At 50.9% G+C, this 57671-nt stretch carries 60 protein-coding genes (2 of these 60 running past the window's edge); 46 read left to right on the plus strand and 14 right to left on the minus strand.

The genetic code is table 11. The features are described 5' to 3' along the window. From PsAD13_RS05540 to PsAD13_RS05645, 22 genes are all read left to right on the plus strand, one after another. On the plus strand, positions 1-124 hold the final stretch of the coding sequence (locus PsAD13_RS05540; RefSeq protein ID WP_082830530.1) for a BMP family ABC transporter substrate-binding protein. The gene continues 875 nt to the left of window position 1, outside the view; the window shows 124 of its 999 coding nt (coding positions 876-999); its start codon lies off the left edge, out of view; its stop codon occupies positions 122-124. A 306-nt stretch (positions 125-430) separates the two neighbouring features. Further along, complete coding sequence (locus tag PsAD13_RS05545; RefSeq protein WP_063286845.1) at positions 431-1969, plus strand: ABC transporter ATP-binding protein; 1539 nt, start codon at positions 431-433, stop codon at positions 1967-1969. Positions 1970-2030: 61 nt separating this feature from the next. Beyond that, a complete protein-coding gene (locus tag PsAD13_RS05550) occupies positions 2031-3134 on the plus strand; it encodes an ABC transporter permease (protein WP_063306320.1) in 1104 nt (367 codons plus the stop codon). Between the two features lie 10 nt (positions 3135-3144). Next, positions 3145-4113: an ABC transporter permease gene (locus tag PsAD13_RS05555; RefSeq protein WP_057464188.1), complete on the plus strand. Its 969-nt coding sequence runs from the start codon at positions 3145-3147 to the stop codon at positions 4111-4113. An 11-nt stretch (positions 4114-4124) separates the two neighbouring features. Further along, a complete protein-coding gene (cdd, locus tag PsAD13_RS05560) occupies positions 4125-4529 on the plus strand; it encodes a cytidine deaminase (RefSeq protein ID WP_063291339.1) in 405 nt (134 codons plus the stop codon). A 2-nt stretch (positions 4530-4531) separates the two neighbouring features. Beyond that, the gene (locus PsAD13_RS05565; protein WP_063286755.1) at positions 4532-5338 is read left to right on the plus strand and encodes a purine-nucleoside phosphorylase; all 807 of its coding nucleotides are present in this window, start codon (positions 4532-4534) and stop codon (positions 5336-5338) included. A gap of 14 nt (positions 5339-5352) precedes the next feature. Then, positions 5353-6132 (plus strand): deoxyribose-phosphate aldolase, encoded by a 780-nt coding sequence (gene deoC / locus PsAD13_RS05570; protein ID WP_063317658.1) that lies wholly within the window; start codon positions 5353-5355, stop codon positions 6130-6132. Between the two features lies 1 nt (position 6133). Then, positions 6134-7450, plus strand: a complete 1317-nt coding sequence (gene deoA, locus PsAD13_RS05575; RefSeq protein WP_063317512.1) for a thymidine phosphorylase — start codon at positions 6134-6136, stop codon at positions 7448-7450. Positions 7451-7549: 99 nt separating this feature from the next. Further along, positions 7550-8770, plus strand: a complete 1221-nt coding sequence (locus PsAD13_RS05580) for a phosphopentomutase (protein WP_063317513.1) — start codon at positions 7550-7552, stop codon at positions 8768-8770. A gap of 250 nt (positions 8771-9020) precedes the next feature. Then, a complete protein-coding gene (locus PsAD13_RS05585; RefSeq protein ID WP_063291341.1) occupies positions 9021-9896 on the plus strand; it encodes a phytanoyl-CoA dioxygenase family protein in 876 nt (291 codons plus the stop codon). Between the two features lie 3 nt (positions 9897-9899). After that, on the plus strand, positions 9900-10901 hold the full coding sequence (locus tag PsAD13_RS05590; protein WP_063317514.1) for an adenosine deaminase: 1002 nt from the start codon (positions 9900-9902) through the stop codon (positions 10899-10901). Between the two features lie 243 nt (positions 10902-11144). Then, the gene (locus tag PsAD13_RS05595; protein WP_057464181.1) at positions 11145-12380 is read left to right on the plus strand and encodes a DUF1688 family protein; all 1236 of its coding nucleotides are present in this window, start codon (positions 11145-11147) and stop codon (positions 12378-12380) included. A 127-nt stretch (positions 12381-12507) separates the two neighbouring features. Continuing rightward, the gene (upp, locus tag PsAD13_RS05600; protein WP_063317515.1) at positions 12508-13137 is read left to right on the plus strand and encodes a uracil phosphoribosyltransferase; all 630 of its coding nucleotides are present in this window, start codon (positions 12508-12510) and stop codon (positions 13135-13137) included. Positions 13138-13308: 171 nt separating this feature from the next. Then, on the plus strand, positions 13309-13971 hold the full coding sequence (locus PsAD13_RS05605; protein WP_063286760.1) for a phosphoribosylanthranilate isomerase: 663 nt from the start codon (positions 13309-13311) through the stop codon (positions 13969-13971). Between the two features lie 164 nt (positions 13972-14135). Beyond that, the gene (locus PsAD13_RS05610) at positions 14136-14645 is read left to right on the plus strand and encodes a TIGR02281 family clan AA aspartic protease (RefSeq protein ID WP_208986449.1); all 510 of its coding nucleotides are present in this window, start codon (positions 14136-14138) and stop codon (positions 14643-14645) included. A 142-nt stretch (positions 14646-14787) separates the two neighbouring features. Continuing rightward, positions 14788-15780 (plus strand): aldose epimerase family protein, encoded by a 993-nt coding sequence (locus tag PsAD13_RS05615; RefSeq protein WP_084404655.1) that lies wholly within the window; start codon positions 14788-14790, stop codon positions 15778-15780. Positions 15781-15827: 47 nt separating this feature from the next. Next, complete coding sequence (locus PsAD13_RS05620) at positions 15828-16877, plus strand: histone deacetylase family protein (RefSeq protein ID WP_063317518.1); 1050 nt, start codon at positions 15828-15830, stop codon at positions 16875-16877. 250 nt (positions 16878-17127) lie between these two features. Then, the gene (locus PsAD13_RS05625; RefSeq protein ID WP_057464176.1) at positions 17128-17571 is read left to right on the plus strand and encodes a DUF805 domain-containing protein; all 444 of its coding nucleotides are present in this window, start codon (positions 17128-17130) and stop codon (positions 17569-17571) included. 102 nt (positions 17572-17673) lie between these two features. After that, positions 17674-18843: a succinyl-diaminopimelate desuccinylase gene (dapE, locus tag PsAD13_RS05630; RefSeq protein WP_063317519.1), complete on the plus strand. Its 1170-nt coding sequence runs from the start codon at positions 17674-17676 to the stop codon at positions 18841-18843. A gap of 21 nt (positions 18844-18864) precedes the next feature. Beyond that, positions 18865-19506, plus strand: coding sequence for a hypothetical protein (locus tag PsAD13_RS05635; RefSeq protein ID WP_063317520.1), 642 nt, complete (start codon positions 18865-18867; stop codon positions 19504-19506). 27 nt (positions 19507-19533) lie between these two features. Beyond that, the gene (locus tag PsAD13_RS05640; protein ID WP_063317521.1) at positions 19534-20142 is read left to right on the plus strand and encodes a hypothetical protein; all 609 of its coding nucleotides are present in this window, start codon (positions 19534-19536) and stop codon (positions 20140-20142) included. A 95-nt stretch (positions 20143-20237) separates the two neighbouring features. Next, positions 20238-21056: a DUF2189 domain-containing protein gene (locus PsAD13_RS05645; protein ID WP_063317522.1), complete on the plus strand. Its 819-nt coding sequence runs from the start codon at positions 20238-20240 to the stop codon at positions 21054-21056. A 65-nt stretch (positions 21057-21121) separates the two neighbouring features. Here PsAD13_RS05645 and truA read toward each other — a convergent pair whose 3' ends face one another. From truA to def, 4 genes are all read right to left on the minus strand, one after another. Then, the gene (gene truA / locus PsAD13_RS05650) at positions 21122-21952 is read right to left on the minus strand and encodes a tRNA pseudouridine(38-40) synthase TruA (RefSeq protein WP_063306327.1); all 831 of its coding nucleotides are present in this window, start codon (positions 21950-21952) and stop codon (positions 21122-21124) included. Positions 21953-22104: 152 nt separating this feature from the next. Continuing rightward, a complete protein-coding gene (locus PsAD13_RS05655; protein WP_057464171.1) occupies positions 22105-22644 on the minus strand; it encodes an N-acetyltransferase in 540 nt (179 codons plus the stop codon). A 55-nt stretch (positions 22645-22699) separates the two neighbouring features. Further along, the gene (gene fmt, locus PsAD13_RS05660; RefSeq protein ID WP_063317523.1) at positions 22700-23644 is read right to left on the minus strand and encodes a methionyl-tRNA formyltransferase; all 945 of its coding nucleotides are present in this window, start codon (positions 23642-23644) and stop codon (positions 22700-22702) included. Positions 23645-23777: 133 nt separating this feature from the next. Then, a complete protein-coding gene (def, locus tag PsAD13_RS05665) occupies positions 23778-24305 on the minus strand; it encodes a peptide deformylase (RefSeq protein WP_057464169.1) in 528 nt (175 codons plus the stop codon). A 232-nt stretch (positions 24306-24537) separates the two neighbouring features. Between def and rmuC the strand changes: the two genes are divergently transcribed. Continuing rightward, positions 24538-25761, plus strand: coding sequence for a DNA recombination protein RmuC (gene rmuC / locus PsAD13_RS05670; protein WP_208986450.1), 1224 nt, complete (start codon positions 24538-24540; stop codon positions 25759-25761). 4 nt (positions 25762-25765) lie between these two features. On the opposite strand, the gene PsAD13_RS05675 is transcribed toward rmuC, so the two are convergent. Then, positions 25766-26683 carry a LysR substrate-binding domain-containing protein gene (locus PsAD13_RS05675; RefSeq protein ID WP_063317525.1) on the minus strand — a complete coding sequence of 306 codons (918 nt, stop codon included), beginning with the start codon at positions 26681-26683 and terminating at the stop codon, positions 25766-25768. Positions 26684-26855: 172 nt separating this feature from the next. On the opposite strand from PsAD13_RS05675, the gene PsAD13_RS05680 reads away from it, so the two are divergent. The 13 genes from PsAD13_RS05680 (at position 26856) to PsAD13_RS05740 (ending at position 39576) form a co-directional block, all read left to right on the plus strand. Continuing rightward, positions 26856-27281, plus strand: coding sequence for a VOC family protein (locus PsAD13_RS05680; protein ID WP_057464166.1), 426 nt, complete (start codon positions 26856-26858; stop codon positions 27279-27281). A gap of 10 nt (positions 27282-27291) precedes the next feature. Continuing rightward, entirely contained in the window at positions 27292-28290 is a 999-nt protein-coding gene (locus PsAD13_RS05685; RefSeq protein ID WP_063317526.1) for a carbon-nitrogen hydrolase family protein, read from the plus strand. A 255-nt stretch (positions 28291-28545) separates the two neighbouring features. After that, positions 28546-29544, plus strand: a complete 999-nt coding sequence (locus PsAD13_RS05690) for a carbon-nitrogen hydrolase family protein (protein ID WP_063317527.1) — start codon at positions 28546-28548, stop codon at positions 29542-29544. Positions 29545-29633: 89 nt separating this feature from the next. Next, the gene (locus tag PsAD13_RS05695; RefSeq protein ID WP_208986451.1) at positions 29634-30578 is read left to right on the plus strand and encodes a glyoxylate/hydroxypyruvate reductase A; all 945 of its coding nucleotides are present in this window, start codon (positions 29634-29636) and stop codon (positions 30576-30578) included. 132 nt (positions 30579-30710) lie between these two features. Next, entirely contained in the window at positions 30711-30926 is a 216-nt protein-coding gene (locus tag PsAD13_RS05700) for a hypothetical protein (RefSeq protein ID WP_063317529.1), read from the plus strand. Positions 30927-31034: 108 nt separating this feature from the next. Next, a complete protein-coding gene (locus tag PsAD13_RS05705) occupies positions 31035-31547 on the plus strand; it encodes a prepilin peptidase (protein ID WP_057464161.1) in 513 nt (170 codons plus the stop codon). Between the two features lie 230 nt (positions 31548-31777). After that, entirely contained in the window at positions 31778-32557 is a 780-nt protein-coding gene (gene cpaB / locus PsAD13_RS05710) for a Flp pilus assembly protein CpaB (protein ID WP_063317530.1), read from the plus strand. Between the two features lie 79 nt (positions 32558-32636). Then, complete coding sequence (locus PsAD13_RS05715) at positions 32637-34019, plus strand: type II and III secretion system protein family protein (RefSeq protein WP_063317531.1); 1383 nt, start codon at positions 32637-32639, stop codon at positions 34017-34019. An 11-nt stretch (positions 34020-34030) separates the two neighbouring features. Further along, on the plus strand, positions 34031-34765 hold the full coding sequence (locus tag PsAD13_RS05720) for a CpaD family pilus assembly protein (protein WP_084404651.1): 735 nt from the start codon (positions 34031-34033) through the stop codon (positions 34763-34765). 11 nt (positions 34766-34776) lie between these two features. Next, entirely contained in the window at positions 34777-36057 is a 1281-nt protein-coding gene (locus PsAD13_RS05725; RefSeq protein WP_063305568.1) for an AAA family ATPase, read from the plus strand. A gap of 41 nt (positions 36058-36098) precedes the next feature. Beyond that, positions 36099-37580: a CpaF family protein gene (locus PsAD13_RS05730; protein ID WP_063317532.1), complete on the plus strand. Its 1482-nt coding sequence runs from the start codon at positions 36099-36101 to the stop codon at positions 37578-37580. Beyond that, positions 37573-38592 carry a type II secretion system F family protein gene (locus PsAD13_RS05735; protein WP_084404652.1) on the plus strand — a complete coding sequence of 340 codons (1020 nt, stop codon included), beginning with the start codon at positions 37573-37575 and terminating at the stop codon, positions 38590-38592. Before PsAD13_RS05730 ends, PsAD13_RS05735 begins: the two co-directional genes overlap by 8 nt. Before the next feature lie 9 nt (positions 38593-38601). Then, complete coding sequence (locus PsAD13_RS05740; RefSeq protein WP_057464156.1) at positions 38602-39576, plus strand: type II secretion system F family protein; 975 nt, start codon at positions 38602-38604, stop codon at positions 39574-39576. A gap of 4 nt (positions 39577-39580) precedes the next feature. On the opposite strand, the gene PsAD13_RS05745 is transcribed toward PsAD13_RS05740, so the two are convergent. Next, positions 39581-40363 (minus strand): tetratricopeptide repeat protein, encoded by a 783-nt coding sequence (locus PsAD13_RS05745; RefSeq protein ID WP_057464155.1) that lies wholly within the window; start codon positions 40361-40363, stop codon positions 39581-39583. A 212-nt stretch (positions 40364-40575) separates the two neighbouring features. Between PsAD13_RS05745 and PsAD13_RS05750 the strand changes: the two genes are divergently transcribed. From PsAD13_RS05750 to PsAD13_RS05795, 10 genes are all read left to right on the plus strand, one after another. Continuing rightward, a complete protein-coding gene (locus PsAD13_RS05750; RefSeq protein WP_063305624.1) occupies positions 40576-41958 on the plus strand; it encodes a leucyl aminopeptidase family protein in 1383 nt (460 codons plus the stop codon). Between the two features lie 111 nt (positions 41959-42069). Further along, positions 42070-42420, plus strand: a complete 351-nt coding sequence (locus PsAD13_RS05755) for a MarR family transcriptional regulator (protein WP_063286786.1) — start codon at positions 42070-42072, stop codon at positions 42418-42420. Between the two features lie 61 nt (positions 42421-42481). Then, positions 42482-43351: an NlpC/P60 family protein gene (locus tag PsAD13_RS05760; RefSeq protein ID WP_063305569.1), complete on the plus strand. Its 870-nt coding sequence runs from the start codon at positions 42482-42484 to the stop codon at positions 43349-43351. A 140-nt stretch (positions 43352-43491) separates the two neighbouring features. Next, positions 43492-44001, plus strand: coding sequence for a pilus assembly protein N-terminal domain-containing protein (locus PsAD13_RS05765; protein WP_208981047.1), 510 nt, complete (start codon positions 43492-43494; stop codon positions 43999-44001). Between the two features lie 13 nt (positions 44002-44014). Then, a complete protein-coding gene (locus tag PsAD13_RS05770; RefSeq protein ID WP_057464152.1) occupies positions 44015-44593 on the plus strand; it encodes a TadE/TadG family type IV pilus assembly protein in 579 nt (192 codons plus the stop codon). Between the two features lie 21 nt (positions 44594-44614). Next, positions 44615-45235, plus strand: a complete 621-nt coding sequence (locus PsAD13_RS05775) for a TadE/TadG family type IV pilus assembly protein (protein WP_063317533.1) — start codon at positions 44615-44617, stop codon at positions 45233-45235. 273 nt (positions 45236-45508) lie between these two features. Continuing rightward, a complete protein-coding gene (locus tag PsAD13_RS05780) occupies positions 45509-46930 on the plus strand; it encodes a bifunctional enoyl-CoA hydratase/phosphate acetyltransferase (protein WP_063317661.1) in 1422 nt (473 codons plus the stop codon). 25 nt (positions 46931-46955) lie between these two features. Next, positions 46956-48137 (plus strand): acetate kinase, encoded by a 1182-nt coding sequence (locus PsAD13_RS05785; RefSeq protein WP_063317534.1) that lies wholly within the window; start codon positions 46956-46958, stop codon positions 48135-48137. 205 nt (positions 48138-48342) lie between these two features. Continuing rightward, complete coding sequence (locus PsAD13_RS05790; RefSeq protein ID WP_063300505.1) at positions 48343-48813, plus strand: dienelactone hydrolase family protein; 471 nt, start codon at positions 48343-48345, stop codon at positions 48811-48813. 106 nt (positions 48814-48919) lie between these two features. Continuing rightward, complete coding sequence (locus PsAD13_RS05795) at positions 48920-49537, plus strand: HAD family phosphatase (protein ID WP_063317535.1); 618 nt, start codon at positions 48920-48922, stop codon at positions 49535-49537. 648 nt (positions 49538-50185) lie between these two features. On the opposite strand, the gene PsAD13_RS05800 is transcribed toward PsAD13_RS05795, so the two are convergent. The 8 genes from PsAD13_RS05800 to yidC form a co-directional block, all read right to left on the minus strand. After that, a complete protein-coding gene (locus PsAD13_RS05800; RefSeq protein WP_057462872.1) occupies positions 50186-50644 on the minus strand; it encodes a DUF4265 domain-containing protein in 459 nt (152 codons plus the stop codon). 200 nt (positions 50645-50844) lie between these two features. Continuing rightward, entirely contained in the window at positions 50845-51696 is an 852-nt protein-coding gene (gene dapD / locus PsAD13_RS05805; RefSeq protein ID WP_057462871.1) for a 2,3,4,5-tetrahydropyridine-2,6-dicarboxylate N-succinyltransferase, read from the minus strand. 110 nt (positions 51697-51806) lie between these two features. Beyond that, positions 51807-52700 carry a LysR substrate-binding domain-containing protein gene (locus tag PsAD13_RS05810; protein WP_063286795.1) on the minus strand — a complete coding sequence of 298 codons (894 nt, stop codon included), beginning with the start codon at positions 52698-52700 and terminating at the stop codon, positions 51807-51809. 191 nt (positions 52701-52891) lie between these two features. Then, entirely contained in the window at positions 52892-53590 is a 699-nt protein-coding gene (locus tag PsAD13_RS05815; protein ID WP_063286796.1) for a pyrimidine 5'-nucleotidase, read from the minus strand. Positions 53591-53704: 114 nt separating this feature from the next. Continuing rightward, positions 53705-54592, minus strand: a complete 888-nt coding sequence (gene argB, locus PsAD13_RS05820) for an acetylglutamate kinase (protein ID WP_057462869.1) — start codon at positions 54590-54592, stop codon at positions 53705-53707. Between the two features lie 146 nt (positions 54593-54738). Further along, positions 54739-55665, minus strand: coding sequence for an EAL domain-containing protein (locus tag PsAD13_RS05825; RefSeq protein WP_063317536.1), 927 nt, complete (start codon positions 55663-55665; stop codon positions 54739-54741). Positions 55666-55948: 283 nt separating this feature from the next. Next, positions 55949-56599 carry a ribosome biogenesis GTP-binding protein YihA/YsxC gene (yihA, locus tag PsAD13_RS05830; RefSeq protein WP_063317537.1) on the minus strand — a complete coding sequence of 217 codons (651 nt, stop codon included), beginning with the start codon at positions 56597-56599 and terminating at the stop codon, positions 55949-55951. A gap of 162 nt (positions 56600-56761) precedes the next feature. Then, positions 56762-57671, minus strand: the 3' portion of a protein-coding gene (yidC, locus tag PsAD13_RS05835; protein ID WP_063317538.1) for a membrane protein insertase YidC. 902 nt of this gene lie beyond the right edge of the window; 910 of the gene's 1812 nt are visible here — the last part of the coding sequence; the start codon falls outside the window, past its right edge — the gene reads right to left on this strand; its stop codon occupies positions 56762-56764.

A 57671-nucleotide genomic window follows, 5' to 3' on the forward strand; every position in this document is an offset into this window, starting at 1 on the left:
CGAGTATAACAAGCCTCTCATCACAGCAGAAATGCAGTCTGCAGTTGAACAGGCAAAGATGGATATTATTTCTGGCAAAGTAGAAGTTCACGATTACATGGTGGATTCTACCTGTCCGTTCTAATCTAATGGAAAGTGCCCGCACTATCTGGTGTGGGCATTTTCGCTTACGGTGGTTCTTCGGAACGACCACTCCTTCCAGACTTTCGGTCTTGAAGGGATTTATGAGGGACTTGCGCCCCTGTAGCCCGAGTAGAGTTTTCAGCCTTTGGGAGCGAAGGTTGAAGGGGAAACGAGGATAACTGCATTGGGATCTGTTCTCTGCTTCTCCTGGGGGTGGGGCAACGCTTTTGAAACGGTGTACTTCGAAAGCAAGAACGAGATTGATGCGCAAGTTATTGATTTGATAGACCAGAAAGGCCGGGCAACAGTGGCTGAAAGCAATGTACCTGCCATCGAGTTAATTGGCGTTAGTAAAAGTTTTGGGCCTGTTCAAGCAAACAAGGACATTGACCTTGTTGTAGGAAAAGGGTCCATTCACGGCATCATTGGGGAGAACGGAGCGGGCAAATCCACCTTGATGTCGATCCTCTACGGTTTTTACCATGCCGATAGCGGAACAATTAAGATCGATGACAAGACAACCACTATTCCTGATTCGAAGAGCGCGATTGCGCAGGGCATCGGTATGGTGCACCAGCATTTTATGCTCGTCGATCCATTCACAGTTCTAGAAAACGTTATTCTTGGCGCTGAGGGCGGCGCACTGTTGAAAGATGGTGTAGCAAACGCACGTCGCGAACTTAAGCGTTTGGCAGACGAATACGACATGACAATTGACCCGGACGCAGTCGTGGGTGAGTTGCCAGTTGGTTTGCAGCAGCGAGTAGAGATCCTGAAGGCTCTGTACCGCGGCGCAGACATTCTCATTCTTGATGAGCCGACTGGTGTTTTGACACCGTCTGAGGCAGATCACCTCTTCCGCATTCTTCGCGTACTGCGCGATCAGGGTAAAACAGTTCTGCTGATCACCCACAAACTGCGTGAGATCATGGATGTAACCGATACGGTGTCCGTGATGCGTCGTGGTGAAATGGTGGCCTCTCGCAAAACTGCTCAAACCTCCATGGAAGAACTGGCTGAACTTATGGTTGGCCGCAGTGTTCTTCTGGAAGTGGACAAGCCTGAAGTCGAAGTTGGCAAGCCTCTCCTCAAAGTGGAAGGCCTCAACGTTCGGGATGATCGCGGCGTGATGCGCGTGAAGGATGTTTCCTTCGAAGTGCGTGCAGGTGAAGTTCTTGGTATCGCAGGCGTTTCCGGCAACGGTCAGTCTGAACTCCTCGCAGCTCTTTCCGGCATCACCCGCGCCGAAAGCGGCAAGATGGAGCTGTCAGGCGAGACGCTGGATCTCTCAGCGGCACATAATGCAGCTGAAATGCGCACCAAGGGAATGAGCCACGTACCTGAAGATCGCCACCGGATGGGGCTGGTCAACAAGTTCGCAGAGTATGAGAACTCCATTCTCGGTTACCATCGCGAACCGAAGTACTCAAAAGGTATGTTCCTCAATAAAGATGCAATCCGTAAGGAAGCTAAGGAACGCATCGAGAAGTACGACATTCGCCCTCCAACCACCGAAATGACAGCTGCAAAGTTCTCTGGCGGTAACCAGCAGAAAATCGTTCTGGCACGTGAAATTGAGTGCAACCCGGACGTTCTTCTGATCGGTCAGCCGACACGCGGTGTTGATATCGGTGCGATTGAGTACATCCACAACCGGATCATGGACATGCGCGCACAGGGCAAAGCTGTCCTTCTTGTATCCGTGGAGCTTGAAGAAATTCGTTCACTCTCCGACCGCATCATTGTCATGTTTGATGGCAACGTGGTTGGTGAACGCGGGCCAGAAGCAACAGAGCAGGATCTTGGTCTTCTCATGGCTGGTGTCAATCAAGAGGCAGCAGAATGATCATGAACTCCCTGTTTAACAACAAAATTTGCTTTGACCTGACATTTGGGGGAACACAGAAATGAGTAAGGGGCAACTTCCTCGTTGGGTTGACTACGGTGTTTTACCGGCCCTCAACCTGCTCGCTGCATTTATCATCTCTGGCTTGGTCGTTGTAGTAATTGGCGAAGATCCATTCGAAGCCGTTAAATGGCTCGTCTGGGGCGCGCTGGGTTACGGTGAAGGCTTTGGCTATACCCTCTACTACGCAACCAACTTTATCTTTACGGGCCTGGCTGTGGCAGTCGCTTTCCACGCTGGTCTGTTTAACATTGGTGGTGAAGGTCAGGCCTATGTCGGCGGCCTGGGTATCGCTCTGGTCTGCCTTGCCATGGACCGCTTTGTTCCATGGTGGGTGACGTTCCCATTCGCGATTATCGGTGGTGCTGTATTCGGTGCAGCCTGGGCATTCATTCCGGGTTACCTGCAGGCAAAGCGCGGCTCTCACATCGTTATTACGACGATCATGTTCAACTTCATCGCATCCGCGTTGATGGTGTACCTGCTGTCTAACATCCTGATCCCTCAGGGCACGATGTCCCCATCCTCTCGTAACTTCGAGGCTGGCGGTCAGCTTCCACTGCTCAGAAACGTCTTCACAAGCTTCGACTTCGGTCAGTCTCCTGTGAACCTGGCGTTTTTCCTCGCTCTCGCTGTTTGCGTGGTGGTTTGGCTTCTGATCTGGCACACCAAGCTTGGCTATGAAATCCGCAGCTTCGGTGCAAACCCGGATGCAGCAGCCTACGCTGGTATCTCCCCGGTTCGCATTACCGTTGTAACCATGCTGATTTCCGGTGCTCTTGCTGGTTTGATGGGCATCAACGTTGTGATGGGTGAGCAGACACGCTTGCTTCTCGACTTCGCAGGTGGTGCAGGCTTCGTTGGTATCGCGGTCGCGCTGATGGGACGAGGGCATCCGATCGGGATTATTCTCGCCTCCATGCTCTTTGGCCTGCTCTATCAGGGCGGCGCAGAGCTGGCGTTCGAAATCCCAACAATCTCACGCGACATGATCGTGGTCATTCAGGCCCTGGTTATTCTCTTCGCTGGTGCTCTTGAGCATATGTTCCGCCCAGCAGTTGTAGCGTTCTTCGATCGCTTCTCATCAAGCACAGCAGAAGCATAGGGAGACGGACATGTTAGACACAATCATTCTTGTTCTCGACAGCACATTCCGCCTGTCAACTCCTCTTCTGTTTGCGTGCCTTGCTGGCCTGTTTTCAGAGCGCTCCGGTATCGTTGATATCGGTCTGGAAGGTAAGATCCTCGGCGCAGCTTTTGCTGCCGCTGCCGCAGCCTACGTCTTCCAAAGCCCGTGGATCGGCCTTCTGGCGGGTATCATGGTTTCCGTTATGCTGGCATTGGTGCACGGTTACGCATCTATCAGCCAGCGCGGCAACCAGGTGGTTTCCGGTGTGGCGATCAACTTCCTTGCAGCTGGTCTGACCGTATTGCTGGGTCAGGCATGGTTCTCTCAAGGTGGACGAACACCGGCTTTGTCTCCGGCAACCCGCTTTGAAAGCCTCACGCTGCCATTCGCCGACACTCTGGCAAACGTGCCTGTGCTGGGTCCGATCTATGCCAATCTGATCTCTGGTCACAACATTCTGGTTTATGCATCTTTCGCTGCCGTACCGTTGACCTGGTGGATCATTTTCCGAACCCGCTTTGGTCTGCGTCTTCGCGCAGTAGGCGAGAACCCTTCCGCAGCTGACACAGCAGGTCTATCAGTAACACTGCTACGTTACCGTGCGACAATCATTTGTGGTATTCTCTGCGGGTTCTCTGGTGCTTACCTGTCTGTTGCTCAGGGCGCCGGATTTATTAAAGATATGAGTGCGGGCAAGGGCTTTATTGCTCTGGCAGCTCTTATCTTTGCAAAGTGGAAGCCAGTGAACGCCATGTTCACCTGCCTTCTCTTTGGTTTCCTAGATGCATTGGCAATCCGTCTTCAGGGCCAGGAAATTCCTGGAATTGGTGAAGTGCCTGTTCAGGTCTTCCAGGCTCTGCCTTACGTGCTGACTGTGGTTCTTCTTGCCGGCTTTATCGGTCGCGCAATCCCACCGAAAGCATCTGGTATCCCATATGTTAAAGAGCGTACATAAGGACAATAATAATGAGCGCATTTGACAAGCTTTTTGAAGAAGCAAAGGCGGCACGAGAAACCGCCTATGCGCCATACTCCAACTTCAAGGTGGGCGCTGCATTGCTCACCTCTGATGGCAAAGTCGTCTCCGGGTGTAACGTCGAAAACGGCGCCTACCCGGAAGGCACCTGTGCTGAAGGCGGAGCAATCGCGGCAATGATCCGCGGTGGCTCCACCAAGATCAACGAAGTTGTAGTGCTGGCAGACGCCGCGCTGTGCACACCATGCGGTGGGTGTCGTCAAAAACTTTCTGAATTTGCAAGCAACAAGCAGATCAAGATCCATGTAGCCAACCTCGAAGGTCTGCGTAAAACCTTCACCATGGAAGAACTGCTGCCTGCTGGCTTTGAATTGAATGAACAGATTGAGGATTGATTATGAGCGGATTTGGTAAGGAATCAGCGGAAATTGTACGCGCTGCTCGCCCAGGTGATTATAAAGTTGGGATGATCCTCGGTTCTGGTCTGGGTTCTCTGGCTGACGAAGTGGAAGACGCGGTTCGCGTGTCTTACAACCGTCTCACCGGTTTCCCTGTTTCTTCTGTTACCGCGCACGCAAGTGAGCTGGTTGCAGGCACTCTGGAAGGTGTCCCGGTTGTTATTTTGTCCGGTCGTGCACACTACTATGAGAGCGGCAACCCATCCGTGATGCGCACTCCGCTTGAGACCCTCAAAGCACTTGGCTGTGACACAATCGTTGCAACCAACGCTGCAGGCTCCCTGCGTGAAAATATCAAGCCGGGTTCTCCAATGCTGATCAATGACCACATCAACTGGTCTGGTCTGAACCCGCTCATCGGCGAAGAAGACGAGAGCCGTTTCCTCGATCTTTCCGCCGCATACGACCCAGAGCTTCGTGAGCAGCTCAAAAAAGCAGCTGCTGAAACTGGTGAAGACCTCGAAGAGGGCGTCTACATGTGGTTCTCCGGCCCGTCTTTCGAGACTCCGGCAGAAATTCGTATGTCTCAGGTGCTCGGTGCTGATGCCGTTGGCATGTCCACCGTACCGGAAGTGATTATGTCTCGCTTCCTCGGCATGCGCGTCGCAGCAATCTCCACCATCACCAATATGGGAGCTGGCCTACAAGCCCACGGCCTCTCTCATGATGAAACCAAGGAAATGGCCCCGCTCGGAGCGGCCAAGATCAAAAAGATTTTGCGTGCCTTCCTCAAAAACATGGCTTGAAGGAAACTGGCAAAATGACCGAAGCATCAACAAAAGAAATAGCAAAGCGTGCTCTAGGACTTATCGATCTAACCAACCTGAATGATGACTGCACTGCAGAAGATGTAGCAGCACTTATTGAGCGCTCAACTACACCTTACGGTCACACTGCAGCCATCTGCATCTGGCCTCGCTTTGTAAAGCAGGCTGCTGAGCTTCTGAAGAACTCTCCAGTTCGCATCGCGACTGTTGTGAACTTCCCCGCTGGTGGTGAAGACACTGCAGCAGTGATCGAAGAAACCAAAAAGGCTGTTGCTGACGGCGCGGACGAAGTTGATCTCGTCATGCCATATCGCGCATTCGCAGAAGGCCGTCGTGGTTTCGCTGAAGATCAGATCAAACAGGTTCGTGGCGCAATTCCTGCTCCAGCACAGCTCAAGGTTATCCTTGAAACCGGTGAGCTGAAGGATCCTCGTCTGATCCACCTGGCTTCTGAAATTGCAATTGCACAGGGCGCAGACTTCATCAAAACCTCAACAGGTAAAGTAGAAGTCAACGCAACTCTCGAAGCTGCGGAAATCATGCTCAACGTACTGCGTGAAACTTCCAAGGAAGATCACCGTGTTGTTGGCTTCAAGCCAGCTGGTGGTGTGCGCACTGTAGAAGAAGCAGCTGACTACCTGAAACTGGCTGACGACTTGATGGGCAGCAACTGGGTATCCTCAGCAACGTTCCGTTTCGGCGCAAGTGGCCTGCTTGATGCAGTGCTCGCTGGCATCGAAGGCCGTGATAACGACACTAAAGAGACCTACTGATATGCTTCCTCAAGAAATCGTTCGTAAGAAACGTGAAGGCGAAGTCCTGACAGCTGAAGAAATTCAGTTCTTTGTAAAGGGCATCACTGATAACAGCGTAACCGAAGGACAGGTTGCTGCTCTGGCAATGGCCGTGTTCTTCCAGGGTCTCAGTGTTGACGAGCGTGTTGCACTGACACTCGGCATGCGTGACAGCGGTGACGTTCTTGACTGGTCCGACATCGGCGCACCAGTCGTTGACAAGCACTCCACGGGTGGTGTTGGCGACAACGTTTCTCTGATGCTTGCGCCTGCACTTGCTGCAAACGGTGCTGCTGTTCCAATGATCTCCGGCCGCGGCCTCGGCCACACCGGCGGTACTCTGGACAAGCTGGAAACCATCCCGGGCTACTCCGCAAAACCATCCAACGAACTGTTCCGCAAGGTTGTTCGTGAAGTTGGTTGTGCGATCATCGGCCAGACTGGCGACCTCGCACCTGCTGACAAGCGCTTCTATGGTATCCGTGACGTGACCGCGACTGTTGAGAGCATTGATCTCATCACCGCGTCCATCCTCTCCAAGAAGCTGGCGGCTGGCCTTGAAACTCTGGTTCTCGACGTTAAGTGGGGCACCGGCGCATTCATGGCGAACTACGAAGACGCGAAAGCTCTGGCTGAAAGTCTCGTTCTTGTTGCAAACGGTGCAGGTCTTAAAACCACCGCATTGCTCACAGATATGAACGAGTCTCTGGCATCTGCAGCTGGTAACGCGATCGAAGTTCAGAACGCTGTAGACTTCCTGAAAGGCACCCACGTTGACAATCGTCTGTGGGATGTGACCGTTGCAATTGGTGCAGAAGGTCTTGCCAACTCAGGTCTTGCTGACAGCGTTGATGACGGTAAGAAGAAGATGGAAGAAGCCTTTACCTCTGGTAAGGCAGCTGAACTCTTCGGCAAGATGGTCGGTGAACTCGGCGGTCCAAACGACTTCATGGAGAAGCCGGAAGCATACCTTGCAAAGGCTCCGATCCAGCGCGCAGTTCATGCGCCAGAAGCATCTTTGGTGACTGGTGTTGATGCACGTGCAGTTGGTCTCGCGGTTGTTGAACTTGGTGGTGGTCGTCGTGCCGCAGCGGACGAAATCGATCCTGCTGTAGGTCTCACAGACATCGCTGGTGTTGGCACGTCCGTAGACAGCGAAACTCCAATCGCCGTCATCCACGCACACACCGAAGATCAGGTAGAGCGTGCAGAGAAAGTTCTGCGTGATGCTTACACCTTCGGTTCTGCAGCGGACGTTAAAGAGTTCGACACAATCCGTGACCGTATTGCGCCTTAATCTGCGCAGCAATAATTAACTGGCAGGACAGCCTCTCACCTCTTTTGAGCAGACAATTATCTGATTGAGAGCTGTCCTCCAAAAACTAAGGAAACGCGAATGCCACGCGCAATTATGTGTGTACTCGACAGCTTCGGTATCGGCGCAGCCGACGATGCTGACAAGTTTGGCGATGTCGGCTCCGACACCCTTGGTCACATTGCCGATGCATGTGCAGAAGGTAAAGGCGATAAAGAAGGTCTGCGCAGCGGTCCTCTCTCCTTGCCAAACATGGATCGTCTTGGACTGGGTGCTGCCGCTCGTGCATCCACTGGTAAAGACATTAAAGGTCTGGATTTCTCCGGCACGCCAGAATCCCATTGGGGTTTTGCTGCTGAAGTTTCCAACGGCAAAGACACACCATCCGGTCACTGGGAAATTGCTGGCGTACCAGTCACATTCGACTGGGGCTACTTCCCGGATGAAAACCCGTCATTCCCTGCTGAGTTGATCGAAAAGATCATCGAAGTTGGTGAACTGCCAGGTGTTCTGTGTCTGACGCACGGTTCTGGCACTGTTGTCATCGAGGAATTCGGTGAAGAGCACGTCAAAACCGGCAAGCCAATCATCTACACCTCTGCAGACAGTGTTCTTCAGATCGCTGCGCACGAAGAGAGCTTTGGCCTTGAGCGCCTGCTGGATCTCTGCGTGAAATGCCGCACGCTGGTAGACGAATACAACATCGGTCGTGTGATTGCCCGCCCGTTTGAGGGTTCTGCTGAAGCTGGCTTCGAGCGGACTTCAAACCGTCGCGACTACTCTGTTCTGCCACCGGCTCCAACAGTTCTGGATCGTTTGGAAGATGCTGGCCGTCAGGTGATTGCTGTCGGTAAGATCTCCGACATCTACGCAGCACAAGGCATCACCAAACTGCTGAAGGGTGCTGGCAACGATCAGCTCTTTGACCGCACGTTGGAAGCAATGGATTTGGCGAAAGACGGAGACCTCGTGTTCTCCAACTTCGTTGACTTTGACATGCTCTACGGTCACCGTCGTGACGTGCCAGGTTATGCCGCAGCTCTGGAACACTTCGACAAGCGTCTGCCAGAGATGATCGAAAAGATGAACGACGGCGACCTGCTCATTCTGACTGCCGACCACGGTTGTGACCCAACCTGGAAAGGCACAGACCACACACGTGAGCATGTTCCTGTACTGGCTCTGGTGAAAGGCGAGAAGGGTTCCAACATCGGAAAACGCCCGACTTTCGCTGATATGGGCGAGTCCGTTGCCAAACATCTTGGAATTTCAGCTGGCGAAAACGGAAATAGTTTTCTGTAGATCCAGTAGGGAATTTTGAAAATAAGCCGGGCAAGCATCGTTTGCCCGGTTTAGTGTACCGCGATATATTTCTGAATTGCCTATGATTTGCAATTGTTAGAGTGCGTTCCGTTTGTTTGGACACAATCAAGCGGCAAGAATTCACTCCAATAAAAATGTTGGGGCATGATGCGTGACTTTAAAGGAACGCGACATGCTCTGAGGATGCTGGGAGAGGCATCCGTCGTGTTACATGAGAGGGGAATGCAGCATGCAGGCTCGCACGTTTACTGCACAGCAAGATGGAAGCTTAACGCCTGAGATGAAGCAGGCGTTTGAAGAGGACGGCTTCCTCGTTCTTGAAGGATTTGCATCGCCGGAAGAGTGCGATCAGTTGAAAGCACGCATGGCTCACCTGATTGACGAGTTTGACCCGTCAACAGTCGCGTCCGTGTTTGAGACCAATGCGCAGACGCATGCGAAGGACGCTTATTTCCGTGAAAGTGGTGATAAAATCCGTTTCTTCTTCGAGGCAGAAGCATTTGACGAAAATGGTGCTCTGACCAAAGACAAACATCAGGCACTGAACAAAGTCGGCCATGCCCTGCATGACTATGATCCTGTGTTTGAACAGTTTTCACGCTCCCCGAAAATGGAACGCGTGGCCAAAGATATCGGACTGACAGAGCCACTGCTCGCTCAGTCCATGTACATCTTCAAACCGCCTCACATCGGCGGAGAAGTAAACAACCATCAGGACTCCACATTCCTCCACACAGCGCCGTTGACCTGCACAGGCTTCTGGTTCGCTTTGGAAGATGCGGATGAAACCAACGGTGGTTTGTATGGCGTTCCAGGTGGTCATCAAGGACCGCTTCGCAAACGCTTCCATTACAACGGCGAAGGCCTTGTGATGGAGACCCTAGACGAAACCCCACTCGAAAAATCTGCAGATGATGCGGCGCCACTTGTTGCCCCCAAAGGGACCCTTGTTATCCTTCACGGACTTGTGCCGCACAAATCTGCTCCGAACCGCTCTGATAAGTCCCGCCATGCCTATGCAGTACATATGGTAGACGGAACGGCAAAATGGTCGGATGACAACTGGATTGTTCGGGCTAAAGACAAGCCAATGCACGGATTTTAAGAAATGAGACCAAAGCAGAACGTGGTGCCACGTGCCGAACTGCACTGCCACATTGAAGGTGCAGCACCTCCAACGCTCGTAAGAAAGCTGGCAGAGCGCTATGATGTAGATCTGGGTGATCTGTTCGACACCAACGGAGCCTACAGCTGGCATGACTTTACCACCTTTATTCAGCAGTACGATGTTGCAGCCTCTCTGTTTCGCCGTCCGGGCGACTACGCAGAACTGGCTGAAACCTACTACAAGATGCTGGCAGCTGAAGGTGTGATCTATGCGGAGGTGTTCATCTCTCCCGATCATGCAATCAAAGCAGGCCTGAGCTACAACTCCTATCTGGAAGGCCTCATAGCCGGTCTGGAACGCGCGAAAGCAGACACAGGCATCGAAGGCCGTCTGGTGCCACTCGGTGTGCGTCATGAAGGCGCTGAGTCCGTTGAAGGCGCAGTCAAGGCTGTCATCGACAACCCACACCCAATGGTAACAGGCTTTGGTCTGGCTGGTGACGAGCGCATTGGCCCGGCAAAGGACTTCGAAAAAGCCTTCGCTATGGCCCGTGAAGCTGGTCTCGGTCTCACAGCCCATGCTGGTGAGTTCGGTGGTGCTGAAAGCGTGCGTGATGCACTGGATTATCTGAAGATCACCCGTATTGGTCACGGTGTGCGTGCAGTCGAAGACGACGCGCTGGTTCAGCGTCTTGTGGATGAGGAAATCACCCTTGAGGTGTGCCCACATTCCAACATTGCACTCGGTGTCTACTCAAACCTACGCTTCCACCCGGTAAACATGCTGCGTCAGGCAGGTGTGCGTATCACTCTCAACTCCGATGATCCGCCATTCTTCCACACAACGCTTGGCCACGAGTATGTTGAAACATCTCGTGTGTTTGGCTGGACGCGTGACATCCAGAAATCCATCACAAAGAATGCGCTGGAAGCGGCGTTTGTTGATGAGGAAACCCGTGCTGTTCTTCTAAAGCGTTTGGACACTTTAACTGAAGAAGCATGAGTTTTTGCTTGAGTTGAGTGTGCATAAGCAGGAAAACTGGCATAGCCGGGTTTCTTATGCTCAAAACCTCAGAGCATAGATTGCAAAAAGCCCGTACCTTCATAAAAAGGTGCGGGCTTTATAGCGTAGATCACTGGGGCATTTTAGGCTTCGGGGCAGACGTTGCATAAGGCCGATTCCGGCAAACCAGAAATACGAGTGCTTTACAGGCCTCAACAGGCAAAACGATAGGAACCGACGAAGATGGAGATGCAAGCATCGCAGGCTTTGTCCTTGCTCAACGCAAAAGCAGTCCGTGAACGCTCACATATGCTTTTGGAGCTGGGATTGCAGGGCGAACTTGAGCATTTTGCTGTTGATCTGTCTCACCTTGCAGAAGCTGCCCGCAGAACACTCGCTGCGACCGACAACACCTATCCAGATCGGCAAATTCCGTTTCATGCCCGCTGGCGCCAGTTTGAGACCGGTGGCATAGACCGTTGGGGAATGCTGGCTGGTGCACGACGCTTTTCTGATGTGCAGGGCATGGGTCGTGCAGCCTGCGATCTGGCAATTGTTTCTGCGCTGCTGGATGCTGCCGCTGGTGAACACTGGACGTATCGCGAAGCAATCACCAACGAAACCTTCAAACATTCTGAAGGACTGGCGATTGGTTCACTGGCCATGTTCTCGGCTGGTTTCTTTTCTCACGAGCCGCTGGACCCGCTCAGGGCAGATGCCATCACCTTGTTCCGTCTGGACAAGGATGAACTCGCAGAAGGCTTACAAATCACAGAGAAGAACCAGCTCATCGGGCTGGATGGGCGACTGTCTTTGCTGAACCGTCTGGGAGAGGCTGTTTCTCTTCGTGATGATCTGTTTGGTAAAGAAGATGAGCCACGTCCGGGCGGTCTCTTTGATATCCTCTATGAGGAAGGGCAAAAGGGCCCTCTGGATGCAGAACGTATTCTGGAGCTGGTTCTGGACGGATTAGGGCCGATCTGGCCCAATCGTGAGCAGATTGACGGTGTGATCCTCGGGGACACATGGCGTCATTCCAAAGTCACAACTCAGGACAAAACCACCAATCTTGTCCCTCTTCACAAACTTTCTCAATGGATTGCTTATTCTTTAGTTGAACCTCTGTCGTGGGCTGGTATTGAGATGACAAACATTGATGGTTTGACTGGCCTTGCTGAGCATCGCAATGGCGGATTGTTTTTGGACACGGGCGTGCTGCGCCTGAAAGATCAAAAGCAGTTCCTGAACAAACACGAAGTAAGCAGCGAGCTGGTTGTTGAATGGAGAGCGCTCACGATCGCTCTTCTCGATAAGCTCGCGGATTGGATTCGGGCAGATTTGTCTGTCTCCCGGGACCAGCTTCCACTGGCATGTGTGCTGGAAGGTGGGTCTTGGGCTGCAGGACGACAAATTGCCCTTGAAAAACGAGGTGATGGATCTCCACCCCTGATGATTATCAGTGATGGAACCGTTTTTTGATCTATAACCTTTCGTCAATTGCACCTGAGAATATCAGGTGCCTAACTAAGACACGCACTGCCATGTACATGCTGACAAAAGGCAGCTGCATATAAAAGACCCGACTGGGTTGAAAAAGAGGAACACGATGTCCGGCGCAACCGTAATCGCACACCCGCTGGTCCAGCATAAGCTGACCCACATGCGGAGAAAAACAACCCCGACGCAGGACTTCCGCCGCTTGCTGCGCGAAATCTCTTTGTTGCTGTGCTACGAAGTAACACGCGACCTGAAGATGACCACCCAGTCCATCGAGACACCAGTTGCTGAAATGGATGCACCGGTTCTGGCTGGTAAAAAGCTTTGCTTCGCCTCCATCCTGCGTGCTGGTAACGGCCTGCTGGAAGGCATGCTTGAGCTGATCCCATCTGCGCGCGTTGCGCATATCGGTCTCTACCGCGATCCTAAGACCCTTGAAGCCGTTGAATACTACTTCAAAGCGCCTCAGGAGCTGGAAGAGCGTCTGGTGATCGTTGTTGACCCAATGCTGGCAACTGCAAACTCTGCAATTTCCGCTGTTGATCGCCTGAAGAAGCGCGGCGCAAAGAACATGGTGTTCGTTTGCTTGCTGGCTGCTCCTGAAGGTGTTGCGCGCTTCAACGAAGAACATCCTGACGTGCCAATCTACACTGCGTCCATCGATGAAAAGCTCAACGAAAAGGGCTACATCATCCCGGGTCTCGGTGATGCTGGTGACCGGATGTACGGTACAAAATAAACTTTCTTGGTTTAGAAGCGTCAGGCATCAGGTCTGGCGCTTTTTTCTTGAAGGCATCCTCAAGAAATACAGACAGAAATACCGGAGACGATACGCATCTCAAAACTGTGTATTCGTCCTTTATGAGGTGTAGACCGTGTTGTAAGGTCATGCGCGCAAGGGGATGATGGAATGCCTAATAAAGCTCGTACCCGTTTGAAGGTTTGCTGTATTTCAACTTCGGGTGAAGCAGCCACCGCTGTTGCTTGCGGCGCCGATGCTGTCGGTCTTGTTGCCCACATGCCGTCCGGTCCCGGTGTGATCGAAGATGACCTCATTCTCAATATTGCCCGGCAAGTCCCGCCAGCTGTCGCAACCTGGCTCCTCACATCACGTACCACTGCAAAAGACATCGTCGAACATGTGCTCACCTGCGGCACCAATACGGTTCAAATTGTCAAACCAATTGATCCGGGCGAATATCAGGAACTGCGCTTGGACCTGCCTGCCTGCACACGCATCGTGCAAGTTGTTCATGTCGAAGACGAGTACTCCTTTGAAATCGCACAGGAATATAGCCGCGTTGCGGATGCGGTTCTGCTCGATTCAGGCCGTCCTTCAGAAAATGAACTTGGCGGAACAGGCCGAACGCACAACTGGGATCTAAGCCGCCATATTGTCGAGAAACTCGATATTCCGGTATTCCTTGCCGGTGGACTTACCCCTCAGAACATCATCGAAGCAGTTGAGACTGTAAAACCCTACGGCGTAGATGTTTGCAGCGGCGTGCGTGTGAATGGTCGTCTCAACCGAACTCGATTATCAGAATTTGCTGCGGCAATTGCCTGTACCTGAACACTAGGTAGATTTCCGGAAATCCTAGGTTTTTAATTAGAATTCTTGCCTTTTTCTTCGGCTCGGCTGTATACCTATGAAAAGTAATGGGCAAAACACTGAGTGATCTCTGAACACGGCGAAAGACCGGGATGTTGTAGTGTCCAGAAGATGTGGGGGCGCACGTGCAACGTTATATCTGGGTCATGGTTGTCGTCATTTGTGTCGCGTTGATCGTGCCTAAGGTGCTCGAAGAGCGCTTGCTGGGCGTCGTTGAGGTGCACGACTCTCAGCCCGTAAACGAGCCTCAGAAAACCTCAAAACGCATCACCAGAATTCGCAAGGCTCCCAATGGCCACTTCATGGCGACCATCAAAATCAATGGTCACAAGACGTCAGCTCTGATTGATACGGGTGCAAGTTTGCTCGCCATACCTTACAGCATCGCACGTAAGGCTGGCATAAGGGTGCGCAACGAAGATTTCACTGTCGAAGTGCGCACTGCAAACGGCATCACATCGGGGGCATCAGCCTCTATTTCAAATCTCTATCTGGGTTCAATTCATATACGCAACGTTAAAAGCCTAATCCTTAAAGATGAAGCGCTCTCACAGGTGCTTTTAGGGATGTCTGCGTTGAACAGGCTTGGCAAAATCACGCTCGGCAACAAAGAGCTCGTGATAGCACCAAGATAACCAAAAAAATAAACCCTGCTTTCTGCTGCTCTTAGACTGGCGGTATCCTTTTGTCTTGCTTGTACTAATTCTCGTTTCATAGGAGGTTGGTATGGAATGAATGACCTGGGGGGAGGCAGGTCTGCAATGGAAAGGGAAAGCAGTGGCTATTCGTGATTTCGGTGAACTGGAAAACCGGGAAATTGTCAAAGAAGTGACACTGCATGGCGGCAACCTTACCGCAAGCATCCTCACCTATGGCGCTACAGTTCGCAGACTGCAACTGGGAGATCGCGACCTGACACTCGGCTTTGACAATCTGCGCGACTATGAACTCCACTCCCCGCACATGGGCGCGGCAGCAGGTCGTTGCGCCAACCGCATCGCAAGCGGTTGTTTCTCAATTGGCTCTGAAGAATTTCAGCTCTCTGTGAACGAAGGCGGACGACATCATCTGCACGGCGGGCACAAAGGCTTCGCCCATCGGATCTGGACCATTGAAGAAGCCAGCGAGGACAGCGTTTTACTCTCTTTGGAATCTCCGGATGGCGAAGAGGGATACCCGGGCACTGTCCAGATCACCTGCCGTTATACCCTGACCAAAGACAACACGCTGCGCATCGAATTCTCCGGCACCACAGACAAGCCAACCCTGCTGAATCCGGCGCATCACAGCTACTTCAATCTGGGTGATCATGAGGATGTTACCAGGCATCAGATCATGATTCCTGCGCGCTCTTACCTCCCTGTTTCTGATCAGCTGATCCCGACTGGTGAGATCGTTGATGTTGTAGGAACACCCTATGATTTCCGTGAGATGCGCGAGATTGCCGACGCGCAGGATTCACGCTTCGATAACAATTTCTGCCTCAGGCAGTTCCGTCTGAAAAAGCCTGAGTTATCCGCTGTAGTGTTTGAGCCTGAGACTGAGCTCAAGATGGAAGTCTGGTCAACAGAGCCCGGCATCCAGTTCTATGACGGCAGTTCCCTCAATACCCCGGTTCCGGGCTTTGGCGGCAAAATGTATGGCCCTAGAGCAGGCCTGTGTCTGGAACCTCAATGCTGGCCAGACAGTCCAAACCATGAAGAATTTGCGTGTTCCACGCTTCAACCCACTGAGCACTATATACAAGTAACCGAGTACCGTTTCATCTGATGTGCAAAGGAGAGACAGCACATCAGTTGTTGTAAAGGACGATAACAGTGAAGACCATTTTCTCACCTGATCAGCTGTTGCATGCCCCGACCAAAGAAATCTCTGATGGGCAGTTGGTTCCCGCCAATGAGATCCCGTCTCGTGCCGAAATTGTTCTTGCGCACCTCAAAAAAGCGCAGTTCGGTGAGGTGCTTACACCAAATGAGTTTTCTCTGGACCCAATCCTCAAGGTACATGATGCAGATTATGTCACCTTTCTGCAGGATTTCTGGAAGCTTTGGCTGGCAGAAGGGCGCACAGTAAAAGAGGTCTTCCCGTTCGTCTGGCCCGTACATGGTCTCAGACATGACATTGTGCCGGATCACATCGACGGAAAGCTTGGTTTTTACTCGTTCGATGCAGGCTCACCCATGGGCGAACACACATGGGTCGCAGCGCGCAAAAGTGCGGAAACCGCTCTGACAGGGGCGGAATTGATCCTGTCAGGTGATAACTCCGCCTTCGCACTCTGTCGTCCTCCGGGCCACCACGCACATCGTCGCCTTTATGGTGGCTATTGCTTCCTGAACAATGCAGCGATTGCCGCGCAATACCTGCGAGATCAAGGCGTTGCCAAGGTCACGGTCTTCGACGTGGATTACCACCACGGCAACGGTACTCAGGCAATCTTCTATGACCGCGCTGACGTGCAGTTCCTCTCCATCCATGCAGACCCGAAGGTTGAGTTCCCTTATTATCTCGGCCATGCGAATGAGCGGGGCTTGAAAGAGGGCGCAGGGTACAATCACAATTATCCTCTGCCACACGGCACTGCATGGGCTCAGTGGGAGGAGGCGATGGAAGACGCCTGCCACTCCATCGAGAAGTTCGCGCCGGATGTCATCATAGTCTCTCTGGGTATGGATCCATACGAGAATGATCCGATCTCTCAGTTCAAGCTGAAGACGGATGATTTCACAAAAATCGGTGCCCGCATTGCCAAACTAGGTAAGCCAACATTGTTTGTGATGGAGGGCGGATACGCTGTTGGGGATCTGGGCATCAATTGCACCAAAGCGTTAAGCGGATATCTCGATACTGTGAAGGTTGGCTCCTGATCAGCTAACACGCTCAGAAACCTATGTTTTATGTAGTGACGGGGAAAGATCTTTCCCGCCACTTGTGTCTTGCCGCAATGCCCCTCTTGAAAGCGGCCCACAATATGCGTACATCCTTGCGAACTGAAATTTCTTAAAGCGTATTCCCGTAAGGTGGGGAACGGTTTACGGATAACAACACGCGAGACCACGAGGGATTAAAGCAGCACAGCCAGTCTGACGAAAGGCGGCTGCTTTAAGTGATCAAAGAATGCCAGAGCAAAATCTAAGAAAAACAAGCCTTCTGTGGTTATTTTGCAATCCGTTTGGACGCATCTCCAAAGGCGTCTACTGGCTGGCAACGGCACTGATCTTTTGTGTTTTATCCATCGCAGTGAATGTCGCCACAAGTTCGCTTGCCGACACCTATATCGAAAACGGAACATCAGATCTCACACTGGCACAGGCCTACAGTGATCTGCTGACTACAAATCCGTTGCTGTACCCCTTGCTGCTTATCGCAAACTTTATGGTGTTCATGCTGGTGATCAAACGGTTACAGGACCGTGGTGTCACTGGTTTCGTTGCGCTGACACTCTTCTTGCCATTCCTGAACCTTCTGGTGCCAATCATTGTTGGTTTCCTCAAGAGCCAGGAAGGCCCTAACAAATACGGTCCGGCATCCAACACCCGCCCATTACAACGCAAAAAATAAGCGTTTATGTTGAGATTTTGCGTTGCTATGTGCCAGTGAAAATCACGAAGTGCTGGCAACTCGTGATTGACCATCAGGCACAGCACAGCTAAATCTCGAGGCATGACTGATACGCTTTCTCCTGCGGTACAGATCTGCCGCGACCTAATCCGCTGTCCAAGTGTCACCCCAGCTGAAGGTGGTGCTCTCACCACACTTGAAAAGCTGCTCGCTGACGCCGGTTTCAACGTCTCTCGTGTGATGTTCTCCGACGAGAACACGCCCGACATCGAGAACCTGTTTGCAACCATTGGCTCAGGCAAACCACACTTTGTGTTTGCAGGCCACACTGATGTTGTGCCAGTTGGAGATGAAGCAGCCTGGACTCACGGCCCGTTCGACGGCACCATCGCAGATGGCATGCTTCATGGACGCGGAACCGCAGATATGAAAGGCGGCGTAGCAGCGTTTGCCGCTGCAGCAATCGACTACGTTAAAGCGCATCCAGATGGAATTCCCGGCCAAATCTCCTTCCTGATCACAGGCGATGAAGAAGGTCCGGCAATCAATGGCACTGTTAAACTGCTGGAATGGGCCAAAGAGCAGGGACACGTTTTCGATGCCTGCATTGTTGGCGAACCAACCAATCCGGATGCGCTGGGAGATGCGATCAAAGTTGGCCGCCGCGGGTCACTGACGGGCACTGTAAAAACCAACGGAACCCAGGGCCACGTTGCTTATCAGCATCTTGCGGACAATCCGGTCCCAGGCATGCTCAAGCTACTGAGTGCAGTTGCTGGGGTTGAGTTGGACAAAGGCAACGAGCGGTTCCAGCCGTCCAATCTGGAAATCACCACGGTTGATGTCGGCAACACCGCGACCAACGTCATTCCAGCCCACGTCATGGCGAAATTCAACATTCGCTTCAACGATCAGTGGTCCGTCAGCTCTCTGAGCCAGCACATTGAGAAACTTCTGAACGATGCTGCACCGGAAGGCCTCGACTGGAGCATAGAGTTTGCCAGAGAAGCCACCGACAGCTTCCTGACTTATGATGAAGCGCTGATCCAGACCCTGTCCAATTCCATCAAGACGGTCACTGGTCGCACACCAGAGCTGTCCACCGGCGGCGGAACCTCAGATGCACGCTTCATCAAGAACTATTGTGCTGTAGTTGAGTTCGGCCTTGTTGGTCAGACCATGCACAAAGTTGACGAGCACGTTGCTGTGGCTGACATCGAGCAGCTCGCAGACATTTACCTCCGCTTCCTGCAAGATTACTTTCAGGCATAGAAATACTGAGAGTATAGAGTTTTGACGTTCCCTAGCATTCAAGAAATTCAAACCTATACCACTGCGTCTTGGGATGTGGTATTGGGTAAAACAGAAGCGATGCAGCGGTTTGATCTGTCTGCGCAAGGATTCTGGCGTTCATTCTATGCTTTGTTTATCGCCATACTTCTCGGAGAAGTTGGTTCACTTGTCGTTTCATTACTTGCTGATGATGGTAGTTTTTTTGAAATCGGTGCGTTCTTCACGGAGTGGACCAATGAGCCTGCCCTTTTAGCATTTAGCTATGCGTTTGTTCTTATTTTTCCAGCACTGCATTGGGTCACATTTGCTTTTGTTATCGGACGTTTCGCAAATAGATTAGGCATTCAAGAAACATATAGCAGTTACATTATTGTCCGGAATTGGGCTTGGATTTTCTTAGCCTGTTTTGGGCTTCTCGTAGAAATGATGATACGTTTATCTGGTTCAGCCTATCAGGAGCTAGTGCTTTCTTATCTTTGGATGTTTTTCGAGTATTGGGTATATTTTAGAGTGGCCCGACTGGTAGCAGTAGCATCAATACCGGTTTCACTAGGACTGGTTGCTCTGGAATATATTGTCGGGATAGTTGTGGTACTAATACCAAGTTTGCTGATCAATCTGATTGTGGTCTTGGTCTTTTAGGCTGGTTTGGGCTGAAGGGATGTTTTGATGGTTCTTAGCACACAGGAAATTCGCCAGTCCTGCATTGCATCCTGGAGGATCATGAAGGGCGAGACGGAAGCGCTGCAGCAGTTTGATCTGTCTGCAGATGGCTTCTGGCGCTCCTTTCTGGTCATCTTCCTTCTGCTTCCGTTTTATCTGCTGAGCCTGATCGCAGAGCATGCGTTGATGGTTGAGCATTTCACCACGCAGGGACAAGAGAGCACTGAGATGGTTGCTGGGGGCTTCCAGCTGTATTTCGGTAAGTTCCTCTCCCTGTTTGTCGACTGGGTCACATTCCCGATCGTTGTTGGGCTTCTCGCTGGATCGTTGGGGCTGAAACGCAGCTACGGCCCATACATCATCGTCCGCAACTGGAGCACGCTGATCATTCTGCTCCCGCAGACACTGCTGTATCTGCTTTATATGGCGGGGCTCATTCCCTCAGAACTGCTGATCATGTTGACCTTCCCGATCATCGGGTGGGTGCTGTGGTACAGATTCCAGATTGCCCGTGTTGCAGGGGATTGCAGCTTCTCAATCTCGATTGGTCTGGTGGTTCTGGATCTGGTGCTTTCCATCCTGATCAGTGCGTCGCTTGACCGACTATTTGCGTAATAATACCTATTTTTCACGCACCCCTTTAAATTTTCAGTAGCGCTCATCCCAGTTTCCGCGCACACTTAACGTGGAGGAAAATTGGGAGGGACGGAATGTCAGACAATCATCTGACTGTGCCTGCGGGTGCGCAAAACTCACAGCACAAACTGGCGAAACCGATCGTGCGTCAGGTTACTCTGGAGGATATAACAAGCTCCCTGAAGCTTGGAATTCTGGACTTTGTGAAGACGCCGGTTATTGGCCTGACCTTTGGCGCCTTCTTTGTCGTCGGAGGGGTACTGGTCACGCTGCTCTCGTTCTGGGTGGACATGAGCTACATCAGCTACCCACTGGCCTGTGGCTTCCTGCTTCTGGGACCATTTGCAGCTTTGGGGCTCTATGAGGTTTCCAGACGACTGCAGGCAGGCGAGACACCGCGCATAAGCGGCCTGTTTACACTGATGTGGGAGCAACGCCGCGGCGAAATTGCCTGGATGGCCTTTGTCGTCATCTTCATCCAGTTCCTATGGATGTTTAAGGTCCACCTGTTGCTGGCCCTCTTTTTGGGAATGCAGGGCTACGGCACATTTCTGCAGTTTGCGCAGACGATCTTTGAGACCTCTGATGGTCTCCTGTTTCTGTTGGCTGGTCACCTTGTCGGAGCGTTTTTCGCCATGCTGCTGTTCGCAGTCAGTGTGGTGTCATTCCCGATGCTGCTGGACACGGAACTGGATTTCGTGACTGCAATGATCACAAGCTTCAAGGTGGTGACGGGAAGCCCGGTGATCATGGTAGGCTGGGGATTGCTCATCACAGCGATATTGATGGCTTCAATGATCCCTATGTTTGTTGGCTTGCTGGTTACATTGCCAGTGCTCGGCCACACAACATGGCATCTTTACAAACGGGTCGTGTCATTCGAAGAAAAGTAAGACCTTGTGTAACCGGAGGTGGACGGCCTCCGGTTTCCTAACGACTTAACGGAATGAAGAGAGACTTAGTCTTCTTCATCCGCTGGGGCTTCATCAGCACCAACGTTTTTCAAGCTGTCCTGATAGGCAAGGAACGAAGCTTCATCCTCTTCTGGACTGCGATAATCGACCTGCGTGAGATACAGCCCCTCAGGCACAGCAACAGGCCCGCAGGCTTGTCTGTCACAGGCTTCCAGTGCCGCTCTCAGATCGTCCTTAGTCCAGCGGCCTTCACCCACAAGACGAAGGCTACCCACCATTGAACGAACCTGATTGTGCAGGAAAGAGCGGGAGCTGCATTCTAGGAACACGTGATAGCCTTGACGATAAACGCAGATGCGCTCCATCGTCTTCCACGGGCTCTTCGCCTGACAACGCGTATGGCGGAAGGTCGTGAAATCATGATGACCCAGCAGCACTTGCGCCGCGTCGTTCATAGCCTCTGCATCCAGCTCCGGCTTCACATGCCATGCCAGCCCAAGGTCGTGTGTCAGCGGCTCAAGACGGTTTGCGATCTTAAAGCGATAATGACGGCGGATTGCTGAAAACCGGGCATCAAAGCCCAGACCTGCCTTTTCACAAGCCAGAATAGCAACAGGGTCCGGTTGCGCATGAAAGTTCAGCGCATTCTTCACGGTTTCTGCAGGCCAATCCTTTGCAAGGTCCAGATGCGCCACCTGACCGGTCGCATGCACACCAGAGTCCGTGCGTCCGGCACCGCCAATGGTCACTGTCTCACCCGTGAAGGACTTGATTGCGCGCTCAATAACACCCTGGGCTGTCGGCCCGTTGTCCTGACGCTGCCAGCCAACAAAAGGGCGTCCGTCATAATCAATGGTAATTTTGTAACGCGGCATTCTTGTTCTTTGCAAAGGTTAGGCAAGCAGACTGTAAGCCAGTTTGCAGGGCGTGAGGCAGGCATGAACCTGCAGGATATCTCTGAAATTTTGCGCTGTACTATCAGATTTGAATGGGCAAGGCCAGACCCGATAGCGAGGCGTAAAGGAACCTACTCAAACTCTCGAAAAGGTGTGGCATAGGTAACTTCAACCGGCAGGTCTTCTCGTCCTGCCTGCGTAAAAGGCAATGCCATAAAGATTGGCCCGGCATATGGTCCTTGCACCTTCTTGGCCAGTTCGCTGTCAAAACCAAAGCGGGAGTAGTAATCAGGAGCCCCTAACACCAGAACCAGGTCTTCCCCCAGTCCCTGCAAGTCATCCAATGCTTCCTGAATGAGCTTTGTGCCAACACCTTTGTTTTGAGAGGATGGATCAACGCAAACCGGTGCAAGGCAGCTGATTTTCAGGCGGTGTCCTTCTCCCGTTCCCGTCACACGGGAAAATGCCAAGTGGCCGAGCAGCTTGCCGTCATCGTCTGTCGCAATCCGTTCAAGAACCAACGCACCACAAGCACGCAGTCGCTCAACCAGGCGTCCTTCGTTGCTCTGCCCAAAGGCTTTGACGAGCAAAGACAAAATCGCAGGCTCGTCATTCTTTTCAGGCGTACGGAGACCAACTTGATCCTCTCCAATCTGGTGGAACTCAACCATGATGCCTCCGTGCTTCCTGATGTTTCTTAAGAAAAGCCTATCTGATTAAACAGGGTCAGGAAACCGTGTCTCCGGCACTAAGCTTAGAGCCACGTAAAAATTCATCAGCAGACATCGCCTTTTTGCCAGCCCGTTGAACCTGAACCAGCTTGATCGCACCAGAACCGCACGCAATGGTCAGCGTGGTCTCATCAACAACCAGGACCTCTCCAGCAGCGCCTGCACCTTCAGCGACACTGCTGCGCAGGATTTTCACGCGCTCAGGGTTCTTGCCACCCAAATCCATCTCACACCATGCACCGGGGAATGGAGAAAGGCCGCGAATGTGGTTGTGCACCTGCTCAGCTGGCAAAGACCAGTCGATGCGTGTTTCGCTCTTCTGGATCTTCTTGGCGTAGGTCACGCCCTCTTCAGGTTGAGGCGTAGCACCAAGACCACCACGAGACAGAGCAGACAGCGCACGCATCATCAAATCGCCGCCCAAAGCAGACAGACGGTCATGCAGCTCGCCTGCTGTCATGTCTTCAGTAATCGCAACGGTTTCAGACATGCACACAGGGCCAGTATCCAGCCCTTCTTCCATCTGCATCACCTGAATGCCAGAGGCCTTGTCGCCAGCCATGATTGCCCGGTTAATCGGGGCCGCACCGCGCCAGCGTGGAAGTAAAGAGGCATGGCCATTCAGACAGCCGTGCTCAGTGCCTTCTAAAATGGCTTTTGGCAGTAACAGGCCATAAGCCACAACAACAGCCACATCAGCTTCAAACGAGCGGAACCGTTCCTGTTCGTCTTCGCTTTTCAGGGAGGTTGGTGTGAAGACAGGAATGCCAAGGCTTTCAGCAGCTTCATGCACCGGCGTCTTCTTCAGCTCCATACCGCGTCCAGCTTTGCGTGGGGGCTGCGAGTAACAGGCAACCACATCCCAACCTTGCCCGACGATCTCAAAGAGAGTTGGAACGGAGAAATCAGGAGTACCCATAAAGATGACGCGCAATGACATAGCTGACCTGCCTGGCTTTAATTCTTGTGTTCCAGACTTAATGCGTCAGCTGGTAGGGAAGGACAAGGAAAAAACAACAAAAAAAGCGGCTCTCCAAAGAAGGCCGCTTATTCCGCTTGCAGTACTGAGTTGATCAGGCTTGTTTTGCCTGCTTGATCATCTTCTTCACGATCCGGTCACGCTTCAGTCGGGACAGGTAATCGATGAACAGCACACCGTTCAGATGGTCCAGCTCATGCTGAATGCAGGTGGCCAGCAAACCGCCAGCTTCAATTTCCTGCTTCTCACCTTCAATGTTGAGGAAGGAAACGCGCACTTCGCTTGGGCGCTCAACATCCTCGTAAACGCCAGGAATGGACAGGCAACCTTCCTGATAAGTGCTCTTCTCCTCAGACGACCACGTGATCTCTGGGTTGACGAACACCATTGGCTCTTTCTCGACGGAATCGTCTTCTTCGCTCTCGCGCTCTGCAACATCAAGAACGAACATACGCTTCAAAACGCCAATCTGACTTGCTGCAAGGCCAATGCCCGGCGCGTCATACATGGTCGCCAGCATATCGTCGGCAAGTTTTCTGATTTCGTCGTTGATGTCTTCAATCGGAGCGCACTTCTCGCGAAGGCAGTTTTCCGGGACAAATTTTATCTCGCGAATCGTCATAATTACTTTTGAAGTTGTTCTCGTTGCAAAGCTGTCTGCTCAACGTGAGGCCAGCTGATAGTGTTGTTTAGGCTTCATATCCTCTTATGAGAACTTTGCCAAGTCGTTGACTATAGGCTTTTGGCTAGCAGCATTTAATGGATACTCCCCATCAATTGAAGGATGTGGGTTGCAGTGCATCCAAGAAAGCTGAGAGGTATCGCGGTCTTGCAAAGTGTTCTATGTTTGTTTCATGGAACAGACAGTCTTCACATACGGTGCATTCACCCTCTCATATATTCAGGCAACCATAGTTACTGGAGGCCTTTTTTTCCTTTTGCTGCTCATCTGGATCATGAGCCTGCGGGCAAAACTGAACAGAGTGCGTGGTACATCGGTGCTGGAGCAAAAGCGGGCAGAGGATACCGAAGCTGCCTTGGCAAACCTAGTGCGCTCTCAGGGTGAAATGACAGGCCGCATGCAAACCATGGCGGAAGTGTTTGGCTCCCGTCAGTCAGATCTCATGCGTGTGGTGAATGATCGTCTGGATGGTCTTGGAAAAACGCTGGGTGCGTCTGTTCTGGAAACCCACCGCCAAACCCATGCCAGCCTCACGGGCCTGCAAGAACGTATGGCACTGCTCGACAAAGCGAATAAAACCATGGGTGAGCTGGCAGGGCAGGTGACTGACCTACAGATGGTTTTGAACGACAAACAAACCCGCGGCGCATTCGGCCAAGGGCGTATGGAAGCAATCATTGATGACGCCTTGCCGTCAACAAGCTTTTCGTTTCAAAGCACACTCTCCAATCGTTCCCGACCTGATTGTCTGATTCATATGCCGACAGGTGCTCCGCCGCTGGTGGTGGATGCTAAGTTCCCGTTGGAAGCCTTCGCCGCAATCAAGGATGCCGAAACCAAACAAGACCTGAAAGAAGCTGCTGCTCGCTTCCGAAAGGATATCTCCAAGCATCTGGAAGACATCGCAGGCAAGTATTTGCTTCCAGGTGAGACGCAAGACACAGCGCTGATGTTCGTCCCCTCCGAAAGTCTCTTTGCGGAGATCCACGAAGGCTTCCCGGACCTGACGCAGAAAGCCCACCGCCTGCGCGTGGTCATCGTATCACCGTCTCTGCTTGTCCTTGCTGTGCAGGTGATCCAGTCTGTGCTGCGCGATGCCCGCATGCGTGAACAAGCTCACTTCATTCAGGCTGAAGTTGGTAAGCTCCTGCTGGATGTTGGACGTCTGACAGAGCGTGTCTCCAAACTGCAAACCCATTTTGCCCAGACCAACAAAGATCTGGACCAGATCATGATCTCAGGCGACAAAATCGGCAACCGAGCTCGCAAGATTGATGAGATGCAATTGGGCGGCAAAGCAACAGACCACGTCTCATCATCCGCATCACAAGCCCCACAAACAACACACCTTGCAGAAGATGAGTTGCCATCACCCTTTCAGTTTGATCGGCGATAAGCACCTATTCGATCTGTAGTAGATGATCACGCAAGGCGGCCACGGCCGGACGCCTCCAGGCAGCTGAACTCCCAACGATGTAATAGGTGTTCCCCGTCATATGCCGTGCAGGGACTGGCTCGATCAGCGTTCCATCTGCCAGATCTTTCTCAATTAGCAATGAAGGAAGCAAGGCAAGGCCAAGCCCCTGTCGTGCTGCCTCCAGAACCATGAAAAAGTGCTCAAAGGAGAGGGATGTATCTCCAGGCAGGTAGCTTGATAGCTTGTGTGCTTTTGCCCAGTATTCCCAACTACCAAGTCGCGTGGAATGAATGAGGCGGGGCAGGCCCAGAAGGTCTTTTATGCTCTCCGTCTGGGTATCCCCCAACAGGCTTGGATGACAAACCAAAACCATCTCTTCATCACAAATCCGGTGGCTTTCCAGAGCAGGCCAACTGCCACGCCCAACAGTAAGCGCCACATCCACACTGGACGGATCCCAGTTAACTGGATCCTTATGACCAGCTGAAAAGTCGGCTGGGATGGTAACAAGATCAACGCTGATAGCAGGATAGGCCTGCTTAAAGCCTTTGATCCGCTCCATAAACCAGAGATTGGCGAGTGAGGGAAGCGTGCCGATACGCAGCTGACCAGAGACTGAACCCTTCAGCTCATGCTCAAGATCTTCCACCAGCTTCAACGCGTTCTTTGCCTTCTGGCTCAGCAGCAACCCATCTTGAGTAAGGGCCAGCGTTTTTCCCTGACGGGAAAACAACACCAACCCCAGCTGCTCTTCTAGATTCTGAATACGGCGGGATACAGCCCCTTGCGTGATGCCAAGCTCCCGTGCTGCCCGGGTAAAGCTCCCATGCCGCGCTGCTGCATCAAAAACAGGAAGAACGGAAAGGATATGCGAAGTGATCGAAAGACTATGTCGGCTCATGCTATGAGTTTAACTCATGTCTATGTGACTGTCATTGGCCTATCTATGAGATTTTACGTAGTTTAAAACAACTCCAGCATGAGTTTTGGGTATAGAGCCTATTCTAGGTAAGTGGCCCTCAATGCCCCTACCTGAATACGGTTTTTAGTTTGAAAGTAAGGTGAGGCTGAACATGGCGCGTCCATTCCATCTGGCATTTCCGATTGATGATCTGGAACAAACCAAGGCGTTCTACATGGGCGTGCTTGGATGTAAACAGGGCCGTGAACTTGAAGGCAAATGGGTCGATTTTGACCTGTTTGGACACCAGATGTCCGCCCACCTTCGTGAAAAATCACAATTTCCCCTTGGAGTCACTGGTGTTGTTGATGGAGATGCAGTTCCCATTCCTCATTTTGGCGTTGTTTTGCCAATGGATGAATGGAAGACGCTTGCTGATCGACTGAAAACACATGAAACTATTGAATGGTTGCTGGAACCGAAAATCAGGTTCGAAGGGCAACCGGGAGAGCAGGGAACTTTTTTCATCAAAGATCCTTCGGGCAATGCTCTCGAATTCAAGGCATTTGCCAGTGACTCTGACATTTTCGCAACCTGAGTAGATCCCCATGGAAATTTTAGAAGCAACACATACAACACAAAACCCTGCCGAATCTGACCGGGTCAAAGTCGCGCTTGCACAGATCGCTCCGGTCTGGTTGAAGCGAGAAGAAACACTGAAAAAAGTGGCTGATGCGGTAGAACTTGCAGGAAAACAAGGCTGCCAGCTTGTCACCTTCGGCGAAGCACTGGTCCCGGGCTATCCGTTCTGGATAGAACGCACAGACGGTGCACGTTTCAACGACCCGAAGCAAAAAGCGATTTACGCGGAATACCTTGAACAGGGCGTGGTGATTGAAGACGGCCATCTCGATGGCATCTGTGTGATTGCGAAGAAGTACAACATCGCTGTGTATCTCGGTGTCATGGAGCGTGCTGCAAACAGAAGCGGTCATAGTCTCTATTGTTCGCTGGTCTACATCAACCAGAATGGTGAGATCGGCTCCTCGCACCGCAAGCTACAACCGACCTTTGAGGAGCGCCTTGCCTGGGCACCGGGCGATGGAAACGGCTTGCGTGTCCATCCGCTGGGCCGCTTCACCGTGGGTGGCCTCAATTGCTTCGAAAATTGGATGCCTCTGTCTCGCGCTGCCCTTTATGCGCAAGGAGAAGACCTTCACGTTGCCGTTTGGCCGGGTGGGCGACACAACACCGAAGACACAACCCGCTTTGTTGCCAAAGAAAGCAGAAGCTATGTGATCTCAGTCTCTGGCCTCATGCGCCCAACAGATTTCCCGGAAGACACGCTGGAACTTGCCAAGATCCTTGAGAACAGCGATGATTTTCTCGCAAACGGTGGTTCCTGCCTCTCTGCGCCAGATGGGTCCTGGGTGGTAGAGCCGCAAGTCGGTAGGGAAGTTCTGATTACAGCAGAACTGGACCATGCCGTGGTACGTGGTGAACGCCAGAACTTTGATCCAACGGGTCATTACAGCCGACCAGATGTGACACGCTTGATCGTTGATCGGAAACGTCAACAACTCGCGGATTTCATCGACGCTGAATAAAATTAAGTACTCAGGCAGATTTATTGGGGCAGGGTTTTGATTAGCTTAGGTTTTGTCTCTCAAAAAATTCAGTAAAGTTGAGGGATACGACCAGCTACAGGCACCCCTGCCTCATAGTAAGATCAAGACTTGAAATAACAGAATCTCAAAGCAGGTGGTGCTGACGTGCTTCATTGCCTGAATGATAGACTCTGTTGTTTGCAGCCCCGCCAAACCCGAGTGTGATCTTCGCATCTGCAAGCTGAGTATTGAATTATGGAAATTTTGGAAGCAACGCATTTATCTCACGACCCGTCCGCATCTGACAAAATCAAAGTCGCCCTCGCGCAGATCGCTCCAGTCTGGCTGAAGCGTGAAGCGACCTTGGACAAAGTGATTGATGCAGTGGAACTTGCTGGCAAGCAGGGCTGCCAGCTGGTTGCATTTGGAGAGACATTAGTGCCGGGCTATCCGTTCTGGATTGAACGCACAGACGGTGCACGCTTCAATGACCCAAAGCAAAAAGCCATGTACGCCAAATGCCTTGATCAAGCCGTGGTGATTGAGGATGGTCATCTGAATGCTGTCTGTACAGCAGCAAAGAAACACAGCATTTCCGTGTATCTCGGTGTTATGGAGAGGGCAGCAAACAGAAGCGGGCATAGTCTGTACTGCACACTGGTCTACATTGATCAAAACGGAGAGATTGGTTCTGCGCACCGTAAACTGCAGCCAAGCTATGCCGAACGACTTGCGTGGGCGCCGGGAGATGGTAACGGCTTGCGTGTCCATCCGCTGGGCCGCTTTACGGTTGGTGGCCTGAACTGCGCTGAAAACTGGATGCCCTTGTCACGCGTCGCCCTGTATGCGCAAGGAGAAGACCTGCATGTCGCCGTCTGGCCGGGTGGCCTGCGGAACACAGAGGATCCAACACGCTTTGTTGCCAAAGAAAGCAGAAGCTACGTGCTGTCAGTCTCAGGGCTGATGCGTGCTGCAGATTTCCCAACGGATACGCCAGAACTAGCAGAAATACTTGAAAACAGTGGTGAGTTTCTCGCTGATGGCGGGTCTTGTATCGCTGCACCTGATGGATCGTGGGTGGTAGCGCCACAGGTTGGTAAAGAACTCCTGATCACAGCAGAACTGGATCACGCCTTGGTGCGAGCAGATCGCCAACTCTTTGACCCGACCGGCCACTACAGCCGACCGGATGTCACACGTCTGGTCGTCGACCGTAAGCGCCAACAGCTTGCTGAATTCGTCGACTCTGAATAAAACAAATCGCAGATTGATATATTACAGCGTATTTGTGAGATGAGCCTGCTGGTCTCAAACAAAAAATACGCTCAACAATGGAGTGCCTCATGAACCTGGTCTTATCTCTCAAAAGCTTCAACGAACCTGAGTGGATTGACCGTTTGCAGGCACTTCTTCCCAATCGAAAGATTGAGGGCTGGAACGGCGGCGTCGCTGAGCCCGAAAAAGCAGAATATCTCCTTGCCTGGAAACCAGTCCCAGCTGCCTTTGCCGCCCTGCCAAACCTCAAGGTGATCTTTTCACTGGGCGCAGGTGTCGATCATCTGACCTCATTGCCGGAACTCCCCAACCTCCCGTTGGTTCGGATTGTTGACCCAGACCTCACCAGCCGCATGACAGAGTGGGTGGTCTTCCAAACGCTTCTCCACCATCGCCAACATTTAACTTATGCCGCTCAGCAGGAGGCAGGTGTTTGGCATGGACACAGGCAATGGGCAGCAAAGGACGTACGCGTTGGTGTTCTGGGGCTTGGTGAGCTGGGGTTGGACTCTGCAAAAGCCCTCAAAGCGCTGGGCTTTAACGTTGCCGGGTGGTCTCGCTCGCCAAAAGATGTAGATGGCATTGAAAGCTTTGCCGGTGAAGACCAGCTTGAGGCGTTCCTTAATCGTACTGATATTCTGATCAATCTGTTGCCCTCAACACCTGCAACGCACAAGCTGGTCAATGCAGAGCGATTGGCTATGTTGCCTCAATCTGGCGCATTAGGAGGGCCTGTCTACATCAACGCCGGACGTGGTGCGACTCAGGATGAAGCTGCGATCGACACAGCTTTGACATCCGGCCAGCTCAAAGGTGCCAGCCTTGACGTGTTCGCAATCGAGCCTCTGGCTGACACAAGTCCTCTCTGGCGGCAGAAAAACTGCATCATCACACCACATGTGGCAGCTGAGAGCGACCCGCAAGCTCTCTCCGAATATGTTGCTCAGCAAATCAAGGGCTTTGAACGAGGTGAAGCGCTCGAGAACCTAGTTGATTTGGAGGTCGGGTATTAAGTTCACCTGATTCTTGATGAAACCTTAGTTTAGAGTGCCAAATAACGGAAGAAGTTGAGTGCAGGGATCAATCTAAGGTTTAGCTGCAAGGAGTAGCATCAAACACAACTATAACAATTAAGTTGTGACCTGATGCTCTCCATAATCCGAGGTTTGTTCCAGCGAGATCTGGGCAGCGCGACTATTGAATTCAGCCTCATCTCTGGCCTCATCGCTCTGGCGATTCTTGCCATGGTGTCCGCACCAACGCTCAGCAGTGCCTCTTTTATTGCTAAGAATACCACTGCGCAGCCAAACGCAGCCGAGCGTGATCTTCAATTGTGGGAACTGGTGAAGCCAAACAATTAAATTTGTAAATAAATGAATTTTAGCGAGACAAAACTACCAAGTGTTAAGGCCTTCTTTGGAATTACCCTTGCAAAACCATAACATGGTATTTGTGGGGGAGATCACGACATGATTGCAAATGGACTATTGATCATTTTTCCATTGTTGCTTGCAATCGCCGCATTCTTTGATCTCTTCACAATGACGATTCCGAACAAGCTCAACCTGATTATAGTCGTTGCCTTTGTCAGTCTGGCCTTCTTATTGCAATTGCCCCTAGAACAGGTTGGCATGAGCTTCGCACTCGGCTTCGGTGTGATGGTTGTCGGCTTCGGTCTGTTCGCGCTCGGTGTTATGGGCGGCGGTGATGTGAAGTTCCTCGCTGCAATCTCTCTTTGGCTCGGTCTCTCGATGAACATGCTGGACTTTATTTTGCTGACCAGCATTTATGGCGGAGCATTAACGCTGGTTATCCTGGCCTTGCGTAGGGTTCCGTACTTTCCGCAGTTCATGCAGGGGCAGGAATGGCTCTTAAGATTGCATGACAGAAAAGCAGGCGTTCCATACGGGATTGCAATCGCAATTGCGGGGATTCAGGTGTACCCGAAGACCTTCTGGTTTGCTCAAATTCCAACTTTCTGAGCATTTCGCGAGCAATTCATCTTAGTAAAGTATTAATGTTTTGAACTAGTGTGCTTTCACTGGCGCTAACCTATTGCTGTTCATGCATATTCCTAATTTGACTCTATGCACATAAGTAAAAAATACAAATGTAGTGATGTTACGGAATATTAACTATGTCTTGACAATTTTTGCTCAAATTAGGGTTAACGAATGCTGCTTAGCTAAATCTCTTAGAGGGTGGGTGCCACATGAAGGCCTCCAGATTACTAGTTTTAATTATCGCTTTAAGCGCCGGCGGGTTGGCCGCCTGGCTGAACCTGTCTTCCGGTTCCCGGGAGCAGTCGCCAACCATTGTTGCTCCAGTACAAGAAATTCCGTCACTGGATATTCTTGTTGCAGCGCAGGATCTCAAAGTCGGTACATCTCTTATCCAAGGCGATTTAGCTTGGGCTAAATGGCCAGAAGAATCTGTAACTGATGGCGTAATCTTGCGCGGCTCAAGTCCAAATGCAGATGAAGAATTTCTGGGACAGATTATCAAAGCAGCGATGTTTAGTGGCGAACCAATCCGTGCAGAGCGTCTCATTGATACGGACAAAGGCTTCCTGGCAGCGATCCTCCCAAAAGGAAAACGCGCCGTTGCTGTTCCTGTTGATGCAGTCTCTACCGCAGGTGGTTTCATCCTTCCAGGAGACAAGGTTGACGTGCTGATCAGCATGCAAGCCAAAAAACGCGAAGACGGCTTCATCAGTGAAACGCTCCTCGAGAATATCAAGGTGCTCGCTATCGATACCACGACGGCCTCTGAAAACAGTGAGAAGGCGATGTCTCCAGACCAAACAGCTACACTGGAACTCTTGCCCCACGAGGCTGAGGCTATCGCTCGCGCAACCCAGATGGGAACTCTCTCGCTCTCATTGCGCAGTGCTGCAGATTCCAGAGACGGTTTGAAGCAACCGCCGCGCGTCAAAGGTGGTGTGAAGTTCGTAAAATACGGGATTGCCTCCCAGTCTGTTAACGGAAATTAGTAGGTAAACTATGGTTTTTCATCGACAAATTAGTCTGGCGAGAAGTTTACCGCAAAAATGTCGCCTCAGCGGAACTCTCATGCAGTTCCTTCTGATCTTTGCTCTAGCGCTTGTCGGACCGCAGATCGCATTCGCTCAGAACAATTTTGAAGCCACGGTGGAAGTCACTTCCCAGCATCGCGACCATGTCCGCCAACTGAATGTTGGTAAAGGAAGATCTATCGTCCTCAACACAAACGAGGAAGTTCGCGACGTCCTTGTCTCAAATCCAGATATTGCAGATGCTGTTGTCCGCACCAGAACCCGCGTTTTCGTCTTTGGTAATACAATCGGTCAAGCCTCGCTGGTTTTGTTTGGCAATGGTGGCCGCCAACTGGCATCGTTTAACCTAAATGTACAGCCTGATCCATCCGGATTGGTCGACCTCATCCAACGACTGCTGCCGAACTCCGCGATCAATGCTGACGTCGTCAATCAGAGTGTCGTCCTTTCAGGAACAGCAATCTCCGCCCTTGAAGCACAACAAGCCTACGATATCGCGCTGCAGTTTGTGGGCAACGATAGTAAAAAAATTGTCAATACAATTGCGGTTGCTGAGAAAGATCAGGTCCAGCTTAAAGTAACAGTCGCTGAAGTTGACCGGACGACGATTAAGCAGCTTGGCGTTAACCTCCAAGGCTCACTCAAAATTGGTGCTCTTGATGTCAATTTCAATACGTCGCCTGCTTATAACATCAACCCTTCTGTCGTAAATGCAGGATCCCTGGCAGGTAAGTTAGGGTTCGATGGCGGTACGCTTAATCCCACGATCAAAGCGCTCGAGCGTGAAGGGGTAATGAGAACACTGGCGGAGCCAACACTTGTAGCGGTCTCTGGCGAAAACGCTAGCTTCCTCGCCGGTGGTGAGTTCCCGATCCCGGTTGCTTACGAAGACAATAAAGTAAGTCTTGAATTTAAACCTTTTGGTGTTGGGTTGGATTTCACTCCTGTCGTTCTTTCAGAAGGACGCATCAAGCTGCGTGTAAAAACCGAAGTCAGTGAGTTAAGTTCTGAAGGCGCTGTAAGTATCGCCGGTGCTATTGCCGTTTCTGCACTTAAAGTTCGCCGAGCGGAGTCTACACTCGAGCTCCCTTCTGGAGGAACCTTGGTTATGGCAGGTCTCCTGAAGCAGAATTATGGGCAGGAGATTGACGGGATACCTGGCTTAAAGAATATCCCAATTCTCGGTACCATGTTTAAGAGCCGCGATTATATCAATCGCCAAACTGAACTTGTAATTTTTGTGACGCCTTATGTTGTGAGACCAATCGCGCGATCTCAAGTTGCGCGACCTGATGATAATTTTGCAGCACCAAGTGATCAATCTACAATCTTTCTAAACCAATTAAGTCGGATTTACAGGGGAACAGACGCTCCTGTGAAAGGGAATTATCACGGCAAAATTGGCTACATTTACGAGTGAGGACAAGTGAAATGAATACCCTACTGTCACCCACTTTGAAATGTGTACGCAAATTGAGAGAAGCTTCAGTAGTGCTCGGTGCTGTTGCTATGCTTGGAGCATGTCAGTCACAACCATCATATGTTGAACATCAGTCGATTGCAGACTTTGACTATCGGAAAAGACATCCGATTGTCATTACAGAGGCGCCTGAAAACTTTGATATTCCCGTAGCTGGGGAGATGCGTAATTTGAATGGGTCCATGAAAACGGCGGTTGCTGCGTTTGGTAAGCAAGCTGATATCGATGGAAATGGATTTGTTGAGGTTTTGGTTCCGTCAGGTTCTGGGAATGAAGCAGCAGCAAAAGCTATTTCCCCTCAGATTCGCACCGCATTGAAAAAAGGTGGGGTAGCCGCAAATCATATCGTTATGAGGAGCTACGCGGTGTCTGACATGAGTGCATCAGCACCAGTTCGTCTTTCATTTATGCGTGTGAAAGGGATTGTGCGTGATTGCGGCAATTGGCCTGATGCGATGATAAGCAATCCTCAAAACACAGACTATCACAACTTCGGGTGTGCTACTCAGGCAAACCTCGCTGCGATGGTCGATAATCCGACAGACCTGTTGCGACCACGCCCCTTGGGACCGAATGATCCCTCGAGAACCAATGAGATTTTGGCAAACAACCGATCTGGAGACCTGACTGCAGGTCAGTATGGAGCTGGTGTTGGCACAAACGTATCATCCGTGGCGCAGAACTAGTGGGATAAACTATGAGCGATTTAGCGCAGTTCGATTCAGATGCCTCATCACGGCAAGAAACGACGAGTCAGCTTTCAACTTCTGACTTTCAGTTTGTAAATATTCCGCGAATTTCTGTTCAGGCATTTTGCGTGGATTCGAGAACATCAGAGACGATCCAGAATGCGAGCTTAGATCGCCGGATGTCGAAGACGCATACGATGGTGCGACAAGGTGGTATTCCCGCAGCTGTAGAAACATTTGAAAGTGCCGCTACACCTAACTTCTTGATTGTCGAATCGTTGTCTAATCCAAAAGAGATGATCGCTGAGTTAGATCGGCTGGCTGAGTATTGTGATGCTGGGACTAATGTTCTTGTTATTGGGCGCATAAATGATGTCAACTTGTACAGAACGCTCATTAGCAGAGGTGTCGGCGAGTACATTGTCGGACCAATTGATATCCCTCAATTAATAAATACCATTGGTCAATTTTATGCAAATACTGACGCGGAACCCTTCGGTCGAACTGTGGCTGTAATCGGTGCTAAAGGTGGATGTGGTGCATCGTCAGTTGCTCATAATCTGTCTTGGTCAATTGCGAAAACACTCGACAACGATGTTGCCATTGCTGATTTGGATTTGCCATTTGGAACAGCAGGTTTAGATTTTAATCAAGACCCATTACAAGGCATAATGGAAGCAATTGCATCTCCTGAGCGGCTTGATGACACGCTACTGGATCGCCTTCTTGCTAAGTGTAATGACCGTCTCAGATTGTTAGCAGCACCAGCTACGCTTGATCAAACCTACGATTTTGATACTGAGAAGTTTGATCAAGTTATTGAGGTCATGCAGAAAGGAACGCCGACTGTCGTTCTTGACTTGCCGCACACGTGGAACAGCTGGGTACGGCATATCCTTGCACATGTAGACGAAGTCTTGATTGTAGCTGAGCCTGATTTAGCAAATCTTCGAAATGCAAAGAATCTAGTAGATAGCATTGGTCAACTCCGACCAAATGACACAAAACCATACTTGGTTTTGAACAAGGTTGGCATTCCGAAACGACCTGAAATTAAGCCTGATGAGTTTAGTAGCGCTTTAGATGTGGTTTCTTTAGCGGTAATGCCGTTTGAGCCTGCATTGTTTGGGACTGCATCTAACAACGGTCAGATGATTGCAGAGTTTGATAGCAAACACGCTGTTGCGGGTTTGTTTGAAGAGATTGCGGCCAAGGTCACGGGCAAGGCTGAAACGTATACAAAAAGCAAGTCACTCATCGCATCTCTTATTAAAAAAGTCCGCAAATAGTCCTCTGGTTGATTTTGTGCTGATTTCAAAGGCGGAAGAATATGTTTGGTAGACGTGGCAACGGTGAATTTGGAAACAAAAATCCAAAGTCTGCTCCAATAAATCCTGCGATACAGAAACAGGCAACAAAGCCTGCTGTTCAGGACACACCAAGCACTGCAAAACCTAAGTCGTCTGGCGCCGAAGTTCAGCAGGAAAAGCCCAATGAAACTGCTCCTGAAACACAACGAACTCAGGAGTACTACGCAACCAAGGCATCGATTTTCAATGCATTGGTGGAGGCAATCGATCTTTCGCAATTGAGCCGGTTGGATCAAGAAGATGCACGTGACGAGATCCGGGATGTCGTCAATGACATCATCGCCCTCAAAAACCTCGTCATGTCGATTTCTGAGCAAGAAGATCTGCTTGAAGACATTTGCAACGATGTGTTGGGTTATGGACCACTTGAGCCGCTATTAGCCCGTGATGACATTGCCGATATCATGGTGAATGGGGCGAACACCATCTATATCGAAACGGCTGGCATGGTGGAGCAAACCAACATCCAGTTTCGCGATAATCGTCAGCTGATGAACATTTGCCAGCGAATTGTGTCTCAGGTTGGTCGTCGTGTAGATGAAGCCAGCCCGATATGTGATGCGCGCCTTCCTGATGGTTCTCGTGTAAACGTGATTGCCCCACCACTGTCATTGGACGGACCAGCGCTGACAATTCGTAAGTTTAAGAAAGACAAGCTTACACTCGACCAGTTGGTGAATTTTGGTTCGATTTCGCCTGAAGGCGCTGAGATCCTGGAAATTATCGGCCGGGTCCAATGTAATACGGTTATTTCTGGTGGTACGGGTTCAGGCAAAACCACGCTTTTGAACTGCTTAACGCGCTATATCGATAGCACGGAACGCATTATCACTTGCGAAGATAGCGCCGAACTCCAACTTCAGCAGCCACATGTCGTCAGATTGGAAACCAGACCTCCAAATCTGGAAGGTGAGGGTGAGATCACAATGCGTGACCTCGTGAAAAACTGTCTGCGTATGCGCCCTGAGCGGATCATTGTAGGTGAGGTGCGTGGCCCGGAAGTCTTTGACTTGCTTCAGGCGATGAACACCGGTCACGATGGCTCAATGGGTACGATTCACTCCAACTCCCCACGTGAGTGCTTGAAGCGTATTGAATCCATGATTGCTCTTGGAGGTTTCTCTCTTCCATCTAAAACTGTACGCGAGATCATTGTTGGCTCTATTGATGTGATTGTCCAGGCTGCACGCTTGAGAGATGGTTCGCGTCGCATTACCCATATTACCGAAGTCGTCGGAATGGAGGGAGATGTCATCACGACACAAGATCTCTTCACCTATGACATCACAGGAGAAGACGCGAATGGCAAAATCATAGGCCAGCATCGCTCTACCGGCATAGGACGTCCGCTCTTCTGGGAAAGAGCAAGATACTTCAACGAGGAAGAGCGGCTAGCCCGCGCGCTAGATGCTTCAGATGTTTCTGGAGGGCTGCATGGCTGACCTGAATAGCTTTCTGGCTTCTCCGCTGGCAGATTATCTGATTACAGCTTTGATTATGGTGAGCGTTGTGGGTGTCACGTTCACGCTTTTGATGCCAATGTTCTCTAGAGACAAACTAGATAAACGAAAAGAAGGCCTTGTTAATAGTAGTAATTCTGTGGCTGGGAGTAGTGCCAAAAGAGTAGATACAACTGCGAGGCGGAAATCAGTACAAGATCAACTTAAGACGATGGAGGCTGCTCAGGCAGCAAAGAAAAAAAATGCTGATAAACCAATTTTTGCAGATTGGATTGGGCAAGCTGGTCTAACTTGGTCAAAGCCTAAGTTTTACGTAATTTCGGTTGGTTGTGGTCTTTCTATCTTTCTTATCAGCGTATTGCTTGGTCAACCGATCTGGATTTCGTTTGCACTACTTTTTGTTGGCATCTTCGGTTTACCGCGACTTTATGTTTCTAGAAAGCGAAAGAAACGTTTCAGTAAATTTCTTGATGAGTTTCCAAACGCAGTAGATATCATTGTGCGCGGTATTAAATCAGGAATGCCGCTTGGAGACTGCATGCAAATTGCTGCAACAGAATCCAAAGATCCAGTCGGAGCTGAGTTTGCTCACGTGCTCGACAAAATGCATATGGGCATGCCGTTGGCGGAAGCAATACACTATATTCCCAAAAGAGTACCACTTCAGGAAACAAACTTTCTTGCAATCGTCATTACAATTCAAGCTCAAGCTGGCGGTAGTCTTTCTGAAGCACTCGGTAATTTATCAAAAACACTTCGTCAACGCAAAGAAATGAAGGGTAAGATTAAAGCCGTTAGTCAGGAAGCGAAAACTTCTGCTGCAATTATCGGCTCACTTCCATTTCTTGTGACACTAATGCTTTCAGCGGTAGCGCCAGACTATATTGGTTTGCTCATTGAAACCGAAATTGGCCTAATTCTAGTTGGTATTGGTCTGTTTTGGATGTCGTTAGGTATACTGGTGATGCGCAAGATGATTGACTTCAAAATATAGGTCCTTGGTATGTTTTTAGCTGATCTTGGAAACAGCAATGTTTTTGTCGTTATCCTTACTCTTTTAGCAGTATCGGGTACTATCTACGCATTACTTATGCCGCTGTTCGATCGTGACGAGTTGAAAAGTAGAATGAAGTCAGTCGCGCTTGAGCGTGAGCAAATCCGCGCACGCGAAAGAAGTAGACTCGCAAATCAGAAAGAGAATGAGCGTGTTTCTCTCCGGAGTAGTCCGAAAGAGAGTGTGCGTGAGTTTGTTGATAAATATAACTTAAAAAATCTTTTGGCTAGTGAAAGCTTGATTAGAAAACTGAAAATGGCGGGATATAGGGGGGCTTCACCTTTATATACTTATTTGTTTCTGCAAATTATTTTGCCGATTGGATTTTTTGCATTTACATTTTTCTATCTGGAAGTCGTTCTCAAGATTGAGACTTCAATCGCTGGGGTCCTTTTGATATCATTATTGGTCGCAGCTATTGGTTTTGTTGGTCCAGGCGTTTTTGTGCAGAACCAAATAGCAAAAAGGCAAGAATCTATAAGATTGGCTTGGCCAGACGCAATGGACCTAATGCTGATCTGCATTGAATCTGGAATGTCAATCGAGGCAGCATTTAAAAAAGTTGCTGAAGAAGTTGGTACTCAGTCAGCAGCTCTTGCAGAAGAACTGGTATTGGCGACTGCTGAATTATCATTTTTAGATGAACGCAGGAATGCCTATCTGAATCTTGCAGAGCGAACCGGCCTTGATGGTGTTAAGGACGTTGTTGTTGCTCTGATGCAGGCAGAAAAGTATGGAACTCCTATCGGATTTGCATTGAGAGTGCTTTCAGATGAAAACCGACAGGCGAGAATGCAAGAAGCTGAACGAAAGGCTGCTGCGCTTCCACCGCGTTTAACGGTACCAATGATGATGTTTTTCATGCCAGTGTTGTTTATTGTAATTATCGCACCGGCTGCAATTCAGGTCATGCAAACTTTCTAACCCATCACGCCTTGCCCAGCATGGTCTTCAAATACGCCACATTCTCGGCGGCTTGGCGTGGGTCTATATCGGATTGGGCGACGCGAACGGCTTCGTCAAACCGGCCTTGCAGTCCAAGGGTCAGAGCAAGGTTCTGGCGAACCTGACTGCCAGCTTTGCCGGTATCCAGTGCTGTTCGTAAAGTCGTCTCTGCGTTGCGCAGGTCGCCTCCCAGCAAGTAGGACATTCCCAGGTTATTCAAAACAGTTGGCTCATTTGGTGAAAGCTTCAGCGCTTGCTGGTAGGTTGAGCGTGCTTGTTTTGTGTCACCGAGTTGATCCAGAATAGCCGCCTTGGCAGAAAGCATCTTCCAGTTTGGCTGTGCTGGGTCGAACGCATTGTCAATGACATTGAGCGCTTCCTGCAACTTGCCGTTTTCAGCTAGCACTTTGCCATAGCTTGCCGCAATCGTGTTGTTATCAGCATTAGCGATGACACCACGTCGTAAAATTGCTTCTGCTTGCTGGCCCTGGCCATCAATTCTCAAAGCTGCTGCAAAGTTCAGGATCGTCCGTGGATTTTTCTGATCTTTGGCATAAGCACCGCCCCAATAGGCGAGGGCTTTTTGCATCTCTTGTGAGCCAGGTTTAAGCTGCTGGTTCTGTGAGATAGATGCCTGAGCGCGTGGTTTGTTGGTTGCGCAGCCGGAAAGTGCAAGCCCACAAACCAGCAACAGCGAGACAGCTGTTGCACTTCTTAAAATGCCAGAAGACATCTTAGTTGTGTGTGTGCGGTCAAATACGGCCATAGAACCCTCAACAACGAAGCAATTCAAATATTGTTTGAAAATCTAATACTATCCCTAATTTCTGGTTAATTTAGTGCAGGTGCACCCACTGTTGGGCGGGGGAGCAGCAAGCTGAATGTCTTGCGCAGAACCAGTAACGCCGTTAGGTTGCCACAACGCTGCCCGTATAGGACAGAACACAAATTTCAAACATCTCATCAATGGAGCTCCCGGTGCACGGACCGTTAATTTCTGCCGATAAAACAGTAAATCCAATCCCGGTCGTAGCGCTCTCTGCCAGTGAGTTAGAAGCGTATCTTGATGCCGCGGGTTCCATGGTGAAATCTTGGGCGAAAGCGCAGGAGTTTACAGCTGCTTTTGGGGAGACTCTGGCAGTTCCAAATGAAGCAGGCAATATTGCAACCGTGCTGTTTGGATATGGTGAAAGCCAGAGAGATGCTTTGGAAACAGGCGCTGCTCTTAATAAAAAGCTCCCAGCTGGCGCGTTTGAACTTGCAAAAGGCTTTGAAGATCCAGCTGGTATCGCTCTCGGGTTCTCACTCGCAGCCTACCGTTTTGATGCTTATAAGAAAGTCCCTGCATCAAAGTCTCAGCTCGTCATCAGCGAGCCGGGCATTTTGGAAGAGCTAGCACCAATTATCGCTGGTGCGCACCTGGCAAAAGATCTCATCAATACGCCCGCGAATGATATGGGTCCGGAAGAACTTGCCGCAGCAGCTTGCCAGCTATTTGAAGATCATGGCGGATCTTCAAAGGTCATCATGGGCGATGTTCTAGAGAACGAGTTCCCGCTTGTGCATGCCGTCGGCAACGGCAGTGACAGGGCACCGCGCCTGATTGATGCGACTTGGGGCAAAGAGACTGATCCGAAAATCACCTTGGTCGGCAAAGGGGTGATCTTCGACAGTGGCGGTTTGGACGTAAAGCCAGCAGCAGGCATGATCCTTATGAAAAAGGATATGGGCGGCGCGGCAAATGTTCTTGGCTTGGCAGCAATGATCATGAAAGCCGAGCTGCCAATGCGCTTGCGCGTGATTATTCCTGCCGTTGAAAATGCGATCTCGGGCCGCTCCTTCCGCCCTTCTGATATTTTCACAAGCCGTAAAGGCCTCTCTGTAGAGATCGGAAATACAGATGCTGAAGGACGCTTGGTCCTGGCGGATGCACTTGCGCTGGCTGATGAAGAAAGCCCGGAGCTGATTGTTGATATGGCAACGCTGACAGGTGCAGCCCGTGTCGCGCTGGGGCCTGATTTGCCGCCGTACTATACTGACGATGAAGACTTGGCCGAAACCATCGCTGTTCACAGTGAAGCCGTGAATGATCCTTTGTGGCGCCTGCCACTCTGGAAGCCATATAAGAAATACATCACCTCCAAAACAGCTGATCTGGCAAACATCAACACAAGCGGAGCAGGCTTTGCAGGCTCAATCACTGCAGCTTTGTTCCTTCAAAGATTCGTTGAAAACGCGGGAAGCTGGGTACATCTTGATATCTACGGTTGGACCCCAATTGAGAAAGATTTCAGAACCCATGGCGGAGAAGCCCAGGCAATTCGGGCACTTTTTGACATGTTGAAGACCCGATTTGCCTAAGCAAAGTGCAGATTGCGCTGTCAAAATTACTTAATACCTCAATCTGGTAAGGGTCCCGAAATGATTTGCAGGCTAGGTTTTAGCCTGCAATAGGGATTAGGACGATAAAATATGCCCGTAGAGATCCGCCCGTCGCAGGCGCTTAAGCTATGGCATGATGTAGTGTTGGAATTGGTGCGCGCAGCAGATCAGGATTTGACTGCTCGCCAAATGTCTATTCTTTTAACTGTATATCTTGAGCCTCCACCACATACCGTGCGCGGACTTGCGCAAAAACTAGGGGTGACCAAGCCTGCAATTACGCGTGCACTGGATACCCTTGGAACAAACAAGCTGCTTTCCAGAAAGCGTGATGAAAATGACCGCCGCAATGTCGTTGTCACACGCACAGTTGCCGGGGCGCTGTATCTGGAACAGCTTGGTGATCTGGTCTCAGAAAAAGCTCAGGACCTTTCGCGTTGATCGAAAGGCGGAACCAAGACATTATCACTCCGCTATGCCATTTTGATTGGAGGGGCCTCATATGACTGCTCAACTTGACCGCCGTTTACATCCGGTAAGACCGGATTTGGCTTCCACTGACTATCGCGGCCAGGTGCAATCTGAGCGTTTTGTGGAGGGGACCGACTACTCTGTCAAAGCAGATAAGATTGAGCTACGTGCTCAGCCAGATGTTGCATGCGGAATCGATACTGAGCTGAATTTTGGCGAAACCTTTCGTGTATTTGAGACAACGCAAGAAGGGTGGTCTTGGGGACAGTTGCAAACAGACGGATATGTCGGCTGGCTGCCGACGAACGCGCTGGAGCCTGTTGAACAAGCAACGCACAGAGTGATTGCCCTGCGCACCTATCGCTACCCGGAAGCCGAAATGAAACGCCCAGCTCTGGGGCAGGTCTCCATGGGAGCACTGGTAAGCGTTGTGGGATATGAGACCACGCGCGGGCTGGAGTTTGCACAGCTTGCCGATGGCTCGTTTATGGTCAAAAAACACTTGGTAGAGCAGACTGATAAAGCGGCCGACTGGGTGAAAGCAGCAGAAGCGATGGTTGGAACGCCATATCTTTGGGGTGGACGCTCTACTCTGGGGCTGGATTGCTCCGGCTTGATCCAACTTGCACTCCAGACCGGCGGTATAAATGCCCCACGTGACGCGGATATGCAGGAAGCCATGCTGGGCGAACAACTCGACCTCTCCAGTGGCCTGCCAGCTTTGCAGCGCGGCGACTTGATGTTCTGGAAGGGGCATGTGGGCGTTATGTCTGATTCTGAGACTTTGCTGCATGCCAACGGTTACACAATGACGGTCGCTTATGAAGGGCTTCAGGCGGCTCTTAAACGCATTGGCGAGAACGAATTTGGCCAGCTCACCTCTGTGAAGAGGCTAAGTTGAGCCGATGTTTACCCGTGCTTAACCATAAAGCGCATTATCGGAATATCTGACCCGTCAATTCGCGCAAATTAGGTTTTCGTTCACTAAAATAATCGCACAAATAACTAGTAAAATTTAACAGTTATTCGGTGGGGTTTGCCGTGTTTTGGAAGCTGCAAAAACAGGTCTCTGACCGTTCGTCAAAAATTGCCTCTGTCGCAATCTCTACTGCGATGATCGCAGGCATCTCTGCTACCTCAATCACACCCGCCTCAGCGGATGTTGAGGTGGTCGCCGACCAGGCAAAAGTCTTCCGTCTCGAAGAGCCAGCCGAAACCATCATTCTTGGAAATCCAAGCATTGCAGATGTGACAGTGCACGACCGCGTGACAATCGTAATCACGGGCAAATCCTATGGCACAACCAATCTGGTTGTCCTGAACGATGCTTCTGAGCCCGTTGTCGAAGAGCTGATCACCGTAACAGCAGAAATGGCGGGCTACGTCGCCGTCCAACGCAACAACAGCCGCTTCACCTACTCCTGCAACCCCGACTGCCACGAAGTCCTGCGTCTTGGCGACAATAAGAAAAAGATCGAGGATGTCGCCAGCACCATCAGTGTTCGTAATGAGTTGGCGCAAGACGGAACCGTGGCAGGTAACGGTCAATAGCAGGTAGGCTCTCATGCAATTCTTGTCACACAAAGAGACAGCTAAAGAATATCGGCGCACTACCCATAAGTCACTGCTGAGCTTCTTTTCAGATTTTCGTGGTGTGACGGCGATTGAATTTGCGCTTATCGCTCCGGTTCTATTTGGGATCCTATTAGCAATTATGGAACTCGGCCTCTCGATGCTGGTTGAGGTCTTATTAGATAATGCTGTTGCTGAAGCTGCGAGGCAGATCAGAACAGGTCAAGTTCACTTTGCTCAAGAGAATGGCGACTACAATAAAACTAAGTTTAAGAATGTTATTTTGGAAAATGGGACTGGCTTGCTGAAAGCGGTTGAAGACAAAATCTTCATTGATGTGGAAGCGTTTGACGACTTTGGTGACATACGTGATTACAAACCATTGGTAAAGGATGGCGCAGTTGTCATGGAACAGAAGTGGGATCCAGGGCAAGCCAGCGACGTTGTTATCGTTCAAGTTGTCTGCTCGTGGCCAATGATAAGCTCAAGAATGGTTGGAATTTTTGGTCAGGCAGAAGATGGAAGCCGAATTCTTGTTGCAACAGAAATTTTTAGAAACGAACCTTTCTAATAAATAGGGTCGGCCAAGTTCATGAATTATCGCAAAAACATCAAATGGCTCTATTCCAATAAAGATGGTGTGGCGTCAATTGAGTTTGCAATTTTATTACCGATGTTAGCATTTCTCTTTCTCGGTATGGTCGAGCTAACAACGGCTGTTTCTTATGATCGACGTGTTAGTAAAGCTGGGGCTGCAATTGCGGATCTTATCGCGCGCTCAGATGATGTCACAGATGGGATGGCTGACATCAACAGGGCTATCGATCATCAGATGGCCCCGTTTGAAGATGTCGATATTGAAATCAAAATTGGAATGGTCCTAATTAGGAATGATCGACCTCAAGTTGTTTGGAGTTGGGAGAATAGCAAAAGCGCACCGCCTTGGCCTCAAGGTAGCGAGCCTGATGGTATTTCATTTTCAAACAAGATGCTGATTAATGGGCGATATTACGTCGTCTCAACATCGCAGTTTGAATACAAGTTCCTATTAGGGGCAGCATTGAACAATTTGTATAAACTGGTGTCTAAACCAAGTGCAGATGACAGCGAGAAGTTTGTGTCAATTTCTTTAAGCGATAGCTTCATACTTCTCCCTAGAAGGGTCTCCTGTGTAGAGTATGATGACCATTGCGCAAACTGGCCGCCGTCATAATAACAACTACGTAAGATTTAGTGCTGTAATCTAAATATTGATGTGTCATAACTTCGCAGATCGCCAAAAACTGCTGTTTTGTGATCTTTACCGATAGATTTGTTAGCTCAAATGTTGAATAAGCGCCCCAAGCTTGGCGAAGAATTTAACGCACATATCGCTGAACAGTCACAGAGCTGCGATAGTATGGCTGAGACCTCCCCTCAAGAGCCCTATCGCAACACTCTTGAGCTCGGGCTGGTGCGGTATGTGGAAAATGAAAAGAGGCTATCAATGGCTACCAATCGGACCTATGACCAAATCCAGGTCGGAGATTCCGTCACTCGCTCCCGCATCTGTACAGCAAACGATCTTTACGTTTTTGCGCACGCGTCTGGCAACATCAATCCACTGCATCTGCCAAACGCGCAGTGGGAAGGCATTGAGAAGAAAGATGGCCCATCCGCACCGTTCATGTGGGGCGCTACTCTGATCTCAGCAGTCGTCGGCAACTACCTCCCAGGTCCTGGCTGCGTGTACCGCGATCAGACACTTTCCTTCCATAACAAGGTCAAAGTGGATCAGGTTCTCGACGTCACTGTAACCGTTCTGGAAAAACTGCCAGATAACATCATCCGCCTTGCAACAAGTGTGAAGGTTGACGATGGCACTCTGGTTGCTGAAGGTGAAGCTCGCGTAGAAGCGCCAACAAAATCAATTTCTTACGATGCAGAAGAGCTGCCAGGCCTGCTGATGAAGCGCCACCAGCACTTTGATCGTCTCGTTGCAACTGCTGCTCAGCTGCCAGCGATCCCGACTTCTGTTGTGTGTCCAGACGATGCAAACTCCCTTGGCGGTGCAGTCATGGCGGCTCAGGCTGGCCTGATCATCCCGATCCTGTGTGGTCCTGAAAAACGCATTCAGGCTGCTGCTGACAAAATCGGCGCAGACATCTCCGGTTACGAGTTGATCGACACACCTGATGAAGGTTCTGCGGCTGCTAAAGCTGTTGCGCTGGTTCATGAAGGCCGCGTGCGGTCCGTTATGAAGGGTCACCTTCATACAGATGACCTGCTGCGCCACGTTGTGAAGCGTGAAGGTGGTCTGCGCACCAAGCGTCGCCTGTCACATGCGTTCGTAATGGATGTTCCGGGTCGCGAAACACCGCTCATCGTCTCTGATGCTGCAATCAACATTGCACCAGACCTGATGTCAAAAGTTGATATCACTCAGAACGCAATCGACGTTGCCCGTTCTATCGGCATTGAGCCACCAAAAGTTGGCATCCTGTCCGCTCTTGAAACCGTGAACCCTGCGATCCCATCCACCATCGATGCAGCAGTGCTGTCCAAGATGGCTGAGCGTGGTCAGATCAAAGGCGGTATCGTTGACGGTCCTCTGGCGATGGATAACGCGATTGATCTTGAAGCTGCTCGCACCAAAGGCATTGAGTCCGTTGTTGCAGGTCGCGCAGAAGTACTGATCGTGCCAAATCTCGAAGCTGGCAACATGGTCGTGAAAGAGCTGACCTTCCTTGCTCATGCAGAAACAGCTGGCCTCGTAACCGGTGCATGCGTGCCAATCATCCTCACCAGCCGTGCTGACAACGATCGTGCTCGTCTCGTTTCTTGTGCTCTGGCATCCATGTACGACTACTACCTGCGCAACGGCGCTGCGTATGTTGGTGAACAGGATCTGGCAGAAGCCGCAGAGTAATTTCGGGATAGCTGAGAAAACAATAATGACAATCGAAACAATTCTTGTACTGAACGCTGGATCTTCCTCCATCAAATTCCAGCTGTTCAAAGGCGAAGAAAGCGTGCTCTCCGGTCAGATCGACGGCTTGGGTGCATCTGCCTGGGTAAAAGGCAAATCCGCTGAAGGCGCGACGATCATGGATCGTGCGCTCTCAGACGAAGAAGCACAGAACCACAACACCGCTCTGCAGGTTATCCTTGCTCTGTTGAAAGAGTTTGATCCGAACCTCGAAGTGGACGCTATTGGTCACCGTGTGGTTCACGGCTCTTCCAAATACTCTGCACCTGTGCTGGTCACTGAAGAAGTTGCTGCGGAACTTGAAACATTCAACCCGCTTGCGCCTCTGCATAACCCGCACAACCTTGCAGGTATTGCTGGGTCCAAAGCGGCATTCCCGGGCAAGCCGAACGTTGCGTGTTTCGACACCGCGTTCCACCGCACGCAGGAATTCAAGAACGAAGCCTACGCGATCCCGACCAAATACTACGACGAAGGCATTCGTCGCTATGGTATGCACGGCCAGTCCTTCCACTTCATCGCGGAAGAACTGCACAACGTGGCGCCAGAAGTCGCAGATGGCAAAGTCGTCGTCGCTCACCTCGGCAACGGCGCATCCATGTGTGCGATCGAAAATGGCAAATCTGTAACCACCACCATGGGCTTTACCCCGGTTGATGGTTTGGCAATGGGCACACGGTCCGGTCTTATCGATCCGGGTGTCATCTTCTACCTGATGGAAGAAAAAGGCATGTCCGTGAAAGAAGTCGCGAACCTGCTGAACAAGGAATCCGGCATGAAGGGTCTTTCCGGTATCTCGCAGGATATGCGTGATCTGGAAAATTCTGACAGCCCTGCTGCAAAACGCGCACTCGACTACTATGACAACCGCATCAAGCGCGAGCTGGGTGCTCTGGTTGCTGTCATGGGTGGTCTGGACGCAATCGTCTTCACCGGTGGCATCGGCGAGAATTCCTCTCAAACCCGCGCTGGTGTTTGTAAGGGCCTTGAGTTCCTCGGCGTAGAAATCGACGAAGAAGCCAACAAGGCGCGCGCGAAGGAAGCAATCACAATTTCCAAAGCATCTTCCAAGGTTAAGGTCATGGCGATCCCAACCAACGAAGAAGCCATGATCGCTCGTCAGACCCGCGCGATTTGCGAGTCGTAATCGACCTAAAAGTGGTGTTGATCACAGCGTTTAAGCCGCACTTTTCTTAAAGGAGAAGTGCGGCTTCTTTTTTGTTTGCCTATACGTACAAGAGCAGACGGGATAGTTGCACAAACATATTTGCATAGGTTGAATTATCAAAATAAGTTATATATTGAGGCGTGCATCTCTATTATATATAGCTTCAATAAACACTGGCATTCCTATGATCATCGCTGCAACTACATTAGCGCTACCAGCCTCTTTACAGGCTGCTGAGCTGCGTCTGGTGGAATACCATCAAAGAAATTTAGCCTACATCATTGTACCTCGGACAGATAAGAAATTGCCTGCACTTGTGCTGTTTCATGACTGGGCAGGATTAACCGAAGAAGCGATCCTGCAGGCTGCGAAAATCGCAGAACAAGGCTATGCAGTGTTCCTTCCTGATCTGTTTGGCGGCAAGGCCCCACAGTCAAAAGAAGAAGCCCAGCCACTGGTTGAAGCGATCCTGGAAACGGACCATCAGCAAGAGCTTATGGCAAATGTCCATTCAGGTTTGCAGGTGCTGGAAAGTGTAGAAGAAGTAGAGCCAGTGGACGTCTCCATTTCTGGTCTTGGTATTGGTGAGCAAGTTGCCAGTTACATCTCAAAAAGTGATATGACGCCCGCGCTGCCAATGCTCACCTATGCATAAGTCAGTGCGTCTGGCTGATGCCATTTTGTAATCCCACGCATTGCATCCCGTATGCTGAGGCAATACTACTGGGCCAACTCAATCTTTACATCTGAAGGAGGGGCTCATGTCCTCACCGGTCACTGCTGTCGTGTTTGATATTGGCAATGTCTTGATCTCTTGGGATCCGGAGAACCTGTATAAGGACCTGATCCCTGACGCATCAGAGCGCCAGTTCTTCCTTGATGAAGTATGCCCCTACGACTGGAATCTGGAGCAAGACAGAGGGCGCCCTTGGGGAGATGCCATTGCCGAACGGCTTGCCAAATTTCCGCAGTACGAAGAGTGGATCAAAGCCTATTACGAGCGCTGGGAAGAAATGCTGGCTGGTGCGATTGAGGCCAATGTCTCGCTCCTGAAAGAACTCAAGGATAAGGGCATCTCTTTGTACGCCATCACCAACTTCTCTACTGAGAAGTTCGAGGACGCCAAACGCCTGTTCCCATTCCTTGCGGACAGCTTCATCGATACCGTGATCTCTGGTGATGAGAAGCTTCTGAAGCCGGATGCTGCCATCTACAACGTGCTGCTGGAAAGAAACCAGCTTGAAGCCTCCAATCTTGTCTTCATCGACGATACACTCAAAAACGTTGAAGCAGCTCAGGGCGTCGGTATGAAAGCGCTCCACTTCTCCGAAGCAAACAAACTCCGCTCAGACCTGAAGCAGCTTGGCCTGCCACTTTAAGATCAATGATGTCTTCTCGGGCGAAGCGTAGCGGAGACCCGGGATCCAGAGCTCCTTGCTTAGACATTAGCGAATGTCGCGCCAGATACCGCATCATATGCGGGATGACGGCGGCGGACTGAGATAAAGAACAACTGACTTTCGCCTACAAAACTTATCCCCCTCCCCAAAATCCTGCTTATTCTTAGTCCGGTACCCACGCATTCGGGCAGGAGTGGACCGTCCATTCCGCGGCGTGGGTGGGGTTGGGCTGCTGGTACGAGGTAACGTATCGTGTCAGGAGGTCCGGTGAAGCGCCATACCCTATTGAGACCACAGTGGTAGTAGGGAGTTTGGGGTCGTTCCGGAGGGCGTCCGGTTATGACAGATAGTTCCTATCTGTCACCGGCAGGAAACTGCCAATGGTACGGAAACGTGCCAGTGACACGGGAACGTGTCATTCACGTCTGTCCGAGAGGGAGCCCGCGTGTTCATGATAAAAGGCCCGGGCGAGGCGAACAGCCAATGCCGAAGAAACATATCTAACAAGTAGCGCAGGCAAAGCCTGTTCGCCTTGCTCCACCCGTTAAACGGGATCCTCAAACACAAACACCGCCGGGGTGATCCAGCGGTGATATTCGTGCTTGTCAGTTTGAGCAGGCTGAAATGCTAGACCTTATGCCCGCAGTGGCCTTCTTCAAAAGCCCAAATGCCAAGGCCTTCGCCTTCTTCAAGAATGGAATAGGCGACGTGGATGTCGACATTTGCCGGAATATCTACGCTGAACAGCGGTGGGTCAGCGTCAATGTCCTCGCATGTACAGCCAAGCTTTTCCAGCTTAGACCATTGCTTGGAGAATTCTTCCGGCTGTGTCGTCTCTTCCACCATGATCCGGTAGGTGGAATGGCCCGATGCCTTATCGACCCTGTCAAAAACAAGCTGCCCTTTTTGCCGGTTGGCAAGCAGCTCGTCACCATTGGCAACGCCGCAAGCAAAGAAGGGTGTGTTTTCAAGCTTATAGCGATTGCCACCGAGCGAGCGTACCCACACAGTTTCACTCTCTATGCCGTGCCAGTCATGTGGATCCAGCTGGAAGACAAGTTTGTGCAGATTGCTGTTCTTATTCATGGGGCCTCACAAATTCTAAGCGCAATATACTCATGCGTTCCAGCGAAGCAACAAGCATCTTGAGGTAATGTGTTCATAGCCTAACAGAGCCGGTTTTTAGGTTAAAAGGTGCGTTTAAACACGTGGAACCCGCACCGGTTAGTCAAGAAAAAAGCCGAAGCAATCGCCCCGGCTTTAATCGATCAGATCTGATCTAAAACTTAGTCGCGCAGAAGATCGTTCACAGAGGTCTTGGCACGGGTCTGTGCATCAACACGCTTCACGATAACCGCACAGCCCAGGTTTGGACCTGGAGTGCCGTCTGGAAGCGGTTTGCCTGGCATGGAACCTGGAACAACAACGGAGTACGCAGGAACTTCACCGTAGAAGATTTCACCGGTCGTGCGGTCGACGATTTTGGTCGTTGCGGAGATGAACACGCCCATGGAAAGCACGGCACCTTCACGAACAACAACGCCTTCAACAACCTCAGAACGAGCACCGATGAAGCAGTTGTCTTCAATGATAACCGGACCAGCCTGAAGTGGCTCAAGAACACCGCCAATGCCAACGCCGCCGGAAAGGTGAACGTTTTTACCGATCTGAGCACAGGAACCAACAGTCACCCATGTGTCAACCATTGTGCCTTCGTCAACGAATGCACCAAGGTTTACGAAGGAAGGCATCAAAACAGCGGATTTGCCGATGAATGCACTACGACGAACAATGGAACCTGGAACAGCGCGGAAGCCAGCTTCTTCAAAGTCGATCGCGCCCCAGCCGTCAAACTTGGAAGGAACTTTATCCCACCAGGGAGCCTCGTCCGGACCGCCTTTGATGATCTGCATTGGGTTCAGGCGGAAAGAAAGCAGAACAGCTTTCTTGGCCCACTGATTAACAACCCAGTCGCCAGAGGATTTTTCCGCAACGCGCAGCTTGCCGTGATCCATAAGGTTCAGTGCGGTGTTTACTGCATCACGCACGTCACCTGTGGTGTCAGTGCTGATGTTGTCACGGTCATCAAATGCAGCGTTGATGGTGGCCTCAAGGGCAGCAAGATCAATCTGGCTCATTGGCGGCAGACTCTCATAATTAATGGGTTTCGAATTAGAGCTACCGAGGGGTACGCAAGCCCCAACCAGAAGTCAATACTCTCAGACTTCCGGTTGTCTCATGTATCAATTTAGGTTGCTTCATGTGCCTTGAATGGTTGCTGGGATTGTTCCATCAGCCATTTGTGGAAGGAAGATACCGGACGGGTCAAAGGACGGTTCGCATTACGTACAAACCAATAGCCACTTTCCAGAGAAAGGCGCGGCCAGTCCGGAACCACCAGATGACCTGCAGCCACTTCCTGTTCAACAAAGCGGGTATCAATCGCAATCGCACCCATGCCTGCAACAGCGGCCTGAATAGCCATGTTCCGGCTTTCAAACATCGCACCAGAGGTCTGATCCGGATGAGGCAGGCCAGTGCCATTCAACCAACGCGGCCAGTCTTCACGTCTGGAGGAGGTATGCAGCAATTTCAGCTTATCAAGCAGCTTGATGTCAGGGTTCGGGTCGCCGTTACTCAACTGAGGAGCAAACGCAACAACCAGATCTTCCTGCCAGAGTTGATGCCGCTCAACATGCGGCCAGGCCCCATCCCCTAATCGGATTGCGCAATCATAGGACTCTCGGTCAAGGTCCACGACGCGCATACTTGTCGAGATCAGCAGCTCAATATCCGGATGCTTATCCTGAAAGTCCGGCAACCGCGGAATAAGCCAGCGTGTTGCAACTGTAGAAAGGGTAGAAATGCGCAACTCAGTCCGGCTTCTGCGCCGGAACGCTTCAACAGCGTGCTCGATTTGGTCAAACGAATTGCCAAGATTGGAGGACAGGCGCTGCCCTTCTTCAGTCAGGGCAAGTCCGCGGCCATCACGAATAACCAGCGCGGCGCCAAGCTCATTTTCCAATGATCGGAGCAGGTGCGTCAGGGCTGATGGTGTAACGCCAAGATCCTCTGCGGCACGAGCTGCTCGGCCGTGTTTGGCCAACAGTGAAAATGCGTGTAGCGCGCGCAGTGAAACCATGACGAATGCCCTTCCTTATGAGTTCTTGAATTAATCTCAATAAAGGGAAAAAGGGCATTCGTCTAGACGATCGTGATATTTTTTCTCTTTGCGCCTTATTATGCGCAAAAATTGCAATTTTTGGTCGAAACTGCCCCTACAGGAGTTTGAGATGCGAAACCGGGGCACCTTCGTGTTTTGATGGAATAGCTCTAATTCTTGAGTTCCCCTAGGATATTATAGAGGAAACCGTCCAGATGATCGGTCACGAAATCCACGTGAGGCTCGCTGCCGCTCGAAAGCTCCCAATCCTCGCGGAAAACCTCACGTGTTCCGTCCGGAATGACAAGAACAGTGCGCATGCCAAGAGAGTTTGGAACAACCAGATTGCGTGAAAGGTCCTCAAACATGGCTGCTTTCTGCGGAAGAATGCCGTTTTTCTCCAAAAAACGCTGATAGGTTGCTTCAGCAGGTTTTGGAACTAAATCTGCTTCCATAATCCCGAAGATGTCTTCGAAGTGCTGTGTGATACCCAGACGATTGGCAACAGATTCCGCGTGTTTCCGCGTTCCATTCGTCAGGATGTAGCACTTGCCCGGCAGTTGGTTGATCGCATCTGCAAGCTGAGGATTTGGATCCAGCACAGAGTGGTCAATGTCATGCACGTACTCAAGGAACTCATCGGGCTCAATGTGATGTTCAAGCATCAAACCACGAAGCGTGGTTCCATACTCTTTGTAATAGGAGATCTGTAACTCTCTCGCCTGCTCAGCCGGTTTTCCGGTGAGCTTTTGTACAAACTCAGACATCCGCTGATCGATTTGATCGAACAGATTTGAATGGTGAGGGTAGAGAGTATTGTCCAGATCGAAAACCCAGCTTTCAACGCTGGCAAATGGGGAATTGGTCATGCTTATCCGTTCAGTTATCAGCTATGCCGATAAGTGTTGTTTGATACCAAGCAAAACAGGAAAGAATAAGGATAGCAAGAGAGGCGAGCGTCTTTCGCCTCCCTGCAACAATTATCAAGGTACGATCAGTGTACCAGCACCATGGTCGGTGAAGAGTTCCAAAAGAACGGCGTGGGCGACTTTTCCGTCAACAATAACAACGCCTTCAACGCCCTGTTCAAGGGCTTCGAGACAGGTCTCAACCTTCGGAATCATGCCGCCGGAGATTGTACCATCCTCAATAAGAGCCCGGGCTCCGGCACGGGTCAGCTGCTTGATAAGCTTGCCGTCTTTGTCCAGAACACCCGGAACGTCGGTAAGGAACAGCAGGCGTTTGGCGTTCAAAGAGCCCGCAATCGCACCAGCAAAGGTATCTGCATTGATGTTGTAAGTCGCACCATCACGACCCGGCGCAACAGGAGCAACAACAGGAATGAGGTCACGTTCAAGGATCAGCTCAAGCACCTTGGCGTTGACTGCTTCGGGCTCGCCAACAAACCCAAGGTCCAGAACCTCTTCGATCTTGGAATCCGGATCGCGGTGCTTGCGGTGCAGTTTACGTGCAGTGACCATGTCACCGTCTTTGCCACAAAGGCCAACAGCACGTCCACCTTCGCGGTTGATGTCTGCCACAATGCCTTTGTTGATGGAGCCGGCCAGCACCATTTCGACAACCTCAACGGTCGCCTGATCCGTCACACGAAGGCCGCCTTTAAACTCGCTCTTGATGTTGAGACGATCAAGCATCGAACCAATCTGAGGACCACCACCGTGAACAACAACCGGATGAACACCAGACTGGCGCAACAGAGTGATATCTCGGGCAAAAGCGCGGGAAAGGGAGTCATCTCCCATGGCATTGCCACCGTATTTTACAACAACACGTCGGTCATCATAGCGCTGCATATAAGGAAGAGCTTGGGCAATGACGTGCGCACGATTACTGGATTCCGAGAAACTCATAGCGATTTGTACACCTGGAGAAGACAAAGGACTGATACGCAAATCACACGGACTGCGTGTGAAGTATATAGCCGCATTATGAACACGTCACAAATGTTCAGTCATCCCCACCTGCGTGGATTTACTCAAGTAATCGAGGAAATTGTCTAATGCCTCTCGCGTAAATAATCTGCAAAACCGTCTTCACCCGCTGGAGGGGAGAACAAGAAGCCCTGAGCATTGGTGCAGCCGCTGCTTTCCAGCAAGTGCATCTGCTCTTCCGTTTCAACACCTTCAGCCGTCACTTCCATGTCTAGCAAATGAGCCAGTTCAATCAGATGAGCGCAAGCAGTGCTGTGAACAGCAGAGGTTGGCACTCCAGATAAGAAACTGCGGTCGATCTTGATCCGGTCAACAGGGCAATCCAACAAGTGCTTCATAGAGGCAAAGCCAGTGCCGAAGTCGTCAAAGGCCACTGAGATACCCATCTCCTGCAGCTCGCGCATGTTCTCCATGGCATGTGGTGCTCTGTCCAGATCAATCCGTTCTGTAACTTCAAGCTCTAAGAAATGCCCGGGGGTGCCAGTGTCCTGTAAAATCTTTTGGATGCGGGAGACGATGTATTGATCAACAAACATCCTGCCGCAAATGTTCACGGAGATCTTGAAACTAGGGTCAACAAGATTGCTCCATCCACTGCGCGCTTTGCAGGCCTCGCGGATAACCCAGTAACCAACGTCCTTTCCAAGGCAGCTGCGGCACAGGGTTGTGATGAAACGGGAAGGGGGCAGCAAACCACTCTCAGGATGCTCCCATCTGATCAAAGCCTCAGCCCCAACCAGCTTGCGATCTGTCACACGGACGATTGGCTGATAATGCAGCACGAACTCATCTCGGAGGTAGGCAGAAATCAGTGAACGCTCCAGTGGGGTAGGCCCAAGCTGGCGTGCTTTGTACCACTTCTTCAAATTCAGCCCTGCCAACAGCAGCGTTGGTAGCGCATGAATGAAACGCCAAACATAGGTCAACGCATTGGTAACAGAATGCTCAGGTACAAGAGCCCAATGATGACGGAGGGACGGAGTTGCACACATACATCACCCCCTTTGACTGATTTTGGCACTGTGATTGTAATCTTGCTTGTCTTTTCCAGACATTCGACGACCTCCCCTTCGACGACGGTCTGTCTATATTCGGGGGGTAAATTGACCCAAGGTCAAGAAGAGGTTAAGGCGGGCTGGGGAAAAGGCAGCAAAACATGAGAACAAGGGAAATTTTGGAAATTGCAGGATGGACAAGGGATGTTGGATATGTTTGCAGGGCCGCTATCCGAAAGAGGAAGGCGCAGGGAAATATGAGCCCTGCACCTGCAATTGATTAGCCGTAACTGACCAGCTGCGCGATCTCTGCGCGCAAATCATCCAAACCGTTGCCTTTTTCTGAAGAGGTGGCAATGACTTCCGGGTGTGCAGCAGGACGTTTCGCGAGTACTTTCAGAGTCTCATCTTTCATACGTTGCAGTTGCCCTGGCTTCAGTTTGTCTGCCTTGGTGAGCACGACCTGATAAGGCACAGCGGACTTGTCCAGAATCGCCATGGCATCAAGATCGTTCTTTTTGATGCCGTGGCGTGAGTCGATCAAAGAGAACACACGACGCAAGGTGCTTCGACCGCGTAGGTAGTCAAAAATAAGTGATGTCCACGCATCGACCATGCCTTTTGGTGCTTCGGCGTACCCGTAGCCCGGCATATCGACAATCTTGAGGATGGAGTGCTCTGCTCCAAAGAAGTTCAGCATCTGGGTCCGGCCGGGTGTGTTGGATGTACGAGCCAACGTTTTCTTACCGGTGAGCTTGTTGATTAGGCTGGACTTACCAACGTTGGAACGACCGGCAAACGCGATCTCGATACCATCCAGCTCAGGAAGCTGATGCATCTCTTTCACACTGGTAATAAATTCCCAAGGACGCGCAAACAGAAGGCGTCCCGCCTCCAGTTGTTCTGCTGAATATTCTTTTTCTGAGCTCATGCCCTGCCTTTTAACCTGCAATCTCGATTTGGTCGAGTGCTGTTTTCCAATGCGCAGCCTTAATGTTTGTCACGGTGAAGCTTCACCACAAAAGGTGCTAACCCCAAACAAAAAACGCGACCCTGAGGCCGCGTTTTCGAAGTCTTACTCAAAGAGGAAAGCTTACTTGCTTTCTTCCTTCGGCTTTCGCTTGAATGTGCTCTTCAGGTTATCAAACAGCTCAAGCTTCACGCCCTGACGACGCATGATGATTCCCTGCTGTGCAACGGAAAGAGTGTTGTTCCATGCCCAGTAGATCACGAGACCAGCTGGGAAGGTTGCCAGCATGAAGGTGAACAGAACAGGCATCCAGTTGAAGATCATCTGCTGTGCAGGCTCAGCTGGTGCTGGGTTCATCTTCATCTGCAGGAACATGGTTACACCCATGATCAGAGGCCAGACACCAATCATCAGGAAGCTTGGCGGATCCCATGGGATCAGGCCGAACAGATTGAAGACTGTGGTTGGGTCTGGAGCAGAAAGATCCTGAATCCATCCGAAGAATGGCGCATGGCGCATCTCGATGGTAACGAACAGAACCTTATAGAGCGAGAAGAAGACGGGGATCTGAATGACCATCGGCAAACACCCTGCCAATGGGTTGATCTTTTCCTTCTTGTACAGCTCCATCATGGCTTGCTGCTGTTTCTGCTTGTCGTCCTTGAACTTCTCGCGGATCTCAGTCATCTGCGGCTGCACGAGCTTCATTTTACTCATGGAGACGTAGGACTTGTTTGCCAGCGGGAAGAACAGGGCCTTCACAATAACGGTCACAAGCAGGATAGCGACACCGAAGTTGCCAACCAGAGAATAGAGCCAGTCAATTGCCCAGAACATCGGCTTGGTCAGGAAATAGAACCAACCCCAGTCGATCATGAGATCGAAGCTTTCGATGTTGTAGGATGCCTGATAGCCTTCGATCAGCTTGGTAACTTTTGCACCTGCATAGAGCAGTGATGAGCTGGTGATTTTAGTGCCATCAGCGATCTGAACCGCGTCACTAAGATAGTCACTCTGGAAGTTCTGAGTGCGG

This window comes from Pseudovibrio sp. Ad13 (assembly GCF_001623225.1).
GTDB lineage: Bacteria > Pseudomonadota > Alphaproteobacteria > Rhizobiales > Stappiaceae > Pseudovibrio.

Bases quoted from the DNA above. Each gene is read 5' to 3' on its own strand.
- PsAD13_RS05555 (WP_057464188.1), top strand. From the start codon at position 3,145: ATGTTAGACACAATCATTCTTGTTCTCGACAGCACATTCCGCCTGTCA.
- PsAD13_RS05550 (WP_063306320.1), top strand. From the start codon at position 2,031: ATGAGTAAGGGGCAACTTCCTCGTTGGGTTGACTACGGTGTTTTACCG.
- PsAD13_RS05810 (WP_063286795.1), bottom strand. From the start codon at position 52,700: ATGGTTTCACTGCGCGCGCTACACGCATTTTCACTGTTGGCCAAACAC.
- PsAD13_RS05800 (WP_057462872.1), bottom strand. From the start codon at position 50,644: ATGAATAAGAACAGCAATCTGCACAAACTTGTCTTCCAGCTGGATCCA.
- PsAD13_RS05720 (WP_084404651.1), top strand. From the start codon at position 34,031: ATGAATACCCTACTGTCACCCACTTTGAAATGTGTACGCAAATTGAGA.
- truA (WP_063306327.1), bottom strand. From the start codon at position 21,952: ATGCCGCGTTACAAAATTACCATTGATTATGACGGACGCCCTTTTGTT.
- deoC (WP_063317658.1), top strand. From the start codon at position 5,353: ATGACCGAAGCATCAACAAAAGAAATAGCAAAGCGTGCTCTAGGACTT.
- PsAD13_RS05695 (WP_208986451.1), top strand. From the start codon at position 29,634: ATGAACCTGGTCTTATCTCTCAAAAGCTTCAACGAACCTGAGTGGATT.
- PsAD13_RS05590 (WP_063317514.1), top strand. From the start codon at position 9,900: ATGAGACCAAAGCAGAACGTGGTGCCACGTGCCGAACTGCACTGCCAC.
- PsAD13_RS05655 (WP_057464171.1), bottom strand. From the start codon at position 22,644: ATGGTTGAGTTCCACCAGATTGGAGAGGATCAAGTTGGTCTCCGTACG.
- def (WP_057464169.1), bottom strand. From the start codon at position 24,305: ATGACGATTCGCGAGATAAAATTTGTCCCGGAAAACTGCCTTCGCGAG.
- PsAD13_RS05775 (WP_063317533.1), top strand. From the start codon at position 44,615: ATGAATTATCGCAAAAACATCAAATGGCTCTATTCCAATAAAGATGGT.
- PsAD13_RS05700 (WP_063317529.1), top strand. From the start codon at position 30,711: ATGCTCTCCATAATCCGAGGTTTGTTCCAGCGAGATCTGGGCAGCGCG.
- PsAD13_RS05705 (WP_057464161.1), top strand. From the start codon at position 31,035: ATGATTGCAAATGGACTATTGATCATTTTTCCATTGTTGCTTGCAATC.
- PsAD13_RS05795 (WP_063317535.1), top strand. From the start codon at position 48,920: ATGTCCTCACCGGTCACTGCTGTCGTGTTTGATATTGGCAATGTCTTG.
- yihA (WP_063317537.1), bottom strand. From the start codon at position 56,599: ATGAGCTCAGAAAAAGAATATTCAGCAGAACAACTGGAGGCGGGACGC.
- dapE (WP_063317519.1), top strand. From the start codon at position 17,674: ATGACTGATACGCTTTCTCCTGCGGTACAGATCTGCCGCGACCTAATC.
- upp (WP_063317515.1), top strand. From the start codon at position 12,508: ATGTCCGGCGCAACCGTAATCGCACACCCGCTGGTCCAGCATAAGCTG.
- PsAD13_RS05625 (WP_057464176.1), top strand. From the start codon at position 17,128: ATGCCAGAGCAAAATCTAAGAAAAACAAGCCTTCTGTGGTTATTTTGC.
- PsAD13_RS05770 (WP_057464152.1), top strand. From the start codon at position 44,015: ATGCAATTCTTGTCACACAAAGAGACAGCTAAAGAATATCGGCGCACT.
- PsAD13_RS05725 (WP_063305568.1), top strand. From the start codon at position 34,777: ATGAGCGATTTAGCGCAGTTCGATTCAGATGCCTCATCACGGCAAGAA.
- PsAD13_RS05745 (WP_057464155.1), bottom strand. From the start codon at position 40,363: ATGGCCGTATTTGACCGCACACACACAACTAAGATGTCTTCTGGCATT.
- PsAD13_RS05595 (WP_057464181.1), top strand. From the start codon at position 11,145: ATGGAGATGCAAGCATCGCAGGCTTTGTCCTTGCTCAACGCAAAAGCA.
- PsAD13_RS05680 (WP_057464166.1), top strand. From the start codon at position 26,856: ATGGCGCGTCCATTCCATCTGGCATTTCCGATTGATGATCTGGAACAA.
- deoA (WP_063317512.1), top strand. From the start codon at position 6,134: ATGCTTCCTCAAGAAATCGTTCGTAAGAAACGTGAAGGCGAAGTCCTG.
- cdd (WP_063291339.1), top strand. From the start codon at position 4,125: ATGAGCGCATTTGACAAGCTTTTTGAAGAAGCAAAGGCGGCACGAGAA.
- fmt (WP_063317523.1), bottom strand. From the start codon at position 23,644: ATGTCATTGCGCGTCATCTTTATGGGTACTCCTGATTTCTCCGTTCCA.
- PsAD13_RS05640 (WP_063317521.1), top strand. From the start codon at position 19,534: ATGGTTCTTAGCACACAGGAAATTCGCCAGTCCTGCATTGCATCCTGG.
- PsAD13_RS05740 (WP_057464156.1), top strand. From the start codon at position 38,602: ATGTTTTTAGCTGATCTTGGAAACAGCAATGTTTTTGTCGTTATCCTT.
- PsAD13_RS05715 (WP_063317531.1), top strand. From the start codon at position 32,637: ATGCAGTTCCTTCTGATCTTTGCTCTAGCGCTTGTCGGACCGCAGATC.
- PsAD13_RS05645 (WP_063317522.1), top strand. From the start codon at position 20,238: ATGTCAGACAATCATCTGACTGTGCCTGCGGGTGCGCAAAACTCACAG.
- PsAD13_RS05825 (WP_063317536.1), bottom strand. From the start codon at position 55,665: ATGTGTGCAACTCCGTCCCTCCGTCATCATTGGGCTCTTGTACCTGAG.
- PsAD13_RS05730 (WP_063317532.1), top strand. From the start codon at position 36,099: ATGTTTGGTAGACGTGGCAACGGTGAATTTGGAAACAAAAATCCAAAG.
- PsAD13_RS05675 (WP_063317525.1), bottom strand. From the start codon at position 26,683: ATGAGCCGACATAGTCTTTCGATCACTTCGCATATCCTTTCCGTTCTT.
- PsAD13_RS05755 (WP_063286786.1), top strand. From the start codon at position 42,070: ATGCCCGTAGAGATCCGCCCGTCGCAGGCGCTTAAGCTATGGCATGAT.
- PsAD13_RS05585 (WP_063291341.1), top strand. From the start codon at position 9,021: ATGCAGGCTCGCACGTTTACTGCACAGCAAGATGGAAGCTTAACGCCT.
- PsAD13_RS05780 (WP_063317661.1), top strand. From the start codon at position 45,509: ATGGCTACCAATCGGACCTATGACCAAATCCAGGTCGGAGATTCCGTC.
- PsAD13_RS05785 (WP_063317534.1), top strand. From the start codon at position 46,956: ATGACAATCGAAACAATTCTTGTACTGAACGCTGGATCTTCCTCCATC.
- PsAD13_RS05605 (WP_063286760.1), top strand. From the start codon at position 13,309: ATGCCTAATAAAGCTCGTACCCGTTTGAAGGTTTGCTGTATTTCAACT.
- argB (WP_057462869.1), bottom strand. From the start codon at position 54,592: ATGAGTTTCTCGGAATCCAGTAATCGTGCGCACGTCATTGCCCAAGCT.
- PsAD13_RS05760 (WP_063305569.1), top strand. From the start codon at position 42,482: ATGACTGCTCAACTTGACCGCCGTTTACATCCGGTAAGACCGGATTTG.
- PsAD13_RS05685 (WP_063317526.1), top strand. From the start codon at position 27,292: ATGGAAATTTTAGAAGCAACACATACAACACAAAACCCTGCCGAATCT.
- PsAD13_RS05735 (WP_084404652.1), top strand. From the start codon at position 37,573: ATGGCTGACCTGAATAGCTTTCTGGCTTCTCCGCTGGCAGATTATCTG.
- PsAD13_RS05790 (WP_063300505.1), top strand. From the start codon at position 48,343: ATGATCATCGCTGCAACTACATTAGCGCTACCAGCCTCTTTACAGGCT.
- dapD (WP_057462871.1), bottom strand. From the start codon at position 51,696: ATGAGCCAGATTGATCTTGCTGCCCTTGAGGCCACCATCAACGCTGCA.
- PsAD13_RS05690 (WP_063317527.1), top strand. From the start codon at position 28,546: ATGGAAATTTTGGAAGCAACGCATTTATCTCACGACCCGTCCGCATCT.
- PsAD13_RS05815 (WP_063286796.1), bottom strand. From the start codon at position 53,590: ATGACCAATTCCCCATTTGCCAGCGTTGAAAGCTGGGTTTTCGATCTG.
- rmuC (WP_208986450.1), top strand. From the start codon at position 24,538: ATGGAACAGACAGTCTTCACATACGGTGCATTCACCCTCTCATATATT.
- cpaB (WP_063317530.1), top strand. From the start codon at position 31,778: ATGAAGGCCTCCAGATTACTAGTTTTAATTATCGCTTTAAGCGCCGGC.
- PsAD13_RS05565 (WP_063286755.1), top strand. From the start codon at position 4,532: ATGAGCGGATTTGGTAAGGAATCAGCGGAAATTGTACGCGCTGCTCGC.
- PsAD13_RS05580 (WP_063317513.1), top strand. From the start codon at position 7,550: ATGCCACGCGCAATTATGTGTGTACTCGACAGCTTCGGTATCGGCGCA.